Source organism: Roseburia sp. AF22-2LB, from assembly GCF_003461125.1.
GTDB lineage: Bacteria > Bacillota > Clostridia > Lachnospirales > Lachnospiraceae > Roseburia_C > Roseburia_C amylophila.
On record NZ_QTWM01000004.1, the window covers coordinates 115,344 to 173,014 of the forward strand.

A 57,671-nucleotide genomic window follows, 5' to 3' on the forward strand; every position below is an offset into this window, starting at 1 on the left:
GGGATTACCAAGTATATATTATATTCTATATACAGGAAGATTTAAAATATATGGAGATATGTGTAATGGATGAGGAGCATGTTTTATCAGAAAAACAGAAGAAACATATGTGGTTATATACAGGTCGATGATAAGGGGTAAAAATGTGAAATAGATACTGGAATGAAGGATTGACTATTGAAATAAGATAAATAAAATAGTAGATGTGATTAATGAAATTCAAAGTGAAACAGGAGAACATCCAATTTATTTTATCGGTCATAGTATTACATGTAATATTTTATTATTGCTACAAAAAAAGATAAAGCCACAGGGACTAATTTTGTTATTTGGTGGTGGAGAGACGGGAAAACAACGGATTATAGCTAGAAGAAAAATGGATAAGTGGGGTAGAGGTAGAAAAGTTAAGGAAAGAGATATAGAAAGAGAATATGAAAAAGTAGAAAAGTTATTAGAAGAAGGAAATGTGGTTGTAGCAGATAAAGAATTATTTAATAAGAGACCAGAATTTTGGATTTCAAATATGTTGGAAATAAAAAATCCGGTTTTGTGTATAGCATCAGAAACTGATTGGAATTATAACGGAAAAGAAATAGCCTCAATGGTGCAGAATCCCAAAATAACGTTTAAGATATTAACAGATATAGATGCTACGATGAGAGTTGGGTTTAGAAATCATAGGGCAGCAAATAACTTGACATATATGGGATATTTGAATCAAAAAGGGAAAAGAAAACCTGAAGAAGGGATAGATATACCATGGTATTCGGAAAAAATTGGAACATACATAATTGAATATATGGAAGCGAATAAAGAGTAATATAAAATATTCAAAAGGAGATAGAGGCATCGCCAAGAGGGGCAGAATACAATGGAAAAAATACAGGACTTTTTAGAAACAAAAAAGAAATACGAGGCAACATTATGGGATGATCAGATTGGATTTTTCTTATTAACAGTAATCTTTTTAGGCATACAAATATTGAATTCACGGAAGGTATTTGCTGTTTGCGTAATAATAGAAATTTGCCTGCTGATTCTATGTTCAAGGATGGAGAGAAAAAAATATGGAAGTGTATTTTGTAGCTTTGTTCATGGAGAAATTTGGGGAATGATTTTTTTTGTAGATGGATGGGGCTTTATTGGAATGATGAGGAAACCCAATAATTATTTGATAATAGGAATAATGGGAACAATACTGATTGCATTGTGCTATTTCGGACGCTTTTGGTTAGTGAAAAAAAGAATACGCAATGGATGGTATGAAAAAGAAAAGAAAAAAGTGTCATATAGTAGAGAAATTGCAGCATCGGTAGCAATGCTAACCATTGCTACATTGAGAATATGTGGAAAACAAATCGGCTCAAAAATGGAAGGTATAGGTCATAATGAGACATGTGCGATTGTGGCGGTGTTACTTTTTTCAATTGCAATTTTTTCATCTTTGTGGGTTGATGCTGGTATGATGTATTATTATTTCAGAAAATATGAACAGGCTAATAAAAAGTAGAAATATTCTATTTTGATAAAAAAACAGAGTATATAAAATTGCATGTGGAAGAAAAGTATAGTGCAGAATGAAGTCAAAGGAGAAGAACAAGGATGTTTAGAGTGAAATATAAGAAAGAACAAATCTTAAAGGGACTTCGTTATTTTTCAATAGAAATAGCAATTTTATGGACAATTATTTTAATATATACTTTAATAAGTAAACATTATGTGCAGTATTATCAGATACAATTGTCACAGATTGCTGCAAGTATACCGAAGGAATATATGAATAGTGAGGAGTCGGAACGTTACAAAACGGATAATGAATTTCTGATAAAATCAAAGGAAAACACTTATATGATTTATGGAATTGAATTGTCCAATGCCGATGAAAGCAGTCTGCTAGATGAAGAGACTTTAAAAAAGTTAAAGTCAGCAAACTCATTCAATCAGATATTAGAAGGAATCCAGTATGGAATAGGGTTTCTGTGGGGAGATGTAGAAACAGGAAGTATACAGAATCCATCTGATACAACATATTATTTTTCTTCAATAGAAGAAAGTCATGATGGGGATTATCAGGTATATATTATGTTTTATATACAGGGGGATTTGAAATATATGGGGATATATGTAACGGATGAGGAACATAGTTTATCAGAAAAACAGAAGAGACATATAAGATTATATACTCGCTGATGTTAAAAGGTGACTTGGTCAGTTGCAGACTTCAATATGGAGATGAGGCTATGGTGAAAAAGGGTAAAGCAATTTTAAAACAAACAGGAGCAGGAATTTTTGTATATAGTGTGTTGGGGTTACTGGGAGCATTTGATAGCTATTATCGTGGAGCCGATATGGGCTTTACAGCATGTATAGCAGCGTGTGTAATAGCTTTTATTATTTTGGGGGCAGTAGTTTCATTTATAAGAAAAGAATATGATTATAGAAAATACAATGCACATATATGCTTATTTGTTTCACTGGGACTTACGATACAAATAATGGTGCAGGGAAATTTGCCACCTGAAAAAAGCACAGCAATTTGTATTATAAGTTATGTGATTTCTATAATATTGGGAATTTTGGGGGCATTATTAACAACTGGAAAAATAGTAATAAAAAATAAAAATGTAAGAAGTACGTTAAAAATTATAGAAACAATGAGTTTATTTTTATTAACGTGTTTGTGTGTGTCAGGAAGACGATTTTTTGGACGCAGAGGAGCAGTATTATTTAATGCATTAGGAAAACAAAAAAGTTCAGTATTTTTTTGGTGTTGTATTATGGTTGCAACGATGCTTTTTGCATTTATGAGTGCATTTGTAAGAGTAGATATAATTGTGAGACCAGACTTTTATAAATCCAGAAATGAAAATAGTAATTAAAACATTACTTTTATAGAATGGGGGAAAAAAGATGGTAAAGAGTAAAAGAAGAGCAAAGGTAGTTATAGGTATTATTATTCTTATTTTTATAGTATTAGTTATATTTCTTAAAATGAAATACGGTACATATGGATTACACGATTTTAATTGTTTTTTCCGCCAAAGCAAACAGGAAATTTTAGAAAAAGAAGGTGACCCTGTTAGCAGAGAAAAATTATATGGAAGTTGCGAGGATATTAAATTTGAAGATATAGAATATACCTTTATTGGAAATTATATGGAAAGTGTTAGAATTACGGATCCTGGTATTCGATTTGGAATTTTACAAATTGGGGTAGGCTCATCAAAAAAAGAAGTTATGCTGGCATATGGATTAAAGGAAACTTTAAGTAATGAGGAAGAAAATGAATATGCGGTTCAAAATGGTATTTATTCAACATCATTCTATTTTGATGAAAATGACAGAGTATATAAAGTTGCATGCGGAACAGGAGTATAGTTCATTTTAAAGTTAAGGAATGGAAAAGATGATATACATATACACATTATTTTTTATTTTGCTATTTACATATGGAATCCGAATATTATTTAGAGAGTGTTTTGCAAATTTATTTGGAGTTAGAACAAATTTTAACCAAGGCGTGGGAGTAGTAGGTGGTTGGGCATTAATATATGTAAGGCTACTAAGTATATGCGCTTTGTTTAGTATCATGATAGGTTTGTGGGCATGGAAAGATGATATATTTAATCTTTGGAAACTATTTGATAATTCGGAAAAATTGGTGTGGGGCAAATGTCTGTGCAGAATAGTCATTATTGGTATTTTAATAATTAATGTAGGGTGCAATATAAAAAGAATTTTGATACATCTGAAAACAGAAGTAATAAAAAACGAATTTGCCCAAAGTATATTAACAAATGGTCGTGGTGTAGTATTAACTTTAACGATAAGCACGGTCTTTGATATATATTTACTACAGGCAGTATTGTGTGTTATGACAGGAAATATACATCCGGCTGTCTTAAATGCATGGAAAGCCGGAATTGTAGGGAAGGTAATATTGATTGCATTTGAAAAATTGTTTTACAGTGAGAAAATTTGTATATACCAGAATGGAACGGTAACATATTCTACATTATTAAAACGGGGATACGGCAATAAATTGTATTTTGAAAAAGACCATAAGAAAGCGAATAAAGCAAGATTATATGTAGATGGTGAAGAAGTATTAGAGACGGCATTTTTTAATATTGATCAGTTACTGAAAAACTATGGAAAAAAGAATGATGAGGAAGTGAAATCAGATGCAAAAGTGACTGGAAAGAAAATTCATTATATGAAAAGTACTAAGAGAAATGAACGGACATGCAGAACAATCGCAATTTCAGTAGGAGCAGCACTTGTTTTACTTGGAGTTTTATTTTATGTTTTTTTTGCAAGTAAAGTTGTAATGATTGTGATGTGGCTTTTGGCATTATTATATTATCCGGCACTTCTGGTGATAAAAAGAACATATGATAAATCCTTTTATATCATTTTTAACAGGGATTATATGCTGGTAACGGGATATAAAGGGACAGCATTTGTTAGTGAAAAAATAGAATATTCAAAGATAGGATACATAATGACTGGCAATAATTGCCCTCATAGGACTATTTTTGGAAAGACACCTGAAAAGTTACGCAAAGATTATGGTGCATTTACAGATGTTTTTGACCGAAAGAAGGAGTATTTATTTTCATATGCAATGAATGATGATATAACACAGGAAATAATGGCAAGATGTAAAAATGTGAAAGAGATATTGGAATTGGATTAGAGCTGGCGAAAAGCAGATGATGAATAAACAAAAATATTATATTTCAGTAGTATATCACAATGTAATGAGAGGGCTGGCAATATATTGTGGTCTAATTTTAGGAATAATTGTTATATTAAAACTTACTGGTGACAGATATGGAATTGTGTCAATTCTTGTCCTGCTTGAATATGTAGGGATTGCGTTCTTATTAGTTTATGGAATCGGGTTCTTCATAGATGGATATTACATTCAGGATGAGAAAATAGTTTATTATCATAATTTTAAAAGACGAAAGAAAGATTTATCTGAAGTGAAGTCAGTTATAATATCCAATACCTATCTTTATCGACGAAATTTAAGAGTAAATATATATAAAAATGGCAAATTCGTTTATTGTCCGTGGATAACACTCTTTTTTGAAGAAATTGATGCGGGATTGTTGGTTAAAGATAGAAAAGAACTAAATACACTGAAGGTTGAACATTAATTATACAAGAATTGTTCTAAATATGGTTTCATTTATAAAAATAATATGGACAAGTTTTTAATGAATTTTACCGGAGAGGTATATATAGCTAAAACCACATATTTAAATTTTGAGGAAGAAATGAAGAAATTATTTGGAGCAAAGGTGATATATATTATTCCGGATATGGGAGGAGAGAATTAGAAGAGGAAAAGTTGTTTGGTATTTTTACAAATCAGATAAACATAGTTAAAAGAAATGGAACAGAATATCGATTCTTTTTAGAAAAAAGGAATAAGGTAGTAGAGTTTTTACAGACGAGGTGATAAAGAAAATGCACTTATTCATAAAATGTATTATGTTTTCTGTCTGGATGTGGTTTATAGTTAGGTTTTCAGAAAAACCGTCAGGCAGAAGAAAAATTTGGATAGATAATCGATTCTTATATGTATTTACCTGGTTGTGGCATTCTTATGGAGAAATTTCGATTATGGGGTTGATGTATGCGATAGGTGTACAGGTAGTTGATATTATTGGAGTCGTTTTTTATTTATTGATGCCATTAAATAGAGAAATAATATGCATTTATTGGTTAAAGTTTCTTTTGGGAGTTCTGTTTTGGGCTGCTGGAATTGGAATATTTGATATGGCAAAAAATGCAGAAGAGAAAAGAGAAAAAATTCTACTGTATTTTAGTTGTTTTTCAGTTTTAGCTTTTGGGATATGGTATGCATTATATTTAATACTGGCGGATTTTATAGAATTATTTTAGATGAGGTGATAGCATGAAATATATTTTAATTATATTAATAATTATAGCATTTGTGATAGGAATTTTTGATTTAAAGTTTATGCTTAAATATAAGAAAGAGCAGAAAAATAATAAAGCAGAAGCATTTATCTATGTAGGGGATAAAAAAATAATATGGATATTTGGAATTCTGTTTTATATAATTAGTGTTTTGGAATGGGTGATTCTGTTATTTTCATTAGAAATAGCGTCACTATTTCTATTTCTTTTTTGCTGCTGTATGGTTCAGCTTGGTTTTGCAACATTTTTGTGTCAGCATTTTACATATTCGGCAGTATTTATAAAGAAAAATGAAGTATTTTACTATGCAGAAAGAAAACTAAAAAATATCCCAATCGGGCAAATCACCGGGGTTAGTGCAATGCCGGGAAATGTGGCATATCTGTTTTTTAATGAAAAAAAGGAAAGACTGTTTGAACTTCAAATGAAAAAAGCTAATGCGAGAAAAATGCTGGAATATATCATAGATAGACAGCAGAACAATTAGAACAACGAAAAGGAGCCGGTTGCAATGGGAATCAGGGAAAAGTTACATCTTTTTAAGAATAAAGATAATGCAGTGGAAAATAGTTCCAAAGAAGCAGCAAGAAAGTGTGTATTAAAAGTACAGGATAAGTTCCGCCTTAGAAATACAGATGATATCGTGGTTGTAGGTGAACTGAAGGGAAAAATACAGGTGGGTGATGCTGTCTACATGAGTAATTTTTCGGATGATGATGGAGAAATACTGGTGACAGTAGTGCTCGGAATAGAAGTTGGTCAGGGAAAAGCTGTGCGTGAAGCAGAAAACTGCCGGGTAGGATTGAAACTGGAGCAGGCAGGAACGTATCCGATAAAATGCGGAACAATGGTATATTCAAGAACCACAACAGTTGCAGAAGTACATGATGCCTATATTTCCGGTTTGGGAGATACTTATGTATCGTCAAAACAACTGGTACTTTCACAGAAAGAACTTGATGAATTAAGCATTACAGATTGCTCAGAAATCTGGCGTTTGTATGCGTGGTATAAAACGAAAGTAATTCCGGCAAAGGATGATGCTGAGAAAGAAGAAGTCCGAAAGCGGATTGGTGTAATTGCAAAATCCCTTGTTCAAAAGGTATTGGAAGCACCTGCTATTTATTGCGTATACAGTAAAATCACAGGAGAGCCGGCACTTTTTTCCCAGACAGTAGACCGACAGGATGGCACATATATGTGTACACCACCTGACATCTGGATTCTGACTAAGGCATATAAGGATATATTTAAAGTCAGATTTCCGGAAGAACGGTATGAAATCAGAGAGATTAAAAACGATGATTCCCATAAGGCAATTTACAATTTCCTGGGATACTGTTTTTATATGAATGGTGCCTGTGGAGTCAAAGTGGTAAATGAAAATACGGCAATAGCAGCACCGGAATTTGTTCCGGAGCCGGACTACAGCAATATACCGGAAATTAGCATTCCGGTTACCAACCCTGACCTGGTAAGATGGATGCTTCTGATTGCTCAGCTTGGGCAGCCGGCAACAGACGAGCAGAAACTTATTTACAAATTATATTTTAGATTTCTGTCCATAGAAATGACAAAAGCCAGGTTTATTATTCCAACCAAAACGTCAGAAGATTTTCCAGAGCCGGATGAAAATGGCAAGACAGTACTGAAAAAGGATATGCAGATTTCACTTCCGACCATAGAAGGAAAGCACAATAATGCAGCGGTCAGAATGTATACGGACTGGAAGCGGCTGCAGGATGCTATGGGAGATGGCTGGAAAGGAATGGTACAGCCGATAGAAGGAATCATTGACCAGTTTGACTGTGCCATCAATCTGACCGAGCATGAGAAAGCCGGCTGCTATGTCGATAAGGAAATGTTCCGGGAAATGCAGTCCTTTGAAAAAGATTTCCAACAAAATAATTGACAAGAAATGACAAAGAGAGTAATCTATTAACAGAAAAAGTAATTTGATGAATGGGAGTATGAGTTATAAGCGATAGCTAGTACAAATATCACATAATTCAGATATGTTGGAATTCTCCAACAGTAATCCCATTTGATACTAATTAATATATGCAGGTAAAGAGAGTTATTATGTTAGTGTATTGAGAGCTTTTTATTTGCATATCAAAAAATTATGAAAATTTAACTTACATAAAAAATTTCTTATGTAAGGTGATGATTTAGTAGGCAAATATAGTTTAAAGAGAGAATGGTAGTTGCTACAAATAGGTGGATAATCATGTATTATCAGTCAATTAGGATAAAGAGAGGAAGATAATGTGAAAAAAACGACATGTTTATTATATGGTTCATTGATTGCTCTTGCTATATTTGCTACTATAATAGGTTTTATAGCATATAGCACTTTGTGGGCTGGAGTGCTTTCAACAGTTATAGTTATGATTCCGGCTGTATATTCGGCGATTCCATTTATTAGAGAATGGCATCAATTAAAGAATGCTAGAAAAAATAGATTAACGGAATCGATATTTACAGATCGGATGAGCGATTTAGAGGATATTATTCGAATTCTAAATATTAATGAACATTGTGTTGAAATCGCTGGAAACGAGGAACAATGTGGAAAAAGTTGGATGGCAAAACGACTTTGTGATTTTATCAATAATCCTAACGATTCAGATTTCAAAAATATACAGTGCAAATGTCATTATGTAAAGGCAGACTATTTGGATATGGATAGTTTGACGGATAATGAATTTAATAAATATTTTATAGATAATATCGTCACGAATAAGACTGTCTTAATCTTTGATCATGTGGTAAAAATTAGTATCATTTTAGACAAACAAAAACAGTTTCATTTTCAAATGATTTATATTTTAAAACAAAGAGTTGATTTGGCACTAACAACACATACTATGTCTGAGTTTCCTCAAAAGCATATTGATGAGTTGCAGCGTAAAATAGGTGAAATATATCCTAATATTAGTACACTTACACAAACTGAAATCAATACACTTTTTCAATTGACAGACGGAAATATTGGTCGAATCACAGCATTGCTTAGTGAACAAAAAGGTGTATCGTGGATTAAAGATATATCAAATAATACACCAACTGAATATGAAAAATGTCTTCATAAGATAGAATTAGATATTATTGTAGGAAAATATCAGATAGCCAGAAAGAATCTGTCAAAATTCGAGGCAGAATATAAAAATGATTTTAATAGTAATATGCATTTAACCTATAAATATAATTTTATACTTTCAAACTGCGAACATATGTTGAATCAATATGAAACAGCATTAGATACATTATCTATTATTGAAATACCAATGTATAAAAAATATAATAAAGGTTTTAAAATCGAATTACAAAAAGCACATTATAATAAGCATCTTTGGAATTGTAATGAAGCTCTTGAAATATTAAATAATATTAAAGACAATTCTTTTGCTGCTTTAGTTGATTCACTTGGTATTTTGGCAGCAAAATATTTCATCAATGATTTAAGTGTTCCATATTCTTCAGATAATTCGCTTGAAGAATTTAAAAAGAAGTTTTACAAAGCATCAAATAGTTCTTTGAAGCGCGATGATCAAGACAATTATAAATTAAAGCGTTATGAACCAATATTTCTTTTTTATGATAAGAAACCTAAAAAAGAAGATATATTACTTCAAAGCATTGATGAAGTGATTAAAGTGTATGAAGGAGAAAATAATCGACTTCGGGCAAATGCGTATTTTATCAAAGCCGAAATATATAGGTTGTATCAACAATATGATAAATCCATATTGGAATATAAACGCTGTATGGATGTAACAATCGACGATAACATTAGGATACAAACGAATTTGATGATATACTATTTAATTAAAGTAAAAGGAATTAAATTGAATTATGAATTGATGCCTGATGATGAAATTAGTCGCCTATGCCAAGATAATGTTTATTCTTGTAAAGTGCGGCATAGGATAAGAAATATTGAGTTAAATGATCCAAATGCCACAGAAATACAAGAACAAATTGATTCAAGGATAATGCCTATTTTATAGATATATCCTCAAATGTAAAAGTTGGAGTTTTCAATGATATTAAATGCTTTCTATAATCAAGAATCGCTTGCTCATTATGGTTCTTAATAGCATATAATAGTTGTGCAAGCATTTTAATATCACATAAATTCCAGTTATAGCGTGCAATTTCTTGAGTTCCTATTCTTATACCATCATTAGCAAATAAGCGTTTATGTTTTTTATTTAATGTAATATTATAATTTTCGGCTGTTTGATAAAAATCATTAGTGTCCGACTGGCTCATTAAGATGAATAACTGATGTGTATATGTATATTTGTTACTTTTCAATTTTGCAACATTAAAGCCTAAAACAGAAAGTTCTTCAGCAAGTTGATTTGCTGTTTTTACTGTCAAATTTTGATATAATTTTCCGAAATTTTCTTGTTCAATAAGAGCAAGTAATAAAGCCGCTATATGATTTGGTTGAGTATTTCTTAAATATTTGGGAGTAATATTTGTTTGCAGACACTGTTGGTAAGAATTACAATTAGTCATAATAAGTCCACATGCAGGCGCAGGCAATGTTTTGTGTGCACCTCCAATCAGAACTATATTGTTGATGTTTTCTAAAGGATTTTCCAATACACCAGCGGCAATAAGCCCCAGTGTTTGTGTCCCATCATAAATAATCCCCATTGAATCAGGCAATGATATTTTAGACATATCGGGTGGATTGATAATATCCGATTGACAAAATATTAGAAAATTGTATGTTCCCGATTTACATAAGTTATTTAATTGTTCATAATCAATTTGAAAATTATCATAATCATAAGGGATTGCTTCATAATTAATACCAAGTTTATTTAGAATAATAGGTATAGAGGCATGTCCTCCTTGATCTGGAGTGGTTATAAGAACGGAGTCTGTATTCTTTAAAAGTGACATTGCACATACTGTAAAGCAATTAATTCCTGTTACTGTATCTGCATTAGTATATTTGGCATTGAATAATAACTGACATTCCTTTTTTAATAATTCATTTAATCTAAATACATATGTTCCACCGACGAAAGCATTATTGCCATTTGTATCGACAAATGAATATTTTCCTTCAAAATTAGAAATTAATGCCTGCTTAGAAAAATCAGAAATATATGTTTCAGCTGCACAAAGCGGAATTTTATTTTTTTCAAATTCATCTAATTCTCTACATAGCTGGTTATATTCTTCCAATACTTTGCTCATTCACAGTCCTCCTTTTTTATCCTAATTGACTGATAATACATGATTATCCATCAGTTATAGTTCATTTAAATCCTGTTATACAAACAATGACAACACTCCTTCCAAGAATGAAACAAAGAAAACAAAAGAATGAATAAGTATATGAATAAAAAGAACTGCCAGAAAAGCAATACTGCCAATTCTAACAGTCCTTTTTATCTTTTACTCCACCCTGAAATCCTTCCTCGGATGCTTGTTCATCAGAATGTCCCGCTGCTTTGCGGTGGAAACATGGGTGTAGATTTCCGTGATGTGGATGGAACTGTGACCAAGCATTTTCTGGATGTAGCGGATGTCCACATCGGCTTCTAAGAGGCTGGTGGCGAAGGTGTGGCGGAACATGTGCGGAGTGATGTGCATATCAATGGAAGCAAGGCTGCAGTATTTCCGGATGGTTCGGCGGACGTACTGGGCGGAGAGCGGACGCCCTGCCTGGTTGACGAAGAAGCGGTTGGTACGCTTAATATCAGGAAGGTAACATTTCCGGTATTCCAGCAGGGTGTGGACAACATCGTCATTGCCAATCTGGAGGAGCCGCTCTTTGGAACCTTTGCCGAAGATAAGCAGAGTCCGGTTGGAAAGGTTGATGTCATCCGGTGTGATGGAACACAGCTCAGAGATTCGGATGCCGGTGGCGAAGAGCAGCTCGATAACAGCAGCATCCCGGAGCGCATTTTTACGCTGGAAATCGGTGGCAGCGTGGGAGTATTGGTGATAGATAGAAGATAAAAGCAATTCAATCGTAGGAAGCGGAATGGTTTTAGGCAGAATCACCGGTTCCCGGAATTTGATATGCAATTTGTTAAAAGGGTTGGAGACAATGCGGTCGCGGTAGTCAAGATAGTGAAAGAAGGCCTTAAGGGAGGCAAGCTTTCGTTTCACAGTTTTCGGTTTGAATTGTTCATGAAGAGTTGCAATATAGGATTCTAATATGGCGGGAGAAAGTTCGGATATGCTGGAGAGAGAAGGAAAAGCAGCCGCAAGGCTGACACCAAACTGTGTAAGGTCGATGCGGTATGCTTTTAAGGTTTTGCCATCAAGGCGTTTCTGGGTGCGGCAGTAGGTTAAATACTGGTTCATTTCAAAGTTAAAATCATGCATAATAAATACTCCTTTGTATGTGGCAGGAGGCTGTCCTGCCTGAATATAGATATAAGAGTATATCATAGAAAAATTTTTTATAAAAATTTCCAACTTCATATTGACAATTTGAAATCCCAAGCGTATTATGAACATATGAACAAATGCTCATATGTTAAAACGACCTGGAGGTGAGAAGATGGCAATGAACGATGTAGAATGCTGTGAAGAAAACTGCATTCATGCAGAGCTTCTTAAGAAGGCACGGGAGAAGATGCCGGATGAAGATGAATTATATGATCTGGCAGAGCTTTTTAAAGTATTTGGTGATTCTACCAGAATCCGGATCCTGTTTGTATTATTTGGCTCGGAAGTATGTGTGTGTGATCTGGCAGAGACGTTGAACATGACGCAGTCAGCAGTATCCCATCAGCTTAAGATTTTAAAACAGGCGAAGCTGGTAAGCAGCAGGCGGGAAGGAAAATCCGTATTTTATTCACTGGCAGATGAACATGTAAGAACCATTATCGACCAGGGCAGAGAACATATTGAAGAATGAGGAGGATATTATAATGAAGAAAAAATTTAAATTGGAAGACTTAGACTGTGCAAACTGTGCAGCAAAAATGGAAGATGCAATCAAGAAAATCCCAGGAGTCAATGATGCTGTAGTAAGCTTCATGACACAGAAGATGACCATCGATGCAGAAGATGAGCGTTTTGAAGAAATTATGGATGAAGTAGCCAAAGTATGTGCAAAGGTAGAACCGGACTGCCGGATTCTGCGATAGGAGATAGCTTATGACAAAGAATCAGAAAAAAATGCTGGAACGTATTCTGGTTACTGCAGTGCTGTTTGTAGCACTTCTGGTATTAGAACACGTTGGTGTCTTAGAACAGATTACACAGCCAGTCCTGATTTTTATTATTTATCTGGTACCATACCTTTTGATTGGCTATGATATTATTTTTAAAGCGTTCCGGAATATCAGTCATGGACAGGTATTTGATGAGAACTTTCTGATGATGATTGCAACGTTTGGAGCATTTGGAGTACGGGAGTATTCCGAGGGTGTTGCAGTTATGCTGTTCTATCAGATTGGAGAACTTTTCCAGGGCTATGCAGTTGGAAAATCCAGACAGTCCATTGCAGATATGATGGACATTTGTCCGGAATATGCCAATGTGGAAGAAGACGGAAAATTAGTCCAGGTAGATCCGGATGATGTGGGAATCGGCACAGTCATCGTGGTAAAACCGGGCGAGCGTATTCCATTGGATGGAATTGTAGTAGAAGGTGAGTCCATGGTCGATACCGCGGCACTGACCGGAGAATCTGTTCCAAGAAGAGCAGAAGAAGGTGATGAAATCATCAGCGGCTGTGTCAATGGAAGCGGTACTTTAAAGGTAAAAGTAACAAAAGCATTCGAGGATTCCACAGTATCCAAGATTCTGGAACTGGTGGAGAATGCAAGCAGCAAGAAAGCAAGAGTGGAGAACTTTATCACCAGATTTGCAAAATATTACACTCCGGTTGTTACCATTGGAGCAGTAATTCTTGCAATCCTGCCACCGATTATTTTGGGCGGCGGCTGGGCTGAGTGGATTCAGAGAGCCTGTATTTTCCTTGTTATTTCCTGCCCGTGTGCCCTTGTAATCTCAGTCCCATTGGGATTCTTCGGTGGTATCGGAGCATCTTCTAACTTAGGTGTTCTGGTAAAAGGAAGTAACTATTTAGAGGCAGTGGCTGAGATGACCACTATCGTATTTGATAAAACCGGTACACTGACCAAAGGCGAGTTCAAGGTATCTGAGGTACTTCCGGTAAATGGAAGCAAAGAGGAACTCTTAGAGCTTGCAGCCCATGTAGAAGGATATTCCAATCATCCAATTGCTAATTCCGTGCGTGAAGCCTATGGCAAAGAACCGGATATGAACCGGGTAACCGGAACAGAAGAAATTGCCGGACATGGAATTCATACATTTGTAGATGGAAAAGAAGTATGGCTTGGAAATGCCAAAATGATGGCAGCCCGGAATATTTCCTATACCGAAAACAGCAGTGCTGGAACCGTAATTTATGTTGCGGTAGATGGCGCATTTGCCGGAACCATTGTAATTTCCGATTCCATTAAGGAAGGCGTAAAAGAAGCTATCCATAGCATGAAGAAGGTAGGCGTGAAGAAATGCGTTATGCTGACCGGAGACCGTAAGGCAGCAGCACAGGCAGTAGCAGATGAACTGGGACTGGATGAAGTGCATGCAGAATTACTGCCGGGTGACAAAGTAAGTCAGGTTGAGGCACTTCTGAAAGAACAGCATGAGAAAGAAAAACTTGCATTTGTGGGTGATGGCATCAACGATGCACCAGTACTGACCAGAGCAGACATTGGAATTGCAATGGGAAGTATGGGTTCCGATGCAGCCATTGAAGCTGCAGATGTAGTTCTTATGGATGATGATGTGCGAAAGATTGCATCTCTTGTGAAGATTGCAAGAAAGACACTTTCCATCGTGCATCAGAATATCGTATTTGCACTTGGCGTAAAAGCAATTGTACTGATACTCGGTGCATTTGGTATTGCCAATATGTGGGAAGCAGTATTTGCAGATGTAGGTGTATCTGTCATTGCAATTTTAAATTCCATGCGGACACTGCGCATTGCAAAGAAATAGTATAAAGGCGTTTATTGAGAAAAAGAATCAGTAAACGCCTTTCTTTTACCAAACAGATAGTCTATACTAACAAAAGTTACAAAAATCTAACAGGAAGTCGGAAATAGTACAGCATTGGGAAAGAGGGAAGCAGGAGTAACAAAATAAAAGAACTGAAAAAAGAGTCAGAAAAGAAAAAGGAGGATGAATATGTTTCTGGAGATTCAGGATTTGAAAAAAAGTTTTGGACAGGGAGAGGCAAAAACAGAAGTTTTGAAGGGAATTAATTTCTCTGTTGAAAAAGGCGAGATTTGCGTATTGTTAGGACCGTCCGGTTCCGGTAAATCAACACTTTTGAATATTATCGGAGGAATTGACAGTGCAGACAGCGGCTATATTTCCATCAATGGAGAGAAAACAGCAGATATGAACGAAAAGGCACTGACGAATTACCGCCGTCGCCATTTAGGATATGTATTTCAGATGTATAATCTGATTCCAAACCTCAATGTGAAGGAAAATATCGAGGTAGGAGCATATCTGAGTGATAAATCATTAGACATTGACGAATTGCTTAAGACACTGGGACTTTATGAGCATCGTCATAAGCTGCCAAACCAGTTATCTGGTGGACAGCAGCAGCGTACAGCCATTGGTCGTGCCATTGTAAAGAACCCGGATATTCTGCTCTGTGATGAGCCGACCGGAGCACTGGATTACAATACATCCAAAGAGATTTTGAAGCTGATTGAGGATGTAAATCAGAAATATGGAAATACCGTTATTATGGTTACCCATAATGATGCCATCAAAAACATGGCAGACCGTGTCATTAAGCTGCGTGATGGACAGATTCGAAAGGATTACACCAATGAAGTGAAGATTCCTGCACAGGAACTTGACTGGTAAAGGCGGTGATGAAAGTGAAGAGTCCATTAAGAAAACGAATTCCAAGGGAATTGAAAACAGATTTTGGAAAATATCTTGTGATTTTCCTGTTCCTGACAGCTACTATCGGATTTGTATCGGGATTTCTGGTGGCAGGAAGCAGTATGATAACTGCCTATAATGAGAGTTTTGAAAAGTACAATATTGAAGACGGTAATTTCGAACTGATGGAAGAAGCTGACGATACGCTGCTTACAGAACTGGAAAAAGAAGGCGTAACAATTTATGAGAATTACTATCTGGAAGAAGAGGTGGTAAATGGCAAGTCAGACAGTACCCTCCGTATTTTCAAACCAAGAAACGAAGTGGATAAAGTATGTCTGATGGATGGAGAAATGCCGCAGCAGGAAGATGAAATTGCAATTGACCGGATGTATGCGGACAATAATTCCCTGAAAGTAGGAGACACCATTAAAGTAGGCGGCGAGAAAAAGACCATCAGTGGTCTGGTGGCATTATCGGATTACAGTGCGCTGTTTTCCGATAGCAAGGATCTGATGTTTGATGCCATAAAATTTGGCGTTGCCATTGCCACAGAGGATGCCTTTGATGCTTATGGCACCGGCAATCTCCATTACAGCTATTCCTGGAAATATGAAAAAACTCCGGCTGATGATACGGAAGCAAAAGAGAAAGCAGAAGATTTTATGAAAGTGCTGGGCAGTAAGGCGGCAATAGCAGCATACATACCGGCATTTTCCAATCAGGCAATTCATTTTACGGGAGATGATATGGGTGGAGACAAAACAATGGTAATGACGTTGTTATATATCCTGATAGCGATTATGGCATTTGTCTTTGCAGTTACCACCAATAATACGATTACAAAAGAAGCGGCAGTCATCGGAACGCTGCGTGCATCCGGCTATACCAGAGGAGAACTGCTGCGGCATTATCTGCATCTTCCGGTACTGGTGACAATCGTAGCAGCAATTATTGGAAATATACTTGGCTATACCGTATTTAAAAATATGGTAGCAGATTTGTACTATGGAAGCTATAGTCTGCCGACCTACCATACCATCTGGAATGGTGATGCGTTTATCCTGACAACGGTGATTCCGGCAATCATAATGATTGTTATAAATCTGCTTTTGATTTCTTCCAAACTGCGTATTTCACCACTGAATTTCCTGCGCAGGGATTTGAGCAGAAGAAAGCGGAAAAAAGCAGTAAAACTGCCGCATTTCAAATTCTTTAACCGCTTCCGTATCCGTATTATTTTACAGAACCGTGCGGGCTACCTGACTTTATTTATCGGTATTGCTTTTGCAGAAATTCTGCTGGTTTTCGGCATGATGATGTCACCACTTTTAGAGCATTATCAGGATGAAGTGCTGTCCCACATGCTTGCAGATTATCAGTATGTATTAAAAGCACCGGTTCCAACGGAAACAGATGGCGCAGAGACTTATCTTGCCGGTAGTTTAAAGACAATGCCGACAGAATTCAGCAGCGAAGAGGTCAGCGTCTATGGAGTTGAAAAAGACAGTGCTTATGTTGATATTGATTTCCCAAAAGAAGGTGTTTACATTTCGGATAGTTATGCAGAAAAATACCGGCTCGCAGAAGGCGATACCATTGAGTTAAAGGAAACTTATGGAGATAAGAAATACAAGTTTAAGGTGGCTGGAATCTATGAGTATCCGGCAGCGGTGGCAATTTTTATGCCGGAAGAGGAATATCGGGATGTATTTGACAAAGAGGAGGATTATTTCAATGGATATTTCTCCGATAAGAAGATTACCGATATTGAGGATGCCTATATCATGACGACCATTACAGAAGATGACCTCACTAAGGTATCAAGACAGCTTGATGTATCTATGGGTGGCATGTTCTATCTGATGAATGTATTTTCTGTTGCACTGGCAGCAATCCTTATTTACCTGATGACAAAATTGATTATCGAGCGGAATGCTTCATCCATATCCATGGTTAAGATATTGGGTTACAACACCCGAGAAATCGGAAAATTGTATCTGACAGCCACCACCTGGATTGTGGTGATATCCGTTATCCTGGGTGAAGCAATTGCTACAGAAACTATCAATGTCATCTACCGGGCAATGATGAGTGATTACTCCGGCTGGCTGAGCATCTACTATGACCCGAACATCTACTGGAAAATACTGCTTATGGTACTGGCAGCATACTTCGTAGTGGCATTGTTCTGCCTTCGGAAGATTCGGAAGATACCGATGGACGAAGCACTGAAGAATGTAGAGTAGAACTTGAAAATGTAATATTGCAGCGAAACTGCTGGTATTTTTATACAAGTATATTTTCATCCCACCCAGCCAAACTAAAACCATATCAAACTAACTGAAATTCTTAATATGATAAAGAATTCTCACCACGCACATTTTATGTTGACAACAGAAATGTAATTAGTTATGATAAACACAAGTTAGAAATAACTAACTAGAACGAAAGGAAAAGAAGCTATGAGTACAGAAATTCTGGAAATTGTACAACAGATGGATTTACACAATGCAGAGACGCAGTTAGCGTTACAATGTGCCCCATTGATCGCAGGAGTAAAGATATCCAATCTCTTAGTCGTTTCAACAGGCATGGAGGATGCGGTAAAACAGTGCCTGAGAAAATCCGGAATTTCATTCCTGCTACTGCTCAGGACCAGGGAAAAAGCTCGTTACCTTCTTTTCCGGAAGAAACCGTTGGAGGCGTATCTGATGCGTAAAGAGATACGGGAGCTGCTGCAGGAGTCCGGTTATCAGGACTTTACGCTCGGAAATATTCTCAGCACGTTTCAGAAACGTTACCAGGGTTATATGTGCGGCGAGCCGGGCTTCCCTCATGAGATGGGAGTACTGCTTGGCTATCCGGTAGAAGATGTAAGAGGATTTATGGAACAGAATGGACAGAATGCACTCTATCAGGGTTACTGGAAAGTGTATGCGCACGTTCCGGAAAAGAAACGTCTTTTCGCACGTTATGATATGGAAAAAGAGACCATCATCCAGCTTCTCTCCAATGGAGTGGGAATGCGGGACATCATTGGTATTTATAATGACAGCATGCCGCAGAAAGCGGCTGTTTAGGAGGTAGAAAAAATGAGTAAGATTCAGGTAGTTTATTGGACACAGTCAGGAAACACACAGGCAATGGCTGAGGCTGTTGGAAGAGGAATTGAAGCAGCTGGCAAAGAAGCAGAGGTTGTTGATGTAAGTACAGCTGATATGGATGCATTAAAAGCTTCTTCCGTATTTGCAATGGGATGTCCTGCAATGGGTGCAGAAGTCTTAGAAGAAGGCGAGATGGAGCCATTCGTTGAAGAAGTAGAAGGCTTTGCAGCAGGAAAGAAAATCGCATTATTCGGTTCTTACGGATGGGGCGATGGACAGTGGATGCGTGACTGGGTAGACCGTATGACAAGCGCAGGAGCAACCGTTGTAAATGGCGAAGGTGTGATTTGTCAGGAAGCACCGGATGACGATGCAGTCGCTGCATGCGAAAGCTTAGGCAAACAGTTAGCAGGAATGTAAATTCCAAAAAACAAAATCATTTCCGTAGGGTACAAACAAATTGTATTATATATCATAACCAGAAGAAGTCTTGCAGAAAACTGCAAGGCTTTTTCACATTTTATAAACAGCTGCATATACTGATAAGAAGGACTGGAAACAGGTGAAAGAATGAAAGTATTGAATCCGGGAGAACGCTCCGTGCTGGTACAGTATGTGCAGCTGGCATTAAACCGTGCGGGATATGACATAAGGAAAGATGGAATTTTGGGAGAGAATACCTGCAGGGCATTGCGGCAGTTTTTAAGGAAAAAGGGCGGGGAAGAATTTAACTGTAAAATAGATGATGTAGTGTGGGGAAAGCTTTTCCCCTATTTAAAAGGATATACGATGCATGAAATAAAATCCGGTGATACATTATGGGGTATTGCGGCAAATTATGACACCAGTGTATCAGCGATTATGACAGCCAATCCAACAGTAAATCCGCTGGCACTGCGGACCGGAAGTATTCTTGCAATTCCATTCTCTTTTTCGCTTGTAGCAGAAGATGTGGCTTACACTTCTTATCTCAATGACTGGATATTGGAAGGGCTTACGGTACGTTATCCTTTCTTGGCTCAGGGAAATATTGGAAAAAGTGCGATGGGAAAGGAAATTCCCTATCTTCGGATTGGAACAGGAGAGCGGGAAGTCTTTTACAGTGGAGCATATCATGCCAACGAATGGATTACTACACCGGTCCTGCTTAAATTTGCGGAAGAATATGCCCATGCATTTGCAGCGGGACGCATGCTTTATACTGTGCAGGCAGCGTGGCTTTTTTATGGATTTTCCCTGTATCTTGTTCCCATGGTAAACCCGGATGGTGTGGATTTAGTGAATGGAGTATTAGAAGAGGGTGCATCCTTAGAAGAGGCAGAGCGCATTGCAGCTGATTATACGAAGATTCCATTTCCGGATGGATGGAAAGCCAATATAGAAGGAATTGATTTGAATCTGCAATTTCCGGCGGGCTGGGAAAATGCCAGAAACATTAAATTTGCCATGGGATTTACAACACCGGCACCAAGAGATTATGTGGGAGAGGCTCCCCTTGTGGCACCGGAAAGCCGCAGTGTCTATGAATTTACAAGAGCCCATAATTTTTCGTTAATTCTGGCATATCATGCCCAGGGAGAAGTGATTTACTGGCGGTATCTTGACTATGAACCGGCAGATTCCAGAAGAATTGCAGAATATTTTGGCGAGGTCAGCGGATACCGGGTGGAAGAGACGCCCTCTGCATCTGGTTATGCCGGGTTCAAAGACTGGTTTATTCAGGAATACAATCGTCCCGGCTATACCATTGAGGTGGGAATGGGGGTAAGCCCGCTTCCAATGAGTCAGTTTGCCGGAATCTATGAAAATAACCGTCTGATTTTAGAAGGCGGAATGACGGAACTTGTGCGATAACCGGGGATGTGTTATATTGTAGCAGAGAAAAGATGAGGAAACTGGAGCGTAAGATGAACACAGCATACAGCTATGAGATACAGCCGCTGGATGAACATTCCATAAGCATAGAGCGTGTATATGGGACGACACCGGTTGTTGTAATTCCAGAGCAGATAGATGGATTCACAGTAAAGAGAATAGGCGCATATTGTTTTTCGGAAAGCAAACATGTTCCGACAGATGCCGTTACCATCGGCGGAGTGGACAGTTTTATGAAAGCATTATGCGGAAATGATATCGAAGAAATTTCTTTGCCGGATTCCGTGGAACAAATCGGGAATCTGGCATTTTATAATTGCCGCAAATTACGAACACTTACCTTGGGGCGTTTCTTAAAAGAATTAGGAAGCGATGCCTTTATGAACTGCCGGAGCTTAAAGCGGCTGGTGCTTCGTTCTTCCATGGAAGAAGCCAGTGGCGCACAGCTTATCTTAAATCAGGTTCGGGCTGATTTGGAAGTGGAATTTAAGGAAGCCTTATTTTTCTATCCGGAATATTACGATTCCTATGAAGAAATCGGACCGGCACATATATTTGCACTGAATATTGCGGGGGAAGGTTTCCGGGCAAGACAGTGTTTTCATGAGCGGATGGTAGATGCCGCCGCATACGATATGATATTTGAGCGGATCTGCATTGAGGAGAAGATGTGGACTGCAGCCAGAATGGCACTTTGCAGACTGGCATATCCGGTGGAATTAAAGGAAGAAGCCCGTGAACGTTATCTTTCTTATTTAAAAGAACATGCCAGTGAGGTATGCGATGTTTTGATTCAGAAAAAAGATTTAGCATTATTAGAGCTGATATGCCGGCTTCAGGTGGTGGAGCGGAGTGGAATCACTGCATTAATCGAGCAGGCGGCAGAAGCCGGCTGGGCAGAAGGCAGTGTCAGCTTAAGTAGCTGGCAGCAGAAATATTATAAGGAAGAAGCAGCTTCTTCCTGTTATGATATTGAGTGGTAAAAACAGCAGAAAATTAAGAAAATATGCAGTGGCAGAAAGGAGTAGAAGATGGCGCATATTAAGACCCAGACCGAATGGGAAAATGATATGTCTGTAAAAATCTTGCAGCATGCAAGGAGTGAAATCTATCTGGATTTGCGATATCTTGATGTGGCACTTTCTGCATTGAAGCCTCAGGCAATGGAAGGCTTAGAGACAATGGCTACGGACGGAGAGAGTCTCTTTTTCTCAGCAGGACAGGTAATACGCGTATTCCGGAATAATCCGGCATTTATGAACCGGGCGTACCTGCACACGATATTGCACTGTATTTTTTCACACTTATTTTTAAAAGGAAACAGAGATACGAAGCTTTGGAATCTTGCCTGCGATATTGTAGTGGAGCAGACCATTGACGGCATGGACAAGCCCTGTACCAGGCGTGCATTAAGCTTTCTGCGGCAGCAGACCTATGAAGCATTGAAGGGTGAAGGGCGGATTTCTGCAGCAGTGGTATACCGCTGGCTGCGGGGAAAATCCATGGAAGAGCTTCTTACCTTAAATCATGAATTTTATACGGATGACCACCGTTTCTGGAAAGAGGAAACCGGCAATGGCGCGGCATCTGCAGCCAGAAATAAATGGAATAAGATAGCAAGGCAGACCAGTATGGCGAAGAAGCGGCATGGAGATGAGCCGGAAAAGGGAGAAGAACTTCTGATGACACAGATCCGTGCTGCGAAAAGCCGCCGGAGTTATAAGGAATTTTTACAGAAATTTTCCATACTACAGGAAGAATTAAAATGCAATCCCGATGAGTATGATTTGAATTATTATACCTATGGGCTGCGGCTTTATAAGAATATGCCTCTGATAGAACCGGTGGAGAGCCGGGAAGTAAAGAAAATCCGGGAATTTGTAGTGGTGGTAGACACCAGTTATTCCACCAGCGGCAGTTTAATCAAAGGCTTTTTAAATGAGACATTTGGCATTTTATCCCAGCAGAACAGCTTCTTTCGAAGATGCAGAATCCGGATTATCCAGTGCGATGATAAAGTGGAAATGGATGAGGTAATCAGCAGTCAGGAAGAAATGGAGCAGCTGCTAAAAAGCTTTCAGGTAGTGGGCGGCGGAAATACAGATTTTCGACCGGCGTTTACTTATGTAAACCAACTAATCAAAGAAGGAAGCATCCGGCATCTGGATGGACTCTTGTACTTTACCGATGGCAAGGGCATTTATCCGGTAAAGAAGCCGGAATATAAGACCGCATTTTTATTCTTGGGAGCCTATGATGAGACGGCAGTACCGCCATGGGCAATGCGGCTGCAGCTGGAGCCGGAAGAACTGGAACAGAATGCATGAGAGAAATAATATAGATTGGAAGAAAACAGATGAATATCAAACAGGCAAAGGAAGAAATCAAACATACCGTAACAGCATATTTGAAAAAGGATGATGAGGGCAGATATAAGATTCCTCTGATTCGTCAGAGACCGGTCTTATTAATGGGACCGCCGGGAATCGGCAAGACCCAGATTATGGAGCAGATTGCAGAGGAGTGCAAAATCGGACTGGTAGCATATACGATTACCCATCATACCAGACAGAGTGCAGTGGGACTTCCTTTTATCAAAGAAATGGAATTTGCAGGCAAAGAGTATTCCATAACGGAATATACCATGAGTGAGATTATTGCCAGCGTATACCGGAAAATCCAGGAAGGCTGTCCGGAAGGAATCCTTTTCATTGATGAGATTAACTGTGTGTCTGAGACACTGGCACCGACCATGTTACAGTTTTTGCAGTGCAAGACCTTTGGTAATCAGGCAGTGCCGGAGGGCTGGATTATTGTTGCAGCAGGAAATCCGCCGGAATACAATAAATCGGTGCGGGAATTTGATATGGTAACCTTGGACCGTGTCCGCTGTATGCAGGTAGAGGCAGACCTTGGTGTTTGGAAAGCTTATGCCAGATCAAGACATATCCATGGTGCAATTTTAAGCTATCTTGAGCTTCGTCCAAAGAATTTCTACCGGGTGGAAGCAGATGTAGACGGCTTGCAGTTTGTCACAGCAAGAGGCTGGGAGGACTTAAGCATTTTGATGCAGACCTATGAAGAAATGGGGCTTCCGGTAGATGAAACCGTTGTAGGAGAATTTTTACACCATAAGGATGTGGCAGAGGATGCGGCAGCATATTTTGATTTATACCAGAAATATAAGGATGACTATGGAATTCCGTTAATATTGGAAGGAAAGATTCGGCCGGAAGTATTTGCCCGGATTTATGATGCAGCTTTTGATGAAAGACTCAGCGTGGTCAATCTTTTGTTGGACGGATTACAGAATCTGTTCCGAAGCTATGGAAAAGAAAAGGCTAAGACAGACCGCGACTTTGCAGCCTTGAAAGAGTACCGTAATTCCGAAGGGGCAAAGAAAGAAGTTTTTGAGGAAAAAAAGGCAGCCTTTGATATCCAGAGAAAGACATTAGAAACAATCGAAGAAAAGACCGCAGCAGCCTTAGAGCATGCGTTTGATTTTATGGAGCAGGCATTTGAGGGCGGCCAGGAAATGGTGGTATTTGTAACAGATCTTGCTACCGTGGCAGAATCCGCAAGATTCTTAGCCGAGCACAACTGCGACCGCTATTTACAGTATAATCAGGAGCTGCTGATTGGAAGCAAGCGGGCAGAGCTTTTAGCCGAGCTGAACCGGGACTAGTTGTACAGCGTAAAAAAATGTCAGAAAGGATACCTTTGAACATGAAGAAGCTGGTAATCGGAATTCTTGCACATGTAGATGCAGGAAAGACAACATTATCGGAAAGTATGTTGTATACAAGCGGAAGCATACGCCATCTGGGAAGAGTGGATAATAAGGATGCATATCTTGACAATAATGCCATGGAGCGGGAGCGTGGAATTACGATTTTCTCAAAGCAGGCAGAATTTTCCTGGAAAGATATGGCAATCACTTTGTTGGATACACCGGGGCATGTGGACTTTTCTGCGGAGATGGAGCGGACCCTTAAAGTGCTTGATTATGCAGTGCTGGTCATCAGCGGAGCCGATGGTGTGCAGGGACATACCAGAACGCTGTGGCGTCTGTTAAAACTTTATCAGGTTCCGGTATTCTTATTTATCAATAAAATGGACCAGCCGGGAGCGGATAAAGAGGCTCTTTTATGGGAAATCAAGGAGCATTTGGACAGCAACTGCATTGACTTTACACAGGAGCAGAACGAAGGCTTCTATGAAGAGGCGGCTATGTGCGAAGAAGCAGCCATGGAGAAATTCCTATCGGAAGGAAGTCTTGCATCCAATGACCTTGCACAAATGATTGCAAAGCGGGAACTTTTCCCCTGCTATTTTGGCTCTGCATTAAAGGTGCAGGGGGTGGAAGAACTGTTAGACGGGCTTTACGAATATGGCAGGACACCGCAGTATCCGGATAAATTTGGTGCTAAAATCTTTAAGATTGCAAGAGAAGAACAGGGAAACCGGCTGACTTATCTTAAAGTGACCGGAGGAACTCTTCGTGTAAAGGACATGCTTAATGGCAAAGCCGGAGAAGAAGAGTGGGCGGAAAAGGTCAATCAGATCCGTATTTATTCCGGAGAAAAATATGAGGCAGTATCCGAGGCGGCAGCAGGTACAGTCTGTGCTGTTACCGGACTGACAAAGACTTATCCGGGAGAAGGGCTTGGCATAGAAGAAGAATCAATTCTTCCGGTCTTAGAGCCGGTACGCAGTGTAAAACTGGTTTTGCCGAAGGAAGTTCCGGTGGCGGTTATGCTGCCAAAATTAAAGCAGTTAGAGGAAGAAAATCCGGAATTGCATATTGTATACCGGGAAGAAACCGGAGAGATTCTCATTAAGCTGATGGGCGAAGTACAGCTTGAAATTTTACAGAAACTGGTAAAAGAACGCTATGGCATAGTAGTGGATTTTGGCGAAGAAAAGATTATTTATAAAGAAACCATCCGCAATACTGTAGAAGGAGTCGGACATTTTGAACCACTGCGCCATTATGCGGAAGTGCATCTTCTGTTAGAACCGGGTGAGCGCGGAAGCGGACTGTGTTTTCAGACAGACTGCAGTGAAGATATTTTAGATAAAAACTGGCAGCGGCTGATACTGACCCATCTTGCAGAGCGGGAACATAAGGGCGTATTAACCGGTTCTGCCATTACTGATATGAAGATTACCGTAGTGTCCGGCCGGGCACATCCAAAGCATACCGAAGGCGGCGATTTCAGGCAGGCAACTTACCGTGCTATAAGGCAGGGACTGATGGAAGCAGATTCTGTACTGCTTGAGCCTTATTATGCATTTCGTCTGGAAATACCGGAAGAATGTCTGGGTCGTGCAATGCATGATATGGAGCAGCGTAACAGCAGAATGGACGCTCCGCAGATAGAAAATGGAATGGCACTGCTCACCGGAAGCGGCCCGGTATCGAAGCTTTCGGATTATCAGAAGGAATTAAATACCTATGCCAAAGGGCGTGGCAAATTCTTCTGCACATTGCAGGGCTACGAGGTGTGCCAGAATCAGGATGAGGTGGTAGAAGCTATCGGTTATCAGCCGGAGGCAGATTTATATAATACATCAGATTCCGTATTCTGTGCCCACGGAGCGGGCTATCTGGTGCCGTGGTATGAAGTAAAAGAGCACATGCATATGCCATCTGTTTTAGAAGAAGATGGCGGCACAAAAGAAGAACGGATAAAAGTCCACCGTCCCGGCGTAGTAGAGGACTGGGTAGATACCGATGAAATCGATGCTATTTTAGAAAAGACCTTCTATGCCAACCGGCAGGAAGGAAAACGCAAAAACGGTGTTGTGCGAAAACGCAAAGCAGAAAACAATGCACCAACCGTCCGCACTTACCACAAGCCGGAAAAACTGGAACGCTATCTACTGGTGGATGGCTACAATGTAATTTATGCCTGGAAGGATTTACATGAACTGGCAGAAGTGAATCTGGATGGAGCCAGAGGCAAATTGCAGGACATTCTCTGCAACTATCAGGGCATCTTTGGTGGCGAAGTCATTGTGGTGTTTGATGCATACCGCCTGACCGGACATAAGACAGAACAGTTGGACTATCACAATATCCATATTGTCTTTACGAAGGAAGCAGAAACGGCAGACCAGTACATTGAACGCTTTGCCCACGAACATCACAATCATTATGATGTAACGGTTGCAACCTCCGATGGCTTAGAGCAGATGATTATCCGCGGCCAGGACTGCAAGCTGATATCTGCCCGGGAGTTTGAACAGGAAGTAAAACGGGCGAACAGCGCCATGTGGGATAATTACCGGAATGGACAGAATATTTTCTGATAAATATTGCCATGGCATGGAAAAAAAGCTATGATAGAAAAAGAGTTTCACTCGGGTGATTAGAAAAGATAAAATCAGATAAATGGTATTGTTGCTGCCATTGGGGGATGTTTTCTTTTGATGAACAGGAAATGTCCTATCGTTCTTAGATACGCATTTTGCTTGTAGTAGACTGTCTTTCCGCCTGCTTTGACGGGATATCTGCACTGTCCGCCGGAGGCGGATGCCACAGCAAGCCTGCAAGGGGCACTAAGAATTTCGATAAAGTTACGAATTCGTCCGGCAACCGGCGCATATTCGCATCCATGCTTAAGATGCGCCTCACTGGCGCATCCCTGTGCCAGTGTTGCCGGTTTGCCGACGAAATTCCAAGTGCCCCTAGCAGTCTGCTCCATGCATCCGCATTCCGGCGCACAGCACAGATATCTTGTCAAACATTGGAAAGACCGGCTAAATCACAAAAGCAAAATGCAGTGTCTTAGAACGATGGCATTTCCTGTTACAAAAGGAACACCGCCAATGACGGCAACGATAGATTTATTTTGGTTCGGTCTTTTCTAATCACCCGAACAGAATCATTTCGAACAGAAGGAGAGAAGACATGGAAGGAAAAGGAAGAATAACAGGACATACAGGATTATTGGCATTGATCGGTTCCCCGGTAGGACACTCAGGCTCCCCGGCAATGTATAACTATAGCTTTGAAAAATTAGGATTAGACTATGCATACGTAGCATTCGATATAAAAGTAGAAGAAGTAAAGGCAGCCTTGGATGCCATGCGCCTTTTCCACATGCGTGGCTGCAATGTAACGATGCCATGTAAGACAGAAGCTGCAAAATATATGGATGAGCTTTCACCGGCAGCCCGGATTATCGGAGCAGTCAATACCATAGTAAATGAAGATGGAAAATTAATCGGACATATGACAGACGGTGAAGGATTTGTAGGCAATTTAAGAGACCATGGAATTGAGATAAAAGGAAAGAAAATCACAGTAGCAGGAGGCGGCGGAGCAGCCACTGCCATTCAGGTACAGTGTGCGCTGGACGGGGCAAGAGAAATCAGCATTTTCAATATCAAAGATGACTTCTTCGAAAGAACACTGGAAACAGCAGAGAAGATTAGAAAAGAAGTGCCGGGCATTGTGGTAAATGTGTATGACATTGCAGATACTGCAAAGATGACAGAAGAGATTCAAAGCTCTGACATTTTTGCCAATGCAACAATCGTTGGAATGAAACCGATGGAAAAAGAAAGCGTTGTGAAAGATACATCCGCATTCCGTCCGGGACTGGTGGTTGCAGATGCCGTTTATAATCCGGAAGAGACAAGATTACTCCGGGAAGCAAAAGAAGCAGGCTGTACCTGTCTCAATGGAAAAGGAATGTTACTGTGGCAGGGTGTTGCTGCATTCCGCCTGTACACCGGAGAAGAGATGCCGGTACGGGAAGTAAAAGAGAAGTTTTTCCAGTAGGATAAGGAGTAAGAAATGGAACAGTCGGTAGTCAGAATCAGGACATTGGAAATCGGGAACGGAATGCCAAAGATTTGTGTTCCGGTTGTAGGAAAGACGGAAAAAGAAATATTAGAGGGCGCAGAGCGGGCGAAGGCTGCAAAACCGGATCTGGTGGAATTTCGTGTGGACTGGTATGAAGAAGTTGCAGACAGTAAAAAAGTAGTAGCACTGTTAGAAAAGCTTCGTAAATGTTTGGGAGAACTTCCAGTTTTATTTACCTTCCGAAGCAGCAGGGAAGGCGGAGAAGCTGCCTTAAGCGACGGCGCATACCAAAGCTTAAATGAAGCAGCAATTGCATCCGGCTTTGTGGACTGCGTGGATGTGGAATTATTTTCCGGGGATGCTGTTGTAAAGGCAGTAGTAGAGGCAGCACATAGCAATAATGTAAAAGTCATTGCATCCAATCATGATTTTGAAAAAACACCGGCCGCAGAAGAACTCCTTGTCAGACTTCAGAAAATGGAAGCACTTGGCGCAGATATTCCAAAGATTGCCGTTATGCCACAAAGCAGCAAGGATGTTTTAACACTGCTTACGGTAACGGAAAGCTGGAAGGAAACAGGGAAGCCACCTGTTATTACCATGTCTATGGCAGGAGAGGGCTTAATCAGCCGTCTTTGCGGAGAAATCTTTGGCTCGGCAGTTACCTTTGGTGCAGCCGGAAAGAGCAGCGCACCGGGACAGATAGATGCAGAAGAACTGCGGCGGATATTGGAAATCATACATCAGAATAGCAATAGACAGTAAAAATAATAGAGAAGAATTTCAATCGATATTTGGAATCATACATATGGAAAGGAATTAGAAAATGGCAGAGAATATTTTTCTGATTGGATTTATGGGAGCCGGGAAAAGCACCATAGCAAAAGTATTAAAAGAGAAATTAAATGTTCCTCTTTGCGAAATGGATGAAATGATTGCAGAGCAGCAGAAAATGGCTATCTCTGACATTTTTGCACAGTATGGTGAAACACATTTCAGAGATTTGGAGACACAGCTTGTAAAAGATATTTCAGAAAAAGACGGTGTCATCGTATCCTGCGGTGGCGGTGCAGTGCTGCGGGAAGAAAATGTATCTTTTATGAAAGAAAATGGCAGAATCGTTCTGTTATCTGCTACACCGGAAACTATTTATGAGAGAGTTCGCTACAGCAAGGACCGCCCGATTTTAAATGGCCATATGAATGTGGAGTACATCCGTGAACTGATGGAAAAACGCCGCAGCCGTTATGAAAGTGTTGCAGACCTTGCGGTGGCAACAGACGGCAGGAGTGCAGAGACAATCGCAGATGAGATTATTGCAAAGTTAAGAGAAGCATAATGGAAATGAGAGAGTATATAGAAGCAATTGCAGAAAGCTGCAGAAAGCTGATTATCAGTAAGCCCGCCACAAAGCAGGAAGAGTATCGTAAAATTATCGTGCAGAAAAAGGAAGCCTTTTTCCAGATGGAAAAATATACGGACAAGCAGGTATTTCATGAGAATCTGTCCGTAGAAGAATTAGAGGCAGCATTGGAAGAACTGATGCAGAATCATTTTCGCCAGCTCAATGGATTTGATACAGAAGCAGAGCATATTCTTCTGGTATCCAAAAAGGGAGTGCCATCTTATAAAAGGAAAAAGCTGCAGAATGCAGTAAATGAGACTGCAACCCATAACCGGAAGAAAAATTATCTCTTAGAAGAAGGTAAGGTCATTCCGCCGTTGGTGGATATGGGAATTTTTACCACAGAGGGTAAAATTGTCCGTACCATGTATGATAAGTTTAAGCAGATTAACCGTTTTATTGAAATCATCGATGATTATGTGAAGGACTGTAAAAAAGAGAAGCTTCATATCATTGATTTCGGCTGCGGTAAGTCCTATCTTACTTTTATTATGTACTACTACTTTACGGAAGTGCGCAAGATTCCGGTAGAGATTGTAGGACTGGATTTAAAGAAAGATGTCATAGAAAAATGTAATCAGGCAGCAAAAAAATACGGATATGACACCCTGCATTTTGAACTGGGAGATATCAATGGCTACAAAGCACCGTTTCCGGTGGATATTGTAGTATCTTTGCATGCCTGCGATACCGCAACGGATTTTGCCTTATACAATGCTATCAGCTGGGATGCGGAAATGATTTTCTCCGTGCCATGCTGCCAGCATGAATTAAATGAGCAGATGGAGAGCGAAAAGCTGCATCTGATGACCCGTTATGGCATTATCAAAGAGCGTTTTGCGGCACTGACAACGGATGCAATCCGTGCCAACCTCTTAGAGTGCTGTGGATACAAGAGCCAGGTCTTAGAATTTGTGGATTTGTCCCATACGCCAAAGAATCTTCTGATCCGGGCGAGAAAGGCAAAGATTTCAAAGGAGCATAAGCAGAAGCTTTTAAAAGAAGTGGATGCCATGTGTGAAGAATTCCAGCTAAAACCGTTACTCTACGGATTACTGCAGGTGGATGAAGGGAGAAATACGGATGCATTCAGAACAGGAAAATAATAGTTTCCCGGCAGAGTTTTTAGAGAGAATGAAGGAAATGTTAGGGGAAGAGTATCCTGCATTTTTTGAAAGCTTAGGGCAGGAGCGGCAGCAGTCGTTCCGGATTAATACAGGGAAAACCAGTGTATCAGAATTTTTACAACAGACAGATTGGGAGCTAAAACCGGTTCCATGGTGTGAGACCGGTTTTTATTATGGAAAAGAGATTCGTCCGGGAAAACATCCTTATCACAATGCCGGTGTGTATTATATTCAGGAGCCATCGGCAATGGTACCGGCAGAATGTCTTAAGGCACAGCCGGGGGATATCATCTTAGATCTCTGTGCAGCTCCCGGTGGAAAGAGTACCCAGATTGCGGCAGCTATGAAGGGGGAAGGAATCTTAATCTGTAATGAGATTCATCCGGCGAGAGCGAAGATTTTATCTGAAAATATAGAGCGGATGGGAATCAAAAACGCACTGGTATTAAATGAGACACCGGAGCATCTGTCAGAGCGTTTTCCAAACTGCTTTGATAAAATCATGGTGGATGCACCATGCTCCGGGGAAGGCATGTTCCGGAAAAATGAAGAAGCAGGAAATGAGTGGAGTATAGAAAATGTCAGATTATGTGCCGACCGGCAGGACGGCATCTTAGACTGTGCGTATGAGATGTTAAGGCCTGGCGGCAGGATGATATATTCCACTTGTACCTTTGCACCGGAAGAGGATGAAGGAAGTGTGCACCGTTTCTTAGAACGTCATCCGGACTGCCAGATTGCAGAAGGAATTGACTGTGAAGGCTTTATTCATGACAAAGAAGGCTGCATCCGTCTGTTTCCGCATAAAATCGAAGGTGAAGGACATTTTGCAGCAGTGATAACGAAAGCAGGCGAAGGTTATGGCGGCTTTGGACTGACGGAAAAGGGCATAAAGGAAAAAGACTGCCCGGAATATCTTTCTTTTGTAAAAGAGAGTTTAAAAGAAAAACCTCAGGGAGCATTGCTTAAATTTGGAGAGCAGCTCTATCTGATGCCGGAAGGATTTCCTGCTTTAAAGGGGCTGAAGGTATTACGGCCGGGACTGCATCTTGGCACCTTAAAAAAGAACCGTTTTGAACCATCCCATGCACTGGCACTTGCCATGCAGCCACAAGAGGCATTTCATGTTGCCATGCTTTCTTCTGACAGTCAGGAAATCAGACAGTATCTGATGGGACAGACTTTTTCATGGGGAGGAGAAAAGGGCTGGTATTTAATCTACGTAGATGGCTACAGCATCGGCTGGGGCAAGCTGGCAGGTGGAATCATGAAGAATCATTATCCGAAAGGGCTTCGTATGGTGGATATTATCTGAAAAGAGAGAATCTGAAAAAAGCTGCTTAAAATAAAACAAAATTAAGGAAATATTAATAAACACTGGGAATATCTGCTTGTGATTTAAAGGAAAATCGAATATGATTATTAAGTCGGAAAAAATAGAAAGTTAGAAAATTATGTGTGAAGAGACAAAGTTGGGAAAATTTTATCAAAAATACATAGCAAAATGGATACCATCATACGGACCACTGCCATTGGCATGGTGTGCCATTTTTAATACCATTATTTATTGGGGCACCCAGAGGCTGATGGCAAATGCAAAGCATTATGACCTGACCAGCAATCTGGACAGGAGTATTCCTTTTGTAAAAGAGTGGATTATTCTGTATGTTTTATTTTTTGCGTTCAGTTTAATAAATTATATTCTGGTATCGAGAGAAGATAAGGAAACATTTTTCCGTTTTGCAACAGCGGATATGTTGTCAAGAGTAATCTGCTGTATCTTCTTTATATTGCTTCCAACCACGAATATCAGACCGGAAGTGACAGGGCATGATTTCTGCAGCTGGCTGGTGCGTTTTATCTATGCATCGGATGCACCGACGAATCTCTTTCCATCCATCCATTGTCTGGTAAGCTGGTTCTGCTTCATCGGGGTAAGAAAGAGCCGTAAGATACCGGGCTGGTACAAAGGATGTTCTTTTGTGATGGCAGCATTAATTTGTGCATCCACCCAGTTTACCAAACAGCATTACATGATTGACCTGGTAGCAGGCATTTTTCTGGCAGAATTCTGCTGGTTTGTATCAAAGCATACCGGAATGTACCGTCCGGTAATGAAAGTTTTTGATAAAATCGGAAGAAAGATATTTGGGGTGAAGCATTATGATGAGTAAGAAAAAAGGAATACTGAATGCAGTTTTTCTTATTACCGTATTTGCAATTACCATATATGCAATCTTTCATGGACAGGATTTAGGTGAATTGTTCGGCTATATCCGGAATACGGATTACCGGTACTGGCTTGTTGCGGTGGTCTGCGTGGTATTCTTTATCTGCAGTGAATCTGTTATTATATTTTATATGATGCGAAGCATCCGGCAGAAGATAAAACTTATGCATTGTTTCCTGTATTCCTTTGTTGGATTCTTTTTCAGCTGTATTACACCATCGGCAACCGGAGGACAGCCGGCACAGATTTATTATATGAAAAAGGATAAGCTGTCCATACCGGTATCGACACTGGTTTTAATGATTGTAACCATTACTTATAAACTGGTGCTTGTGGTGATTGGCGCATTGGTTGTAATCATTCGTCCGGCACAGATTATGCATTATCTTGAGCCGGTGCTGGGATGGTGTTATCTGGGACTTTTATTAAATGTCTTTTGTGTGGCATTTATGATGTTTCTGGTTTTCCATCCGACACTGGCAGCTAATATGATGGATGCCATCATAAGAGGACTTGGCAAAATTCATCTGATGAAGCGTACTGAATATTACCGGGAAAAAATGGCAAATGCCATGAAGCAGTATCAGGATGTGGCAGGATATTTCCGTACCCATAAATTGGTCGTAACCAATGTATTTCTGATTACCGTAGTACAAAGACTGTTACTCTTTTTTGTAACATATCTGACCTGCCGTTCCTTCGGAATCAATGGAACAGGGATGGTAACCATTGTTGTATTACAGGGAATGATTTCCGTTGCGGTGGATATGCTTCCGTTACCGGGAGGAATGGGAATCAGTGAATCACTGTTTTTATCTATTTTTGCACCAATCTGCGGCACACTGACATTGCCGGCGATGGTGGTAAGCAGGGGACTCAGTTATTACACAGAATTAATTTTAAGCGCAGTTATGACAGTCGTAGCACATTTTACGATAGGAAGACCGCATAAACAGAAGAGGGAAGAAAGGTAGAGGAAAAAATGATAGGTTTTTATGATTATACAGTAGTACTTACATATATTAGTCTGATGTGTTCTGTTTTTGGAATCACTCAGGCAATTGGAGGACATTATAGAACAGCAATTATCTGTCTGGCATTATCCGGATTATTTGATATGTTTGATGGAAAGATTGCAAGAACCAAAAAGAACCGTACTGATGATGAAAAGTTATTTGGCGTTCAGATTGATTCCCTTTGCGATGTAGTCTGCTTTGGTGCGTTCCCGGCAGTAATCTGTTATGTGCTTGGTGTAAGAGGTATTCTTGGAACCATTGTTCTGGCATATTATTGTGTCTGCTCCGTGATTCGTCTTGGATTCTTCAATGTGTTGGAAACCAACCGCCAGAGAGTAGAAGAGGGTGCCAATAAATATTATCACGGACTGCCGATAACAACGATGGCAATCGTACTGCCACTGGCATTTATGCTGAACTTTGTAATTGCGGAGCGTGAATTCAGTGTGTTACTACTCTTTGTTTTGGCAGTAGTTGGCACATTATTCATTGTAGATTTTAAATTGAGAAAGCCATCTAATGCATTTCTTGCAGTTTTGGTTATCCTTGTGGCATGTGCAGTAATTGCAATCTTCTTATTCTCAAAATATCATATTTCGCTGTGCTTTCCGGGACTGGAGAATTCCATTTTAGATCGTCTGATGAGGTAGAAATTGTGTCAGATGAGACCAGCATTATGTTCAATGAGCCGGAAATGGGATGTAACGTGACAGAAAATGCGTAACATTTCCTGCAATAAGGAAAAATGAGGAGGAAACGAAGATGCGTTGTGTAGACCGGAAGGGAAATGAAATTGGTGAGAATGCAGCACAGGGCAGAGTGTTAAAGGCATTGTATGAGACTGCTGCCGGAAGAATTTTACTTGGAATTCTGGTGAAACCTTTTGTTTCCAAAGCAGGTGGATTCCTTTTGAACCAGCCGGTATCAAAGGCTGCAATTGCACCATTTATAAAAAAGAATCATATAGATATGACAGATTATGAGGAACGGGAATACCGTTCCTATAATGATTTTTTCACCAGGAAAGTCAAGCCGGGACACCGGAAATTTGACCGTGTTAAGGAGAATTTCTGTGCACCCTGCGACAGCAGGCTCAGCATATATCCCATTACAGCAGAGGGAAAAGTCCGCGTCAAGGATACGGAATATACCATGGAAAGTCTTTTCCGCAGCAGGAAAATCGCCTGTCATTATGAGGGCGGAACCCTTTGCATTTTCCGTCTGACGGTAGATGATTATCATCATTACAGCTTTGTGGATGATGGCAGAATGGGGTACATCTATAGGATTCCGGGTGTTTTTCATACGGTAAATCCGCTGGCGGGAGAAATATATCCGATTTATAAGGAAAATACCAGAGAATTTTCTGTGCTGAAAAGTCAGCATTTTGGCAATATTTTAATGATGGAAGTGGGCGCACTTATGGTAGGCAGAATCTGTAATGAGAAAGAAAACTGCCCGGTGCACCGTGGAGAAGAAAAAGGTAAATTTGAATTTGGCGGTTCTACGGTAATTTTGTGTCTGGAAAAAGACAGGGTAGAACTGGACGCAGATATTGTGTATAATTCCAATAAAGGAGTCGAGACGAAAGTCCGGCAGGGGGAAAAGATTGGAAGGATGTCAGAATGGAAGCGCATGAAGTATTAGAACAGGTGAAAAGCGGAAAGATGACCGTAGAAGAAGCGGAGCAGTTTTTTAAAAGGGAACCATTTGAAGAGATGGGCTATGCAAAGATAGACAGCCATCGGAAAGTGCGTTCCGGTTTTGCAGAAGTGGTATTCTGTCAGGGAAAACGGGATGAGTTTCTTCTTGAAATCTTTCAGAGAATATACAAGGATGAAGGCGAGGTCATGGGAACCAGGGCGTCTTTGGCACAGTATGAGTTGTTGCACAAGGAATTACCGCAGGTTACCTATGACCCTGTTTCTCGTATATTAAAAATTGAAAAAAAGGATAAAAAACGCAGTGGACTGATAGCGGTATGTACGGCTGGAACGGCAGATATTGCAGTGGCAGAAGAGGCTGCGCAGACGGCAGAGTTTTTCGGAGCCAATGTGGAACGTATTTATGATGTGGGAGTCAGTGGAATTCACCGTCTCCTTTCACGGCTTGAGGTAATCCAGAAAGCCAACTGTGTTGTTGCAGTGGCTGGCATGGAAGGAGCACTGGCAAGTGTTTTAGGCGGACTGGTAAGCAGGCCGGTAATCGGTGTACCAACCTCCGTAGGCTATGGAGCGAATATGGGAGGCATTTCTGCATTGCTTACCATGATTAATTCCTGTGCCAATGGTGTTGCAGTGGTAAATATTGATAATGGTTATGGTGCAGGCTATCTTGCAACACAGATAAACAGACTGGGGGTACATGATGAAGAAGCGTAGTTTATATCTGGACTGCCATACCGGAATCAGTGGTGATATGGTAGTGGCAGCTTTACTGGATGCAGGAGCAGACAGAGAAGTCTTAGAAACTGTTTTAAGGAGCATTCCGGTATCCGGCTTTGGGATTGCAATCAGCAGAGTACAAAAGGCGGCCCTGTCGGCATGTGATTTTAAGGTCATCTTAGATGCCGCCCATGAGAATCATGATCATGATATGAAGTATTTATATGGGAAGGAAGAATCGCACGCACATGGAGGGCATTTCCATTCGGAAGAATCATACACCCATTCGGAAGAATCATACACCCATGGGGAACATCATCATCACGAACACCGCGGTCTGACGGAAATTTATTCCATAATCGATGGCACGAATATGCTTGATAGTACCAGGACACTTGCTAAGAAAATATTTAGGATTTTAGCAGAAGCGGAAGCAAAAGCCCATGGTGTTCCGGTGGAAGAAGTACATTTTCATGAAGTGGGAGCCTTGGATTCAATCGTAGATATTATTGCAGCGGCAGTTTGTGTTGATAATCTTGGAGTAGATGAGGTCATTATTCCTGCCCTGTGGGAAGGGGAAGGAACGGTGCGCTGTCAGCATGGAATCCTGCCGGTTCCGGTTCCGGCAGTGACTAACATAGTGATGGAATATGGAATCCTGCTTGGAAAAATCGGTGAACCGGGAGAATATGTGACTCCGACAGGGGCTGCAATTGCAGCGGCTATCTGTACGTCAAGAGAGCTGCCGGAATGTTACCGGATTGTGGGAAACGGACTGGGCGCCGGAAAGCGGGACTATAAGCGGCCGGGACTGCTCCGGGCATTGTTGCTGGAAACAGAAGAACCGGTCTATGAAAGTGATTCTATTTTAAAACTGGAATGTAATATCGATGACTGTACCGGGGAAGCACTGGGCTATGCCATGGAGCTTTTACTGGAAAATGGCGCAAGAGATGTCCATTATATACCGGTCTATATGAAGAAAAACCGCCCGGCATATCAGTTGACAGTAATCTGCAGGAAAGAAGACCGGGAAAAATTAGAAGCAATTATATTTCGTGAGACAACAACCATTGGAATCCGCTATGTAGAAATGGTGCGGACGATTCTGCCAAGAAGGACAGAAAAGCGGCAGACCTCCTATGGTGAGGTGGCGGTTAAAATATGTGAGGGTGAAGGAGAAGTGCGTATTACTCCGGAGTATGAATCCATACGGGAGGTATGCAGAGAGAGAGGACTTCCTTTTCAGAAGGTATATGATGATGTATTGCAGGAGTTGAAATAAGGATATGAAAAGGATGAGGTTAAAAGGATGCATACAAAAACAGATTTATTAGAGGGTAATATTTTAAAATCTTTGATTTTATTTGCAATTCCACTTATTATTTCCAATTTATTTCAGCAGCTCTATAATGCGGCAGATACCATGATAGTAGGCCATTTTCTAGGTGATGAATCGCTGGCAGCAATTGGTGCATGTGCAGCGGTTTATGAACTGCTGGTAGGATTTGCACTGGGGTTTGGAAATGGACTTAGCATGGTAGTGGCAAGAAGCTTTGGTGTAGGAGATAAAGACTTGTTAAAGCGTGCAGTTGCAGGCTCTTTGGTAATTGGAGCAGCGGTGACGGTTGGTGTAATGCTGATTGCACAGATTGGACTTCGTCCGCTTCTGGTCTTGTTACATACACCATCAGAAATCATTGAGGAATCCTATTCTTATATTTATATTGTAACAATCTGTGTTGGAGTAATGTTTGCATATAATCTGTTGTCCGGATTGCTTCGTGCAATTGGAAACAGTTTTATGCCGCTGGCATTTCTGATTATTTCGTCCGTTATCAATATTGTACTGGATGTTCTTTTTATTACACAGTTTCAGATGGGAATCCGCGGTGCAGCAGTGGCAACGGTGGTAGCACAGGGAATTTCTGCAGTATTATGTGCCATTTATATTATGAAAAAATGTAAGATTTTAATACCGGCACGGGAGCATTTTAAAGTAGATGGACCACTTTACCGGGAACTGACAGGCCAGGGGCTTTCCATGGGCTTTATGTTAGCTATTGTATCTACAGGAACAGTAATCCTGCAATATGCTATCAATCAGCTGGGTTATCTGATTATTGCGGGACATACAGCAGCACGAAAATTAAACAGTTTTTGTTCGTTGCCATTAATGCCACTGGCAATGGCAACAGCAACCTTTGTATCCCAGAACTGGGGAGCAGACCAGCGTGACCGTATCCTTAAGGTAGTACGGTATGCCATGATACTGTCTGTTGGCTGGGCAGTATTTATTACCGTTATTGTTGCATTTGCCGCACCTTGCCTGATTGCATTGCTCTCCGGCTCATCCGAAAGTGTAGTTCTTGAAAATGGTGTCAGATATATCCGCTGGAATACACCGTTTTATTCGGTTCTTGGAATTCTGCTGGTACTTCGAAATGTGTTACAGGGACTTGGTAAAAAGGTAGTGCCACTGGTTTCAAGCATGATAGAGCTGGTAGGAAAAATTGCATTTGTTCTATTGTTTATCCCAATCTTGAAATATTTTGGTGTAATTATCTGTGAGCCGGTTATCTGGTGCCTGATGTGTATACAGCTTGTCATATTTTATTACAGAGACCCGTATATCCGTGGAAAGGAAGAAAAGAAATGAAGCTTGGAATCGTAGGAACAGGAACTATCGTAGAAGAAGTGCTTCCGGTATTAAAACAGGTAAAAGGGCTTTCCTGCTATGGAATTTGTGGAACAAAGCGCAGTGAAGCAAAAGCAGAAAAACTAAAAGAACAGTATCAGATGAAGCTTGCAGTAAGTGATTATGAAAAACTTCTGGATTCGGAAATTGATACCGTCTACATCGCTGTGCCAAATCTTTGGCATTTTGAAATGGCAAGAGAAGCTATCCTCCATGGAAAACATGTTATTGTAGAAAAACCCATGACAGCCAATGAAAGACAAGCAGAGGAGCTTTGTGCCCTTGCAAAGAAGCAGGGAGTATTTTTGTTTGAAGCCATTACTACAAGGTATCAGCCGAACTATCAGTTTATCAAAGAGCAGTTACCGACGATTGGAAAAATCAAAATGGCAGTCTGCAATTTCAGCCAATATTCCAGAAAGTATGACCGTTTCCAGAATGGAGAAAACATTCCTGTTTTTGATGCAAAGCAGGCAGGTGGAGCTTTGATGGATTTAAACTTATATAATATCCAGTATTTAGAAGGCCTGTTTGGAGAACCGCAGTCTGTGCATTATACCGCAAACACGGAAAAAGGAATTGACACCAGCGGTGTTGCAATTTTATCTTATCCCGGCTTTCAGGCAGTTGCAATAGGCGCAAAGGACTGCCAGGGACAGCCGGAATATCGCATTGAAGGAAGTGAAGGCTACATTGCCCAGAACAGCCCGTGTAATGTCTGCGGCGCAGTGACCATCCATTACCGAGATGGAAGAGAGGTATCCTATGATGGAAATGGAGATGCACACCGGATGTATGCAGAGTTTGTTTCCTTTGTAAATGAGATAGCATCAAAGGACACTGCAACCTGCTACGAAATGCTCGACCACAGCCTTGCGGTCAGCCGGATACTGACCCGGGCAAGAGCGGATGCCGGAATTGTATTTCCGTGTGATGAAAATTAGTCAAGTATGATTTAGTCAATCGTACTTGACTAAATTGTATTTGACGAAGGTAATCCTTCCATCTCCACACTATCTCCATATCTATGTAATAAGATGTAACAAGTTCGTAACAACTTGCGAATGATTACATAGGAAATTGCGAGAAGAGAAAATTATTTGAATTTATTTTAGAAAATGAACAATAGCCAGACAGTCCGGCAAAGTGCGAAGGCATTTTCATGGCTGTTAGGGGCACTTGGAATTTCGTATGGGAACAGGCAACGCCGGTACATGGAAGTACCGGCGAGGCGCAGATGAACATGGATGTGAATTTGCACCGCTTGCCGGATAAAAAGAATACAATCCGAAATTCTTAGTGCCCCTTGCAGTTATGATACAGCCTTAGTACTTGCCGGGCTGCCCGGCTATTTCTTACTTTGTAAAAATAAATAGAATATCTCTTCTGCAATACCTGATGATTACATAGGTAAGGAGACAGATATGAAATACAAAACAGTAAAAAAATTATGGCTTGCAGCCGCAATCCTGACAACCACAACTTCATTATGGACCAATGTCAATGCCATGGAGACACCAGCTGCATCCGGTGCAGGCGTAATCCGGGCACTGAATGAGCAGCGCATTTTATCTGAACAGTATGCACTGCAGCAGATACAGACAGGAGCTGGTGAACTGGCAGAAGGTGAAGCAGCAGGCGAAGCAGAAATAAATGATATGGCAGAACTTTCACTTGGAAATGCAGAAGAGGAAATGCCGGCAGCAGACCAGCCGGAACTTGCGGTTGCAATCGCACCGAACTATGTGAATATTCGAAAAGAACCGTCTATAGAAGGAGAAGTGCTTGGAAAACTTTACCGTAATACGGTAGGTGTGATAGAGGCAGCAGAAGAGGGTTGGTATTATATTACTTCCGGTTCAGTCAGCGGATATGTCAGTGCAGAATATGTCTGTGTGGGAGAAGAAGCAAGAGCACTTGCGGAAGAAATTGGCACACAGCTTGCCCGGGTAACTACAACAACTTTAAAAGTGCGTACGGAAGCATCCACAGATGCTGCCGTATTAGGACTGGTACCGGGAGGCGATATACTAACGGTAACAGAGACACTGGATGGCTGGTTAAAAGTTGATGCAGAGGAAGGGGAGGGCTATGTAGCAGCAGATTATGTAGAAACCTATACGGAATATCCCCATGCAGAATCCATTCAGGAAGAAGCAGAACGGTTAGCAAGAGAAGAAGCCGCAAGAAGAGCGGCACAGGAAGCAGAAGCCAGAAGAAAAGCGGCAGAGCAGCAGGCAGCAGCACAAAAGAAGGCAGCAGCGAAGCAGAGCACCAATCATACAACAGCAGGGAATGCAACATCTAAAGCTTCAATATCTGGAAATGCTGCATCCGGAAACAGCGGAACAGCGGTGTCTGCATCTGATGCCGGTTTAGGCAGACAGATTGCAGATTATGGATTGCAGTTTGTAGGAAATCCATATGTATATGGTGGAACCAGTCTTACAAATGGGGCGGATTGTTCCGGCTTCGTGCAGAGTGTATATAGGAATTTTGGAATTAATCTGCCAAGAACCTCCGGTGAGCAGGGAGCCTGCGGAAGCGCAGTGGCATCTTTGGCAGAGGCACAGCCGGGAGATTTAATCTGGTATTCCGGTCATATCGGAATCTATATCGGAAACGGACAGATTGTGCATGCAAGTTCAGCAAAGACCGGAATTAAAGTATCAAATGCAGGCTACCGGACGATTCTTTCTATCCGAAGAATTGTATAAAGAGAATAAAAAATTTTATCCGTGGAGATACTGACTACAATAGAAAAGAGTATAAATTAGTAGAAAAGATTGTAGCAGGAAGGATAGAAGATATATGGGAACAAAGGGAACCATTATCATTCAGGAGTCAGAAGGAAGGATGCCCCAGGAACTCTGCCAGCAGCTTTTAGAAGAGGGCTACCGCATTGTATACGAAGAAGACAGGCGGGCAGGAAGTCAGATTGAAATTGGAGCGGCCTGTATCTTAGAAGTAGACAATCATTGTATCAGAAGAGGCAGGAAAAAGATTCATCTGACACCTAATGAATATAAAATTTTATATACCATGGTGAAATCTCCCCACCGGGTATATAGCAGAAACCAGTTGATTACTTATGCGTTAGAGGATGCCTTTGATGGCTATGACAGAACAATAGATTCCTATATTAAGAGTATCCGGAAGAAAATTGAAAAGAATCCCAGACGGCCGCGTTATATCATAACGGTGCACGGAGTCGGATATAAATATGTTCCATCAGACAGTGAGGGCACTCATGGAGAATAAGAGCCTGGAACAGAGGATGGAAACAGAACCGGTGCATCGTGTGATTTTGTCACTGGCGGCACCTACGGTACTTAGTATGCTGGTAATTTCTGCTTACAGTATCGTGGATACCTTCTTTGTAACAAGACTTGGCAGCAGGGCAACCGGAGCGGTCGGAATTACGTTTGCTCTGGTGGCATGGATACAGGCAGTGGGCTATACTGTTGGCATGGGAGCGGGAAGCCTTGTTTCAAGGCTCCTTGGAAAGAAAGAAAAAGAGCAGGCAGAGCAGATTGCAATTTCGGCAATTATGTCAGGGCTGCTGCTTGGACTTATAAGTCTGGGGGCAGGTCTGATTTTTTTGACACCTTTGCTGAAGCTTTCCGGTGCAACAACAGAGCTGCTTCCATATGCAAGGGAATATGCCCTCTTTGTATTGCTGTCGGCACCCTTTACCATAGAGACACTGGTACTTGGTACGCTTCTTCGGGCACAAGGCAGGGCGAAAGCATCCATGGCAGGAATGGTAACCGGTGGAATTCTTGATATTATACTGACACCGGTGTTTCTGTTTGTCTTAAATCTTGGAGTAAAAGGAGCCGCATTAGCGGCATTTATCGGACAGGCAGTGGCAGCGATGGTACTGGGAGGCTGTTTCTGGCATGGCAGAATGAAACTGAATGGAAAGAAACAAAGTAAAAATTTTTTTAAAATAAAGGACTATGGTAGCATTATAAAAAATGGTCTGCCGTCGCTTTGCAGGCAGGGATTTGCCAGCGTGGCAGCTGTATTGTTAAACCGGCAGGCGGTAGGATATGGAGATGCGGCAGTAGCAGCAATGTCTGTAGACGGACGGTTATTTATGGTATTTTTCAGCCTTTTTATCGGATATGGTCAGGGTTTTCAGCCGGTGGCAGGGTATCAGTTTGGAGCTGAAAATAAAAAAAAGTTAAAGCAGGCATTTATTTTTACTTTATGGAGCAGCACCATAGCGGCGGCAGGAATCGGTCTGGCAGGATTCCTTTTCGCACCGATGACCATGAACTTCTTTTTAAAAGAGGATATGGCAGCACAAATCGGCATTTTTACTTTTCGAAGCCAGTGCCTGATTCTTCCGCTGATTCCGATAGGAATTTTAAGTAATATGCTGTTTCAGGGAATCGGGCAGCAGGGGAAGGCGGCATTTCTATCAGCGTGCCGTCAGGGAATTGTATTTCTTCCGTTGATTTTCCTTCTACCGGAATGGATCGGACTGGCGGGAGTGGAGATTGCGCAGGCATTGTCAGATGGGCTGACTGCAATCATCAGCATTCCATTTGTGTTTTGTTATTTCCAAAAGAGTGAGAAAAAAAGAACAAAAAAAAAGACCAGTGACGGAAAGCGGCGGCTATGAAGCGCCGTTTGGTCAACTGGTCTACTGAACCATTTCTACCAGATAAGCTAACATGGTAACAGGTTCTTTCTTCTGTGCTTTCATCTCTCTTACATATGCTTCGTATTTTGCTACGAACCTGGAAAGACCCAGCACTGCATCCTGCTCTAAGAACATACAAATCCCTCCTTATGCAATTTATTATCTGAACAAACCTCTTTGTTCATTTAGTATTATATACTTACCTTTGGTAAATGTCAACAAAAAAGATGTGAAAAAATTGTGTAAAATTACCATAAAAGAAAATTAAGTTTTTGTTAATAAAATGTAAGGAACATTTGGTGTATGATGATAAGGAATGAAATAACAGATAACGCATATAGGAGCAGATAAAAATAAATGAGACAGACCGGAAGAGGAAAGAGAAAAACAGGAAGAAAAAAATATACATATGAGAAACCACATACAGCAGCAGAATACCGGCGCAGAAGAAGACAGCAGCAGGTGCGGATTCAGAGAATGCTGCTGCTTTTAGGAATTGTTCTTGTAGTAATTTTCATATTTGTATTAGGTGGGAAATTGCTCCGCTGGATAAGGGGAAAACATTTGGCAGCAGCAGATGTGCCGGCAGCCGTTACCAAAGTGGTAGAAAATCCGCCGGATTATGATGTGCAGCTTCTTACGATAAATGATTATTCCAGACCGGGACTTGCAATTGATCAGGTAAATGGCATTGTGGTGCATTATACTGCAAATCCGGGAACCACAGCGCAGCAGAACCGTGATTATTTTGAAGGCTTAAAGGACAGCCATGAAACACATGCCAGCAGTCATTTTGTCATCGGACTGGATGGTGAACTGATTCAATGCATCCCATGCAAAGAGATTTCCTATGCATCCAATGACAGGAACAGTGATACTATTTCCATCGAATGCTGTATCCCGGACGATACCGGAAGATTCAACGATGCCACCTACCAGACATTAGTGCATCTGGTGGCATGGCTTTGTGGCAGATATGATCTGACCATGGATGATGTCATCCGTCATTATGACGTAACCGGAAAAAACTGTCCGAAATATTATGTGGAACACGAGGATGCCTGGAAGCAGTTTAAGGTAGATGTGGCAGATTATATAGAAAAGAATGGAGTTGCCCCGGAAAATCTAAAAAATGACAAGGAGTAAGTCTTGCCAAATCTTCTGATTTCAAGTAATATTAAATCATTGATAGTGGAGAGACGAAAAGTCCACTGGTTGTAAGAAGGAAAAACATGTTAGAAGAGATTTGTAAGGCACTGACCGAAGAGACGAATATACGTGAAAATCTGATAGAATTAAAGAAAAGCATAAAAAATCAGGATGCATTGAAGGAATGGAAAGAATACCATGCAACGCATCCGGTTTTGTATGCTTTTTTGAGTTCCGAAGATGCTAAAATCCGGAAAAATGCAGCACTTATTCTGGGTGAGACAAATGAATCAGGGGCGGCAAAAGCACTGTTTGAGGCATACCAGAGGGAGAATACACGCTTTGTGAAAAGTTCTTATCTTACTGCAATGAATGGACTTGATATAGAGATTTATCAGGACGCATTCGGGAAGCGTTACAAGGAATTGTTAGCAGAAGTTCCGGCAGAAAGCGAAAAGAAGCACAGAACGGAAGAACTGCATGCTCTGGATAAATTGTTAGGTGGGCTGAACCAGAATAAGAAGCATCGTTTTACTGGATATGAAGAAGAGGTAGAAGTGCTTCTGACAACCAATCCTGCATATCGTGAGATTACGGCAGAACAGATAAAAAAAGATCGTCCGGTGCTGGTTCCGGCAGGTGTAAAAGTAAAGACAACACATCTTAGGGATGTGATAAAGATTCGTACTTTCCGGGAGATGCTGTTGCTGTTGTCCGGGGGACACCGGATTGCTGCAGAACCGGAAGTGGTAGCAGAGGCATATGCAAAATCAAATCTTATGGAGTTATTAAACAGGCTGCATGAGGGCAATCCACCATTTCGCTTCCGCATGGAAGTAAGGGGCATTGCACCGGAAGAAAAAGGCAGCTTTATCCGGAAAGCGGCAGCAACATTAGAAGATTTAACCGGACATCAGCTGTTAAATACGGTAGATGGCTATGAAATAGAATTGCGGCTTACGAAGAATACGGATGGCACATTATATCCATCCTGTAAATTATTTACGATTCCAATGCGGAGATTTTCTTACCGGAAGGAAGCAGTTGCAGCATCCATTCATCCGGCAAATGCAGCATTATTTATGAAGCTGGCAGAACCTTATCTGAAAAAGGGTGCACAGGTATTGGATCCGTGCTGCGGAGTTGGTACCATGTTAATAGAACGTGACCTTCTGGTGCCGGCGGGAGATATGTACGGACTGGATATTTTTGGAGAGGCTGTGATAAAGGCAAGAGAGAATGCCAAAGCGGCAGGAAGGCAGATTAATTATATTAATCGTGATTTTTTTGATTTTACACATAAATACCTTTTTGATGAAATCATTTCCAATATGCCATTGAGAGGGAAGAAAACAAGAGAAGAACAGGATGCCTTTTACAGTCAGTTCTTTGATTGTGCAGGAAAATTCCTGAAAAATGGTGGTCATATGATTTTATATTCCAATGAGGGCGGCTTTGTAAAGAAACAGCTGCGGAGACATATGGAATATCGTCTATTAGACGAGTTCTGTATACGGGAAAAAGAAGGTTTTTATTTATTTATAGTCGGTAAAAAGGGGTAACAAAAATGAAGCAGAAGTTGGATATGCAGGGGAGTAATGAGTTAATGTTTGGAGCGGAATTACTCGACGGAAGAGTGCTTCAGGGATTACAGGACCGTTTCTGTGCCTGTAATAATTTATATTGTGTATGCTTAAGTCAGATGCAGGGGGTTGTGACCAAGGCATATGGTTCCAAGGAAGAACTGAATTATATTCATGAAAAAGTCGGTATGGCACGCCATATTGTGCTGCTGAACAGACTGATTACCTCTGAGATGGAAGATGTAGTGGAAGAACCATTGGAAGAGGATTATTTGAAAATGAACGGTGTTGCAATCCGTGTAGGCGGTAAGATTGCAGCAATCTGGATTGTCATTGGTGTGCTTTCTGATATAGCCGCACCAGAACAGGAGATTCCGGAGAATATCCAGAAGACTACGACAAAGCAGTATTACAATTCACTTGATTTTTTAACCTATATATCCAAACAGTATTTTGCTACAAAGTTGGATGAGCTTCTGGCACAGGAAGCATTTGCCAAAAACAGGGAAAGCCAGGAGCAGATTAAGACAGAATTACAGCGTACAGAGGTCATGACTTCTATCGTGAAAATGCTGGAGAGTGAAAATGGCTTTTCCAAAATTGCAGACGAAATTCTGACAGATGTATGCAATTATCTGAAAATCAGTAATGCAGCATTGCTCCGTATTAACCGGGATGGCGAGACTGCGGATATGATAAGTGAATGCTGTCTGGAGGAAGAGGATGCATTGATTGCAAAATGCCAGGGCATTTCCACATCAGAATTTCCTTTTACCAATGGCAAGCCTTATATGATTTCAGCAGATTCCATACTGCCGCCCGCATTTGCACAGTTTTTTGAAAAATGGAATATTCAGGCGGCAATCAGCCTGCCGGTAGAGATTAACGGGGAAGCTGCCATGTATTTATGCTTCTTTGAACTGCGGAAACGCCGTATCTGGGATGTTTCCGATATTAAATTTTTAAATGAAGTAAAACAGATTGTGCAGAGTATTTTGATTAAGCGGATTACAAAGAATTCGCTGGCAAGTTCTTATGCATCCTTAGAGGCAATCCTTGAAAATGTAGGCTGTGGAATCTGTGTAAGGGATATGCTTTCGGAGAAGATTCTTTATACGAACCAGCAGTTTCACAGGTTATTTGCAGATGGCCGGTTTGAAAAGCAGCAGGATGAGATTTTCCGTTCCGGTAATAAGCGTTATGGAAATGGTAATTTTGTAGAATATTATTCCAAAGAGGATAACCGGTATTTTGACATTTATCATACCCAGATTAACTGGGTGGATGGCAGAAGGGTTATGCTGCTGACGGTTTATGATGTGACGGATAAAAAGCTTTATCAGCAGAAGATTGAACGCCAGGCGAATAATGATTTCCTGACGGGACTTTATAACAGAATGCGTTGTGAGCATGATGTGGAAATCTATATCCAGAGAGCCAGGGAACAGGGTGGCAAGGGAGCACTCTGCTATATTGACCTGGATGACTTTAAGCATATTAATGATGGTCTGGGACATCAGTATGGGGATATTCTGCTGCAGACGATTTCAAGAAGCCTGCAGGGAGTGACCGGACTGGATTCTACCTGCTACCGCATGGGTGGTGATGAGTTTATCATCATTGTTAATCAGGAAGAATATCAGCGTCTGGATGAGATTTTAACAGAGATTAGGAATATTTTCTCCAAGCCGTGGTTCTTAAAAGGTGGAGATTACTACTGTACCATGAGTATGGGGGTGGTATGTTTCCCGGATGACGGAGACAATGTACAGGAATTAATCAAAAAAGCAGATATTGCTTTATACGAAGCAAAAAAAGGCGGTAAAAACCGTATAGAATTCTATGATGAGAATGTAGAAGCAACATCCTTTAAGCGGCTTGATTTAGAGAAGAATATGCGTTATGCCACTACAAATTCCTGCCAGGAATTTGAGGTGTATTATCAGCCGATTGTGGATATTTCCAGACCGGGAGATCCATGTAGTGGAGCAGAGGCACTTATCCGCTGGAATTCCGAGGCAATGGGGATGATTTCCCCGTCTGAATTTATTCCACTGGCAGAATATTTAGGACTTATCAATCCAATCGGAAGCTTTGCATTGAAAGAAGCCTGCCACCGTTGTAAATACTGGAATGACATGGGACATCCGGAGTATCATGTCAATGTAAATCTTTCGGTGGTACAGCTATTGCAGAATGATATGAAAGAAAAAGTCAGGGAAGTGTTGGAAGAGACAAAGATGGATCCGGCAAACCTTACCCTTGAAGTAACAGAGAGCCTTGCAATTAACGATATGAAGCGTATGAAGAGGATTCTTTCGGATATCAAGAGCCTTGGAGTAAAGGTTGCACTGGACGATTTTGGAACAGGTTATTCTTCCTTGAACCATATCCGTGAGCTGCCGATTGACATTATCAAGATAGACCGCTGCTTTATCATTGACATTGGAAAAGATGAGTATGCAGAGGCCTTTGTAAAGATGGTATCAGAACTGGCAGAGACCATCGGAGTACGGATTTGTGTAGAGGGGGTAGAGGAAACGGAACAGGTGGAGAAGCTCCGCAGCATGAAGGTGCAGTATATTCAGGGCTATTATTATGGCAAGCCAATGCGTGCTGAGGACTTTGAAAAGAAGTATCTGTAGAAAAAAAGAATGGGTAAAAGCTGATGGAAGGAAAGCTTTTTACCCATTTTAAATTTAGCAGTCTATCTCCAGTTCTACCGGACAATGGTCGGAACCAGGGACTTCCGTATGAATGGCAGCTCCCTTTAACTTCTCTTTTAAGGGCTGGGAAACCAGGAAATAATCAATACGCCATCCGGCATTCTTTTCCCTTGCGTGGAAACGGTAGGACCACCAGGAGTAGATGCCTTCCTGTTCCGGGTAGAAATAACGGAAGGTGTCGATAAAACCATTCTCTAAAAGAACAGAGAATTTTTCCCGTTCTTCATCTGTAAATCCGGCATTTTTACGGTTGGTTTTCGGATTCTTCAAATCAATTTCTTTGTGGGCAACATTCAGGTCACCGCAGAAAATAACCGGTTTCTTTTCTTCTAAACCCTTTAAATACTGTAAAAAAGCATCTTCCCATTCCATACGGTAGGAAAGCCTTGCCAGTTCGCTCTGGGAGTTTGGTGTGTAGCAGGTGATGAGATAGTAGTTTTCATATTCTAATGTGATAACACGTCCTTCTTCATCATGCTCCGGGATGCCAATGCCATAGCTTACAGAAAGAGGTTCCTTTTTGGTAAAGATGGCAGTGCCGGAATAGCCTTTTTTCTTCGCATAATTCCAGTACTGGTAATAGCCCGGAAGGGAAAGGTCAATCTGTCCTTCCTGCAGTTTAGTCTCCTGAATACAGAATGCATCTGCATTGATTTCATGGAAGAAATCTAAAAATCCTTTATTGACACAGGCACGTAAGCCATTTACATTCCAGGAAATAAATTTCATAGTGAGTCTCCTTTTTATTGATACATATCGGTGATTGCGAAAAAGCGGTGTTTTATTTGAAAAAGGTCTGTATTCGAAGAATTGGTGGCTTATGTGATGTGAAATGCCAGCAATTCTTAGCTGCATATTTTTCTTAATGGTAAACTGTCTTTCCGTTGCTTTGACCGGATGCCGTCACTGTCCGCCAGGTGCGGATGCCACATAATAACTGCAAGGGGCACTAAGAATTTCGAGACATATTTTGTCAGGTCCGGCAACCGGCACAAATTCACATCCATGTTCATATGTGCCTCGCTGGCACGTCCCTGTGCCAGCGTTGCCGGGTGCCGGACGAAATTCCAAGTGCCCCTAACAGCCATTAAAAGGCATCCGTACTCCGGCGGACAGTACCGGCATCTTGTCAAACATTGGAAAGACTGCTTTCTATCACAAAAAGAAAAATATGCAGCTTAGAACTGCGGTATTTCATGTCAAAGCCACTGTGCTTCGAATACAGCCTTTTGAAATAATAATTTCTTTTCGCAATCACATATTTGTTTCATTATACCCATTAGACTGGATATTCTTCAAGAAAAATATTATACTATTTCTATATATAAAAATGCAACGTATTGTGGAGTTATAAGCGAAGGAGGATATGCGATGTTAGAGAAGGTAGATTTAAACCGGAAGATGGGGAAAAAGGAATATAAGGAGTGGATGGACGATTTGCAGCCAAAGTTGTCCTATCTGCAGAGAGCCTGTAAGGAACAGAAGATTCCGGTCATGATTGTATTTGAGGGATTTGGTGCAGCAGGAAAAGGAACATTGATTAATAAAATCATTGAGCCTTTAGACCCGAGGGGATTTTCGGTATACGCTACTGCAGTGGAGACCAAGGAAGAGAAAATGCATCCGTTCCTGTGGCGTTTCTGGACGAAGATTCCATCCCAGGGAAGAATTGCAATTTTTGACAGAAGCTGGTACCGGAGAGTGTTGGTGGACCGCTTTGACGGTGTGACCACAAAGGAGCAGCTTGATTATGCGTTCGGAGAAATCTGTTCCTTTGAAAAACAGCTGACGGATGATGGCATGGTAATTATTAAGCTGTTCGCAGATGTGTCAAAGAAGGAGCAGAAGAAGCGTTTTGATAAGCTTCTGGAAGATAAGAAGACTGCATGGCGGGTAACAAAGGACGATTTGGCGAGAAATAAGCATTATGAAGAATATCTTGCCATGAATGAAGAAATGCTGGAAAAGACGGATTCTGAATATGCACCGTGGCATATTTTAGAGTGCACCGACCGGGAATATGCGGCAGCAAAAATGACGGAAATCGTAGTTTCTGTGTTGGAGCAGGCAATCGCAGATAAGAAAGCCGAACAGGAGAAGAGGGAGCAGGAGAAAACAAAGGCGCAGGAAATAAAACAGGAAAAGGATACTTTGCAGGAAGCAGGAGCCGCATCACAAAAGGAGCAGGTACTTAAGAGCTCCGTACTGGCAGGAGTAGACCTTTCAAAGAAGATGGAAAAAGAGGAGTACAAAAAAGAACTTGCACGTCTTCAGGCAAGACTTTCCGAGCTTCATAATGAACTTTATAAATACCGGATTCCGGTGGTGCTGGCATTTGAAGGCTGGGATGCCGGTGGAAAAGGCGGAGCCATCAAACGGCTGACCCAGGCATTGGATCCAAGGGGGTATCAGGTAAATCCGGTGGCAGCACCCAATGATGCAGAAAAAACACATCATTATCTGTGGCGTTTCTGGAAACAGTTTCCAAAGGATGGTCATGTAGCAATATTTGACCGTTCCTGGTATGGCCGCGTTATGGTTGAGAGAATCGAAGGCTTCTGTCAGGAAGAAGAATGGAAGCGTGCTTACCATGAGATGAACGAAATGGAAGAGCAGCTGGCGCATCATGGAACCATTGTTTTAAAATTCTGGATGCACATTGATAAGGATGAGCAGGAGCGTCGTTTTAAGGAGCGTATGGAAAACCCGGCAAAGCAGTGGAAGATTACCGATGAGGACTGGCGCAACCGTGAGAAATGGGATGCTTATGAAAAGGCAGTGGATGAAATGCTGATTCGTACCTCTACCACTTATGCACCATGGATTTTAGTAGAGGCAGACTGCAAGTATTATGCCAGAATTAAAGTGCTTCGTACGGTGGTAGAAGCAATTGAGAAGCGTCTGAAAGAAGAAAAAGAACGGAAATAATTACCACTTGGTTCGTATTTCTTACCACTTATTCCAAAGGCATTTACAGAAAAATGTGTTTGTGTATAATGAGTGACATAGGAAGGAACGACAATGAAGATACGGATTGAATTAGACGAAAACTTAATAGAGGATGAAGTGCTGATTCGCTGCAGATCCTTAGATGAAAATGTAAGGAAAATACAGGAAGCCGTGTCACAGGTGCTTACCGGAAAACAGCAGTTAATCTGTTATAAGGAAGATACGGAATACTATCTGTCTTTGGATGAAATCCTGTTTTTTGAGACAGAGACCAAAGAGGTATGGGTGCATACAACAGATAAGATGTATCAGACCAGATATAAACTGTATGAGCTGGAAGAACTGTTGCCGGGACATTTTATGAGGGTTTCCAAATCCACGATTTTAAATACCAACCGGATTTACTCCATTACAAGAAATCTTACGGCATCAAGTGTGGTGGAATTTATGGGAAGCCATAAACAGGTATATGTATCAAGATATTACTACAAACCATTAAAATGTAAACTGGAAGAAAAGAGGATAAGAAAATGAAAAAAGAGAGAATCTTCTGGGGACTGTTTCTGATTTTTGGAGCGGTATTCCTGATTGTAAGCAAACTGGGACTGGTGGAAGGCATTGGCTTCTGGACGGTAATCGGAACAATATTTTTCGGTTGTATTTTATTAAGCAGCCTGATAAAGCTTCGATTTACCGGAATCTTTTTTTCATTGGCATTTCTTGGAATTATTTATGATGAACAGCTTGGCATACAGGCGATTACACCATGGCCGATACTTGGAGCGGCACTGCTTTTATCCATCGGCTTCGGTATCATTTTTAAGAAGAATACCACAAAATGTTGGAAAAAGAAAAAAGATACGGACTATGAGACCATTATAGATGAAGAGGATGGTAACCGGATTTCTTTCGATACCTCCTTTGGCGCATCCATCAAATATGTGAATACGGATGATTTCCAGTCTGCTTCCTTGGACTGCAGCTTTGGCAGCATGAAAGTGTATTTTGATAATGCGATGATGCAGCAGCCACAGGCAACGATTTATCTGGATGCATCCTTTTCCGGAGTAGAGCTTTATATTCCAAAGAGCTGGGCAATGATAAATAAAGTCCATGCAGCATTTGGTGCAGTGGAAGAGAAAAATCGGAATGTACCGGATGGTGTGCACAGTGTGATACTTACTGGAGAATGTAATTTTTCCGGCGTAACAATTATATATGTATAAGAAATAGCATAGAGAAAGCTGTCAGCAAAATTTTGCTGGCAGCTTTCTCTAATGTATTTTATGCCTGTGTGCCCGGAAGCCGGAGGCTTGATTTCATCAGCAGGGCTGCAATTGCGGCAGTGAGAATTTCCGTAATCCAGAAGGCATGGAATACGCACTGTGGACCAAAGGCTTTGCAGAGAACAAAAGCAAGCGGAATGATAAAAAGGATATAACGGAGCAGTGAAATAATTAAGGACTGTCCGCCCTTTGAAAGCCCTTCCAAAGCACCGGAGGCAGTAATGGATACGGTGGAAATCAGGAAACCACAGCAGATAATCCGAAGGGCATTGCTTCCCACGGAAATTGTGGTGGCATTGTCTGTAAACATTCCGATAAGGTAAGGTGATGCAGTAAAGCAGATAATCATACCAAGGAGCATAATGACACCATTCATACAGAGGGTAAGATGATAGATTTTCTTCACACGCTTTATTTCACCGGCACCGTAATTGAAGCCCACCAGCGGACGCATCCCCTGGATAATTCCATTGGCAGGAAGGTAGAGGAAGGTCTGCAGCTTGTAATAGATTCCGACGACTACCACATAACACTGGTCATATGCGGCAAGGAGTCCGTTTAAAAATGAGATCAGTAAGGACGGCAGAGCCAGATTTAAGATGGCTGGAATGCCGATACCATATAATTTCAAATCAAGATGTTTATCCAGGATAAGATATTTTCTGCTAATCCGTACACTGATTGGGCGCAGAAAATAGGCAAAGAGATAAAAAATAAGAGTCAGCAGCTGTCCGATACCGGTGGCAAGGGCAGCTCCGCGCATTCCCATTTTCGGGAAGATGCCAATTCCGAAAATTAAAAGCGGGTCTAAAATGATATTGGCAATACATCCTAGCATCAGTCCAATCATGGAGACATTCATTCTGCCGACAGACTGAAAGACTTTTTCAAAGGTTAAATTCATCATAATAATGATACTGAATACAAATACAATATTTGCATATTCTACACCTGACTTAAGAACATTACTGTCGGTGGTAAAGCGGCTTAAAAACGTAGGAATCAGGGCAATGCTTCCAATCGTTAAAATGACACCATGCAAAATAGAAAAGAAGAACCCATGGGTTGCAGCAATATTGGCTTTTTCCCCTTCTTTTGCACCAAGGTGAAAAGAAATTAAAGCATTAATTCCGACACCAAATCCAATTGCCACAGCATTGATAAAATTCTGCACCGGATAGACCAGGGAAAGGGCAGTCATGGCATCTTCACTGATTTTGGCCACAAACAGACTGTCTATAATATTATAAAGAGAATTTACCAGCATGGAGATAACCATAGGAAGTGCCATGGTAGTCAGCAGTGGCAAAATCGGTTTTTCTTTCATAAAATCTTCATTCATAATAATTACTCCTTTTTTCTTTTTTCTCACTAATCCAAAGTGTGAGAAAGAACAAAGAATGTGCCTTGGCGCATTCTCGCACCTGCGGCGGTCGCTTGCGACATCTACCTTATACGCCGCAGTGTGCATCCTCGCGGAGCGTTTTTTACTTTACAGGAAAGCAATTTCCTGTAAAGTAAAAAACGCCACACAATTATCACAAGGATAATTGTGTGGCGAAAAGTAGTCAGACTAGAAAAATCCACACCAGTTTTAGCGTTATGAAAATAGCATAAATCATAGGAAAAGTCAAGATAATATCATAGAGCGGAAGAGGATGGCTTGAATATGAATTGGAACATTCAATGGAAAAATGATTGACAAATACCCTATGGGGGTATAATATAAGCATACCGGTAGGGGGTATATGACTATCGGGAAATGTGTATTGGAATGTGAAGATAGAAGGGAGCCTGACTATGGCAGAAGAAAAAGAGATGTGCCCATCCTGCTGTGGACGGAAGAAGCACAGACAGGAAGCAGAATATCAGGATTTATTAAAACGCTTGAACCGGATTGAAGGACAGGTGCGGGGTGTAAAGAAAATGTTGGAAGAAGACCGCTACTGTGTGGATATTTTAACGCAGGTGTCTGCAATTAATTCTGCACTGAACTCCTTTAATAAAGTGTTGTTAGCGGAGCATATCAAATCCTGTGTGGTGGAAGACATCCGTGCCGGAAAGGAAGAAGCGGTGGATGAGCTTTGTGCGACCCTTCAGAAACTGATGAAATAGAGGAGGACAAAAGTGTGAAACAGGAACGTTATGAAGTCACAGGTATGACGTGTTCTGCATGCTCTTCCCGTGTGGAAAAGTGTGTGTCAAAGATTGACGGAGTGGAAAATGTATCCGTAAATCTGCTGACCAACAGTATGCAGGTGTCCTATGACGAGAATAAGGTCAATGAAGATATCATTGTATCAGAAGTAGAGAAGGCAGGTTATGGTGCTGCACTGGCAAATGCCGGAAATGAGAAACGTACAGGCAAAGGGAAAAAGATAAATAAGGCAGAGCAGGAAATGCATGAGATGAAAATCCGTCTGATCTGGTCTGTTATTTTTCTGATTCCGATGATGTATATTTCCATGCACCATATGTTTTATGAATGGTTTGGAATTCCGGTACCGGGATTTATCAAGGCTGCATTTCACGGAGATGAGAATGCTCTGGCATTTTCCTTTTCCCAGTTTTTATTGCTGCTTCCGATTATGTATCTGAACCGGAAATATTTTATTGTAGGATTTAAGAATCTTTTTGTACACAGAAGCCCGAATATGGATTCGCTGATTGCACTTGGGGCATCGGCTTCCGTTATCTATGGTGTATTTGCCATTTTCCGGATTGGTTATGGCCTGGGACATCAGGATATGGCACTGGTAAGCCGGTACAGCATGGATATTTATTTTGAGTCTGCAGGAATGATTCTGACATTGATTACAGTTGGAAAATATTTAGAGAGCCGTTCCAAAGGAAAGACCAGTGAAGCTATTGAGAAGCTGATGGACTTGGCTCCGAAGCAGGCAAAGGTCTTAAGAGATGGCAAAGAAGTTACGGTTCCGGCAGAGGAACTGGTAAAAGGTGATTTGGTGCTGGTTCGTCCCGGTGAAACCGTTCCGGTGGACGGAGTAATTGAAGAGGGACAGTCAAGCCTCGATGAATCTGCCATTACCGGGGAGAGCATTCCGGTATATAAGGAAGTGGGGGATATTGCAATTTCCGCAACCATTAACCAGAATGGCTTCTTGAAAATCCGTGCATCCAAGGTCGGGGAAGATACCACCATCAGCCAGATTATTCATCTGGTGGAAGAAGCTGGATCCAGTAAAGCACCGATTGCCAAGATGGCAGATAAGATTGCAGGAGTATTTGTGCCGGTGGTTATTACAATTGCCCTAATTGCTGCAATCATCTGGCTCATCAGTGGGGCAACCTTTGAATTTGCACTTTCTATTGGAATCGCAGTGCTGGTTATTTCCTGTCCGTGTGCCCTTGGACTTGCAACACCGGTAGCTATTATGGTAGGAACCGGAAAAGGTGCAGAAAACGGAATCCTGATTAAGTCTGGCGAAGCGCTGGAAACGGCGCACAGTATCGATACTGTAGTTATGGATAAGACCGGAACCATAACAGAAGGTAAGCCAAGGGTTACAGATGTGAGTGTTGGAACCACAGAATTAAACGAAAAAGAATTTGTGGCAATTGCAGCAGGCGTTGAGCAGGGAAGCGGGCATCCACTGGCACAGGCAATTCTGCAGTATGCGAAGGAGCAGGAGATTATGCCCCTTGCCATGAAGAATTTTAAGACAATTCTGGGCAGAGGAATTGAGGCAGAAGACGAAAATGCATCTTATTATGCGGGAAACGAAGCCTTTATGAAAGAAAAGGGAGTGTCATTGGATGA

General features: G+C 41.0%; 56 protein-coding genes (2 of these 56 cut by a window edge). 49 read left to right on the forward strand and 7 right to left on the reverse strand.

What is annotated here, in order from left to right:
- From DWX96_RS07790 to DWX96_RS07845, 13 genes are all read left to right on the forward strand, one after another.
- Positions 1-131, forward strand: partial view of a hypothetical protein gene (locus tag DWX96_RS07790; RefSeq protein ID WP_118057180.1) — the 3' portion only. It extends 460 nt beyond the left edge of the window; only the last 131 of its 591 coding nucleotides appear in the window; its start codon lies beyond the left edge, outside the window; it ends in the stop codon at positions 129-131.
- Between the two features lie 74 nt (positions 132-205).
- Positions 206-820, forward strand: a complete 615-nt coding sequence (locus DWX96_RS07795; protein ID WP_118057181.1) for a hypothetical protein — start codon at positions 206-208, stop codon at positions 818-820.
- A gap of 51 nt (positions 821-871) precedes the next feature.
- Positions 872-1,510 carry a hypothetical protein gene (locus tag DWX96_RS07800; RefSeq protein WP_118057182.1) on the forward strand — a complete coding sequence of 213 codons (639 nt, stop codon included), beginning with the start codon at positions 872-874 and terminating at the stop codon, positions 1,508-1,510.
- A 92-nt stretch (positions 1,511-1,602) separates the two neighbouring features.
- Positions 1,603-2,190, forward strand: coding sequence for a hypothetical protein (locus DWX96_RS07805; RefSeq protein ID WP_118057183.1), 588 nt, complete (start codon positions 1,603-1,605; stop codon positions 2,188-2,190).
- Positions 2,191-2,240: 50 nt separating this feature from the next.
- Complete coding sequence (locus DWX96_RS07810) at positions 2,241-2,879, forward strand: hypothetical protein (RefSeq protein ID WP_118057184.1); 639 nt, start codon at positions 2,241-2,243, stop codon at positions 2,877-2,879.
- 31 nt (positions 2,880-2,910) lie between these two features.
- On the forward strand, positions 2,911-3,378 hold the full coding sequence (locus DWX96_RS07815; RefSeq protein WP_118057185.1) for a hypothetical protein: 468 nt from the start codon (positions 2,911-2,913) through the stop codon (positions 3,376-3,378).
- 28 nt (positions 3,379-3,406) lie between these two features.
- Positions 3,407-4,699 (forward strand): hypothetical protein, encoded by a 1,293-nt coding sequence (locus DWX96_RS14180; protein ID WP_158561830.1) that lies wholly within the window; start codon positions 3,407-3,409, stop codon positions 4,697-4,699.
- 16 nt (positions 4,700-4,715) lie between these two features.
- Entirely contained in the window at positions 4,716-5,168 is a 453-nt protein-coding gene (locus tag DWX96_RS07825) for a hypothetical protein (RefSeq protein ID WP_118057187.1), read from the forward strand.
- A gap of 60 nt (positions 5,169-5,228) precedes the next feature.
- Positions 5,229-5,351, forward strand: coding sequence for a hypothetical protein (locus DWX96_RS14745; RefSeq protein ID WP_278336408.1), 123 nt, complete (start codon positions 5,229-5,231; stop codon positions 5,349-5,351).
- A 286-nt stretch (positions 5,352-5,637) separates the two neighbouring features.
- Complete coding sequence (locus DWX96_RS14185; RefSeq protein WP_147337973.1) at positions 5,638-5,919, forward strand: hypothetical protein; 282 nt, start codon at positions 5,638-5,640, stop codon at positions 5,917-5,919.
- 13 nt (positions 5,920-5,932) lie between these two features.
- Positions 5,933-6,445, forward strand: a complete 513-nt coding sequence (locus DWX96_RS07835; protein WP_118057189.1) for a hypothetical protein — start codon at positions 5,933-5,935, stop codon at positions 6,443-6,445.
- A 24-nt stretch (positions 6,446-6,469) separates the two neighbouring features.
- Entirely contained in the window at positions 6,470-7,870 is a 1,401-nt protein-coding gene (locus DWX96_RS07840) for an SseB family protein (RefSeq protein WP_117699369.1), read from the forward strand.
- Positions 7,871-8,228: 358 nt separating this feature from the next.
- Positions 8,229-9,971: a hypothetical protein gene (locus DWX96_RS07845; protein ID WP_118057190.1), complete on the forward strand. Its 1,743-nt coding sequence runs from the start codon at positions 8,229-8,231 to the stop codon at positions 9,969-9,971.
- On the opposite strand, the gene DWX96_RS07850 is transcribed toward DWX96_RS07845, so the two are convergent.
- Both DWX96_RS07850 and DWX96_RS07855 read right to left on the reverse strand, forming a co-directional pair.
- Entirely contained in the window at positions 9,961-11,181 is a 1,221-nt protein-coding gene (locus DWX96_RS07850; protein ID WP_118057191.1) for an amino acid hydroxymethyltransferase, read from the reverse strand. The genes DWX96_RS07845 and DWX96_RS07850 overlap by 11 nt on opposite strands.
- A gap of 201 nt (positions 11,182-11,382) precedes the next feature.
- Positions 11,383-12,321: a tyrosine-type recombinase/integrase gene (locus DWX96_RS07855; RefSeq protein WP_118057192.1), complete on the reverse strand. Its 939-nt coding sequence runs from the start codon at positions 12,319-12,321 to the stop codon at positions 11,383-11,385.
- A gap of 178 nt (positions 12,322-12,499) precedes the next feature.
- Here DWX96_RS07855 and DWX96_RS07860 point away from each other — a divergent pair, with 178 nt between their 5' ends.
- The 12 genes from DWX96_RS07860 to DWX96_RS07915 all read left to right on the forward strand — a co-directional run bounded on the left by DWX96_RS07860 (position 12,500) and on the right by DWX96_RS07915 (position 27,182).
- Complete coding sequence (locus DWX96_RS07860) at positions 12,500-12,859, forward strand: ArsR/SmtB family transcription factor (RefSeq protein ID WP_117698030.1); 360 nt, start codon at positions 12,500-12,502, stop codon at positions 12,857-12,859.
- A 13-nt stretch (positions 12,860-12,872) separates the two neighbouring features.
- Positions 12,873-13,091, forward strand: coding sequence for a cation transporter (locus tag DWX96_RS07865; protein WP_117698031.1), 219 nt, complete (start codon positions 12,873-12,875; stop codon positions 13,089-13,091).
- Between the two features lie 10 nt (positions 13,092-13,101).
- The gene (locus tag DWX96_RS07870) at positions 13,102-14,976 is read left to right on the forward strand and encodes a heavy metal translocating P-type ATPase (RefSeq protein WP_118057193.1); all 1,875 of its coding nucleotides are present in this window, start codon (positions 13,102-13,104) and stop codon (positions 14,974-14,976) included.
- A 189-nt stretch (positions 14,977-15,165) separates the two neighbouring features.
- Positions 15,166-15,864 (forward strand): ABC transporter ATP-binding protein, encoded by a 699-nt coding sequence (locus tag DWX96_RS07875; RefSeq protein ID WP_117698032.1) that lies wholly within the window; start codon positions 15,166-15,168, stop codon positions 15,862-15,864.
- Positions 15,865-15,872: 8 nt separating this feature from the next.
- Complete coding sequence (locus tag DWX96_RS07880; protein WP_334294261.1) at positions 15,873-18,134, forward strand: ABC transporter permease; 2,262 nt, start codon at positions 15,873-15,875, stop codon at positions 18,132-18,134.
- Positions 18,135-18,350: 216 nt separating this feature from the next.
- Positions 18,351-18,968, forward strand: coding sequence for a DUF3793 family protein (locus DWX96_RS07885; RefSeq protein WP_117842031.1), 618 nt, complete (start codon positions 18,351-18,353; stop codon positions 18,966-18,968).
- A gap of 12 nt (positions 18,969-18,980) precedes the next feature.
- Positions 18,981-19,412 carry a flavodoxin gene (locus DWX96_RS07890; RefSeq protein ID WP_022243985.1) on the forward strand — a complete coding sequence of 144 codons (432 nt, stop codon included), beginning with the start codon at positions 18,981-18,983 and terminating at the stop codon, positions 19,410-19,412.
- Positions 19,413-19,562: 150 nt separating this feature from the next.
- Positions 19,563-20,846: a M14 family metallopeptidase gene (locus DWX96_RS07895; protein ID WP_118057195.1), complete on the forward strand. Its 1,284-nt coding sequence runs from the start codon at positions 19,563-19,565 to the stop codon at positions 20,844-20,846.
- Positions 20,847-20,878: 32 nt separating this feature from the next.
- Positions 20,879-21,850, forward strand: coding sequence for a leucine-rich repeat domain-containing protein (locus DWX96_RS07900; protein ID WP_118057196.1), 972 nt, complete (start codon positions 20,879-20,881; stop codon positions 21,848-21,850).
- A gap of 48 nt (positions 21,851-21,898) precedes the next feature.
- Entirely contained in the window at positions 21,899-23,194 is a 1,296-nt protein-coding gene (locus DWX96_RS07905; RefSeq protein WP_118057197.1) for a vWA domain-containing protein, read from the forward strand.
- A gap of 29 nt (positions 23,195-23,223) precedes the next feature.
- The gene (locus DWX96_RS07910) at positions 23,224-24,552 is read left to right on the forward strand and encodes an AAA family ATPase (protein WP_117842028.1); all 1,329 of its coding nucleotides are present in this window, start codon (positions 23,224-23,226) and stop codon (positions 24,550-24,552) included.
- 41 nt (positions 24,553-24,593) lie between these two features.
- Positions 24,594-27,182: a translation factor GTPase family protein gene (locus DWX96_RS07915; protein ID WP_118057198.1), complete on the forward strand. Its 2,589-nt coding sequence runs from the start codon at positions 24,594-24,596 to the stop codon at positions 27,180-27,182.
- Positions 27,183-27,256: 74 nt separating this feature from the next.
- Here the strand turns inward: DWX96_RS07915 and DWX96_RS07920 are convergent, their stop codons facing one another.
- Positions 27,257-27,577, reverse strand: coding sequence for a hypothetical protein (locus DWX96_RS07920; RefSeq protein WP_118057199.1), 321 nt, complete (start codon positions 27,575-27,577; stop codon positions 27,257-27,259).
- A gap of 206 nt (positions 27,578-27,783) precedes the next feature.
- Here DWX96_RS07920 and aroE point away from each other — a divergent pair, with 206 nt between their 5' ends.
- The 16 genes from aroE to DWX96_RS08000 all read left to right on the forward strand — a co-directional run bounded on the left by aroE (position 27,784) and on the right by DWX96_RS08000 (position 44,176).
- Positions 27,784-28,659, forward strand: a complete 876-nt coding sequence (gene aroE, locus DWX96_RS07925) for a shikimate dehydrogenase (RefSeq protein WP_022243991.1) — start codon at positions 27,784-27,786, stop codon at positions 28,657-28,659.
- A gap of 15 nt (positions 28,660-28,674) precedes the next feature.
- The gene (gene aroD / locus DWX96_RS07930) at positions 28,675-29,448 is read left to right on the forward strand and encodes a type I 3-dehydroquinate dehydratase (protein WP_118057200.1); all 774 of its coding nucleotides are present in this window, start codon (positions 28,675-28,677) and stop codon (positions 29,446-29,448) included.
- 61 nt (positions 29,449-29,509) lie between these two features.
- Positions 29,510-30,022 carry a shikimate kinase gene (locus DWX96_RS07935; RefSeq protein ID WP_022243993.1) on the forward strand — a complete coding sequence of 171 codons (513 nt, stop codon included), beginning with the start codon at positions 29,510-29,512 and terminating at the stop codon, positions 30,020-30,022.
- Positions 30,022-31,194 carry a class I SAM-dependent methyltransferase gene (locus tag DWX96_RS07940; protein WP_330415592.1) on the forward strand — a complete coding sequence of 391 codons (1,173 nt, stop codon included), beginning with the start codon at positions 30,022-30,024 and terminating at the stop codon, positions 31,192-31,194. Before DWX96_RS07935 ends, DWX96_RS07940 begins: the two co-directional genes overlap by 1 nt.
- Complete coding sequence (locus DWX96_RS07945) at positions 31,172-32,530, forward strand: RsmB/NOP family class I SAM-dependent RNA methyltransferase (RefSeq protein WP_118057201.1); 1,359 nt, start codon at positions 31,172-31,174, stop codon at positions 32,528-32,530. Before DWX96_RS07940 ends, DWX96_RS07945 begins: the two co-directional genes overlap by 23 nt.
- A gap of 157 nt (positions 32,531-32,687) precedes the next feature.
- Entirely contained in the window at positions 32,688-33,389 is a 702-nt protein-coding gene (locus DWX96_RS07950) for a phosphatase PAP2 family protein (protein ID WP_158561831.1), read from the forward strand.
- Positions 33,382-34,419 carry a lysylphosphatidylglycerol synthase transmembrane domain-containing protein gene (locus DWX96_RS07955; protein WP_330416230.1) on the forward strand — a complete coding sequence of 346 codons (1,038 nt, stop codon included), beginning with the start codon at positions 33,382-33,384 and terminating at the stop codon, positions 34,417-34,419. The genes DWX96_RS07950 and DWX96_RS07955 overlap by 8 nt, the downstream gene beginning before the upstream one ends.
- A gap of 8 nt (positions 34,420-34,427) precedes the next feature.
- Complete coding sequence (locus tag DWX96_RS07960) at positions 34,428-35,111, forward strand: CDP-alcohol phosphatidyltransferase family protein (protein ID WP_022243998.1); 684 nt, start codon at positions 34,428-34,430, stop codon at positions 35,109-35,111.
- 112 nt (positions 35,112-35,223) lie between these two features.
- On the forward strand, positions 35,224-36,108 hold the full coding sequence (locus tag DWX96_RS07965) for a phosphatidylserine decarboxylase (protein ID WP_118057248.1): 885 nt from the start codon (positions 35,224-35,226) through the stop codon (positions 36,106-36,108).
- Positions 36,087-36,842, forward strand: coding sequence for a nickel pincer cofactor biosynthesis protein LarB (larB, locus tag DWX96_RS07970; RefSeq protein ID WP_118057202.1), 756 nt, complete (start codon positions 36,087-36,089; stop codon positions 36,840-36,842). Before DWX96_RS07965 ends, larB begins: the two co-directional genes overlap by 22 nt.
- Complete coding sequence (larC, locus tag DWX96_RS07975; protein WP_118057203.1) at positions 36,829-38,130, forward strand: nickel pincer cofactor biosynthesis protein LarC; 1,302 nt, start codon at positions 36,829-36,831, stop codon at positions 38,128-38,130. Before larB ends, larC begins: the two co-directional genes overlap by 14 nt.
- Before the next feature lie 27 nt (positions 38,131-38,157).
- Positions 38,158-39,504, forward strand: coding sequence for an MATE family efflux transporter (locus tag DWX96_RS07980; protein WP_118057204.1), 1,347 nt, complete (start codon positions 38,158-38,160; stop codon positions 39,502-39,504).
- On the forward strand, positions 39,501-40,487 hold the full coding sequence (locus DWX96_RS07985; RefSeq protein WP_118057205.1) for a Gfo/Idh/MocA family protein: 987 nt from the start codon (positions 39,501-39,503) through the stop codon (positions 40,485-40,487). Before DWX96_RS07980 ends, DWX96_RS07985 begins: the two co-directional genes overlap by 4 nt.
- A 480-nt stretch (positions 40,488-40,967) precedes the next feature.
- On the forward strand, positions 40,968-42,260 hold the full coding sequence (locus DWX96_RS07990; RefSeq protein ID WP_118057206.1) for a C40 family peptidase: 1,293 nt from the start codon (positions 40,968-40,970) through the stop codon (positions 42,258-42,260).
- A gap of 94 nt (positions 42,261-42,354) precedes the next feature.
- Positions 42,355-42,804, forward strand: coding sequence for a winged helix-turn-helix domain-containing protein (locus DWX96_RS07995; protein ID WP_118057207.1), 450 nt, complete (start codon positions 42,355-42,357; stop codon positions 42,802-42,804).
- The gene (locus tag DWX96_RS08000; RefSeq protein ID WP_158561832.1) at positions 42,794-44,176 is read left to right on the forward strand and encodes an MATE family efflux transporter; all 1,383 of its coding nucleotides are present in this window, start codon (positions 42,794-42,796) and stop codon (positions 44,174-44,176) included. The genes DWX96_RS07995 and DWX96_RS08000 overlap by 11 nt, the downstream gene beginning before the upstream one ends.
- Before the next feature lie 21 nt (positions 44,177-44,197).
- On the opposite strand, the gene DWX96_RS14750 is transcribed toward DWX96_RS08000, so the two are convergent.
- Complete coding sequence (locus tag DWX96_RS14750) at positions 44,198-44,332, reverse strand: hypothetical protein (RefSeq protein WP_022244007.1); 135 nt, start codon at positions 44,330-44,332, stop codon at positions 44,198-44,200.
- A gap of 222 nt (positions 44,333-44,554) precedes the next feature.
- Between DWX96_RS14750 and DWX96_RS08005 the strand changes: the two genes are divergently transcribed.
- The 3 genes from DWX96_RS08005 (at position 44,555) to DWX96_RS08015 (ending at position 49,574) form a co-directional block, all read left to right on the forward strand.
- Entirely contained in the window at positions 44,555-45,343 is a 789-nt protein-coding gene (locus tag DWX96_RS08005) for a peptidoglycan recognition protein family protein (RefSeq protein WP_117947436.1), read from the forward strand.
- An 86-nt stretch (positions 45,344-45,429) separates the two neighbouring features.
- Positions 45,430-46,908: a methyltransferase gene (locus DWX96_RS08010; protein ID WP_118057209.1), complete on the forward strand. Its 1,479-nt coding sequence runs from the start codon at positions 45,430-45,432 to the stop codon at positions 46,906-46,908.
- Positions 46,909-46,913: 5 nt separating this feature from the next.
- A complete protein-coding gene (locus tag DWX96_RS08015) occupies positions 46,914-49,574 on the forward strand; it encodes a sensor domain-containing phosphodiesterase (protein ID WP_117698053.1) in 2,661 nt (886 codons plus the stop codon).
- Positions 49,575-49,628: 54 nt separating this feature from the next.
- On the opposite strand, the gene DWX96_RS08020 is transcribed toward DWX96_RS08015, so the two are convergent.
- Both DWX96_RS08020 and DWX96_RS08025 read right to left on the reverse strand, forming a co-directional pair.
- Positions 49,629-50,384: an exodeoxyribonuclease III gene (locus DWX96_RS08020; protein ID WP_117947433.1), complete on the reverse strand. Its 756-nt coding sequence runs from the start codon at positions 50,382-50,384 to the stop codon at positions 49,629-49,631.
- A 116-nt stretch (positions 50,385-50,500) separates the two neighbouring features.
- Entirely contained in the window at positions 50,501-50,743 is a 243-nt protein-coding gene (locus DWX96_RS08025; protein WP_117698055.1) for a hypothetical protein, read from the reverse strand.
- A 283-nt stretch (positions 50,744-51,026) separates the two neighbouring features.
- On the opposite strand from DWX96_RS08025, the gene DWX96_RS08030 reads away from it, so the two are divergent.
- The 3 genes from DWX96_RS08030 (at position 51,027) to DWX96_RS08040 (ending at position 53,830) form a co-directional block, all read left to right on the forward strand.
- Positions 51,027-52,583, forward strand: a complete 1,557-nt coding sequence (locus tag DWX96_RS08030) for a phosphate--AMP phosphotransferase (RefSeq protein ID WP_117842007.1) — start codon at positions 51,027-51,029, stop codon at positions 52,581-52,583.
- A 93-nt stretch (positions 52,584-52,676) separates the two neighbouring features.
- The gene (locus DWX96_RS08035; RefSeq protein WP_117698057.1) at positions 52,677-53,138 is read left to right on the forward strand and encodes a LytTR family DNA-binding domain-containing protein; all 462 of its coding nucleotides are present in this window, start codon (positions 52,677-52,679) and stop codon (positions 53,136-53,138) included.
- Positions 53,135-53,830, forward strand: a complete 696-nt coding sequence (locus DWX96_RS08040; RefSeq protein ID WP_117842005.1) for a LiaF transmembrane domain-containing protein — start codon at positions 53,135-53,137, stop codon at positions 53,828-53,830. Before DWX96_RS08035 ends, DWX96_RS08040 begins: the two co-directional genes overlap by 4 nt.
- A gap of 58 nt (positions 53,831-53,888) precedes the next feature.
- On the opposite strand, the gene DWX96_RS08045 is transcribed toward DWX96_RS08040, so the two are convergent.
- Positions 53,889-55,232, reverse strand: coding sequence for an MATE family efflux transporter (locus tag DWX96_RS08045; protein ID WP_118057210.1), 1,344 nt, complete (start codon positions 55,230-55,232; stop codon positions 53,889-53,891).
- 458 nt (positions 55,233-55,690) lie between these two features.
- Between DWX96_RS08045 and DWX96_RS08050 the strand changes: the two genes are divergently transcribed.
- Together DWX96_RS08050 and DWX96_RS08055 are read left to right on the forward strand one after the other, a co-directional pair.
- Entirely contained in the window at positions 55,691-56,005 is a 315-nt protein-coding gene (locus DWX96_RS08050) for a metal-sensing transcriptional repressor (RefSeq protein WP_117698060.1), read from the forward strand.
- Between the two features lie 14 nt (positions 56,006-56,019).
- Positions 56,020-57,671, forward strand: partial view of a heavy metal translocating P-type ATPase gene (locus DWX96_RS08055; RefSeq protein WP_118057211.1) — the 5' portion only. The gene runs 982 nt beyond the window's last position; only the first 1,652 of its 2,634 coding nucleotides appear in the window; its start codon is at positions 56,020-56,022; its stop codon lies off the right edge, out of view.

Excerpts from the sequence above, each read along its gene's own strand:
- DWX96_RS07800 (WP_118057182.1), top strand. The coding sequence starts at position 872 with ATGGAAAAAATACAGGACTTTTTAGAAACAAAAAAGAAATACGAGGCA.
- DWX96_RS07805 (WP_118057183.1), top strand. The coding sequence starts at position 1,603 with ATGTTTAGAGTGAAATATAAGAAAGAACAAATCTTAAAGGGACTTCGT.
- DWX96_RS07810 (WP_118057184.1), top strand. The coding sequence starts at position 2,241 with ATGGTGAAAAAGGGTAAAGCAATTTTAAAACAAACAGGAGCAGGAATT.
- DWX96_RS07815 (WP_118057185.1), top strand. The coding sequence starts at position 2,911 with ATGGTAAAGAGTAAAAGAAGAGCAAAGGTAGTTATAGGTATTATTATT.
- DWX96_RS14180 (WP_158561830.1), top strand. The coding sequence starts at position 3,407 with ATGATATACATATACACATTATTTTTTATTTTGCTATTTACATATGGA.
- DWX96_RS07825 (WP_118057187.1), top strand. The coding sequence starts at position 4,716 with ATGATGAATAAACAAAAATATTATATTTCAGTAGTATATCACAATGTA.
- DWX96_RS14745 (WP_278336408.1), top strand. The coding sequence starts at position 5,229 with ATGAATTTTACCGGAGAGGTATATATAGCTAAAACCACATATTTAAAT.
- DWX96_RS14185 (WP_147337973.1), top strand. The coding sequence starts at position 5,638 with ATGGGGTTGATGTATGCGATAGGTGTACAGGTAGTTGATATTATTGGA.
- DWX96_RS07835 (WP_118057189.1), top strand. The coding sequence starts at position 5,933 with ATGAAATATATTTTAATTATATTAATAATTATAGCATTTGTGATAGGA.
- DWX96_RS07840 (WP_117699369.1), top strand. The coding sequence starts at position 6,470 with ATGGGAATCAGGGAAAAGTTACATCTTTTTAAGAATAAAGATAATGCA.
- DWX96_RS07850 (WP_118057191.1), bottom strand. The coding sequence starts at position 11,181 with ATGAGCAAAGTATTGGAAGAATATAACCAGCTATGTAGAGAATTAGAT.
- DWX96_RS07855 (WP_118057192.1), bottom strand. The coding sequence starts at position 12,321 with ATGCATGATTTTAACTTTGAAATGAACCAGTATTTAACCTACTGCCGC.
- DWX96_RS07860 (WP_117698030.1), top strand. The coding sequence starts at position 12,500 with ATGGCAATGAACGATGTAGAATGCTGTGAAGAAAACTGCATTCATGCA.
- DWX96_RS07865 (WP_117698031.1), top strand. The coding sequence starts at position 12,873 with ATGAAGAAAAAATTTAAATTGGAAGACTTAGACTGTGCAAACTGTGCA.
- DWX96_RS07870 (WP_118057193.1), top strand. The coding sequence starts at position 13,102 with ATGACAAAGAATCAGAAAAAAATGCTGGAACGTATTCTGGTTACTGCA.
- DWX96_RS07875 (WP_117698032.1), top strand. The coding sequence starts at position 15,166 with ATGTTTCTGGAGATTCAGGATTTGAAAAAAAGTTTTGGACAGGGAGAG.
- DWX96_RS07880 (WP_334294261.1), top strand. The coding sequence starts at position 15,873 with ATGAAAGTGAAGAGTCCATTAAGAAAACGAATTCCAAGGGAATTGAAA.
- DWX96_RS07885 (WP_117842031.1), top strand. The coding sequence starts at position 18,351 with ATGAGTACAGAAATTCTGGAAATTGTACAACAGATGGATTTACACAAT.
- DWX96_RS07890 (WP_022243985.1), top strand. The coding sequence starts at position 18,981 with ATGAGTAAGATTCAGGTAGTTTATTGGACACAGTCAGGAAACACACAG.
- DWX96_RS07895 (WP_118057195.1), top strand. The coding sequence starts at position 19,563 with ATGAAAGTATTGAATCCGGGAGAACGCTCCGTGCTGGTACAGTATGTG.
- DWX96_RS07900 (WP_118057196.1), top strand. The coding sequence starts at position 20,879 with ATGAGGAAACTGGAGCGTAAGATGAACACAGCATACAGCTATGAGATA.
- DWX96_RS07905 (WP_118057197.1), top strand. The coding sequence starts at position 21,899 with ATGGCGCATATTAAGACCCAGACCGAATGGGAAAATGATATGTCTGTA.
- DWX96_RS07910 (WP_117842028.1), top strand. The coding sequence starts at position 23,224 with ATGAATATCAAACAGGCAAAGGAAGAAATCAAACATACCGTAACAGCA.
- DWX96_RS07915 (WP_118057198.1), top strand. The coding sequence starts at position 24,594 with ATGAAGAAGCTGGTAATCGGAATTCTTGCACATGTAGATGCAGGAAAG.
- DWX96_RS07920 (WP_118057199.1), bottom strand. The coding sequence starts at position 27,577 with ATGGAGCAGACTGCTAGGGGCACTTGGAATTTCGTCGGCAAACCGGCA.
- aroE (WP_022243991.1), top strand. The coding sequence starts at position 27,784 with ATGGAAGGAAAAGGAAGAATAACAGGACATACAGGATTATTGGCATTG.
- aroD (WP_118057200.1), top strand. The coding sequence starts at position 28,675 with ATGGAACAGTCGGTAGTCAGAATCAGGACATTGGAAATCGGGAACGGA.
- DWX96_RS07935 (WP_022243993.1), top strand. The coding sequence starts at position 29,510 with ATGGCAGAGAATATTTTTCTGATTGGATTTATGGGAGCCGGGAAAAGC.
- DWX96_RS07940 (WP_330415592.1), top strand. The coding sequence starts at position 30,022 with ATGGAAATGAGAGAGTATATAGAAGCAATTGCAGAAAGCTGCAGAAAG.
- DWX96_RS07945 (WP_118057201.1), top strand. The coding sequence starts at position 31,172 with ATGCATTCAGAACAGGAAAATAATAGTTTCCCGGCAGAGTTTTTAGAG.
- DWX96_RS07955 (WP_330416230.1), top strand. The coding sequence starts at position 33,382 with ATGAGTAAGAAAAAAGGAATACTGAATGCAGTTTTTCTTATTACCGTA.
- DWX96_RS07960 (WP_022243998.1), top strand. The coding sequence starts at position 34,428 with ATGATAGGTTTTTATGATTATACAGTAGTACTTACATATATTAGTCTG.
- DWX96_RS07965 (WP_118057248.1), top strand. The coding sequence starts at position 35,224 with ATGCGTTGTGTAGACCGGAAGGGAAATGAAATTGGTGAGAATGCAGCA.
- larB (WP_118057202.1), top strand. The coding sequence starts at position 36,087 with ATGGAAGCGCATGAAGTATTAGAACAGGTGAAAAGCGGAAAGATGACC.
- larC (WP_118057203.1), top strand. The coding sequence starts at position 36,829 with ATGAAGAAGCGTAGTTTATATCTGGACTGCCATACCGGAATCAGTGGT.
- DWX96_RS07980 (WP_118057204.1), top strand. The coding sequence starts at position 38,158 with ATGCATACAAAAACAGATTTATTAGAGGGTAATATTTTAAAATCTTTG.
- DWX96_RS07985 (WP_118057205.1), top strand. The coding sequence starts at position 39,501 with ATGAAGCTTGGAATCGTAGGAACAGGAACTATCGTAGAAGAAGTGCTT.
- DWX96_RS07990 (WP_118057206.1), top strand. The coding sequence starts at position 40,968 with ATGAAATACAAAACAGTAAAAAAATTATGGCTTGCAGCCGCAATCCTG.
- DWX96_RS07995 (WP_118057207.1), top strand. The coding sequence starts at position 42,355 with ATGGGAACAAAGGGAACCATTATCATTCAGGAGTCAGAAGGAAGGATG.
- DWX96_RS08000 (WP_158561832.1), top strand. The coding sequence starts at position 42,794 with ATGGAGAATAAGAGCCTGGAACAGAGGATGGAAACAGAACCGGTGCAT.
- DWX96_RS14750 (WP_022244007.1), bottom strand. The coding sequence starts at position 44,332 with ATGTTCTTAGAGCAGGATGCAGTGCTGGGTCTTTCCAGGTTCGTAGCA.
- DWX96_RS08005 (WP_117947436.1), top strand. The coding sequence starts at position 44,555 with ATGAGACAGACCGGAAGAGGAAAGAGAAAAACAGGAAGAAAAAAATAT.
- DWX96_RS08010 (WP_118057209.1), top strand. The coding sequence starts at position 45,430 with ATGTTAGAAGAGATTTGTAAGGCACTGACCGAAGAGACGAATATACGT.
- DWX96_RS08015 (WP_117698053.1), top strand. The coding sequence starts at position 46,914 with ATGAAGCAGAAGTTGGATATGCAGGGGAGTAATGAGTTAATGTTTGGA.
- DWX96_RS08020 (WP_117947433.1), bottom strand. The coding sequence starts at position 50,384 with ATGAAATTTATTTCCTGGAATGTAAATGGCTTACGTGCCTGTGTCAAT.
- DWX96_RS08025 (WP_117698055.1), bottom strand. The coding sequence starts at position 50,743 with ATGGCTGTTAGGGGCACTTGGAATTTCGTCCGGCACCCGGCAACGCTG.
- DWX96_RS08030 (WP_117842007.1), top strand. The coding sequence starts at position 51,027 with ATGTTAGAGAAGGTAGATTTAAACCGGAAGATGGGGAAAAAGGAATAT.
- DWX96_RS08035 (WP_117698057.1), top strand. The coding sequence starts at position 52,677 with ATGAAGATACGGATTGAATTAGACGAAAACTTAATAGAGGATGAAGTG.
- DWX96_RS08040 (WP_117842005.1), top strand. The coding sequence starts at position 53,135 with ATGAAAAAAGAGAGAATCTTCTGGGGACTGTTTCTGATTTTTGGAGCG.
- DWX96_RS08045 (WP_118057210.1), bottom strand. The coding sequence starts at position 55,232 with ATGAATGAAGATTTTATGAAAGAAAAACCGATTTTGCCACTGCTGACT.
- DWX96_RS08050 (WP_117698060.1), top strand. The coding sequence starts at position 55,691 with ATGGCAGAAGAAAAAGAGATGTGCCCATCCTGCTGTGGACGGAAGAAG.